The organism is Rugamonas sp. FW305-51 (genome assembly GCF_058786935.1).
This window is the reverse complement of the sequence record NZ_JBYSZG010000005.1, coordinates 162,869-219,004: the sequence shown is the minus strand read 5'-3', so window position 1 is coordinate 219,004 and position 56,136 is coordinate 162,869. Positions and strand designations below refer to the sequence as shown.

The 56,136-nt window shown below is 58.1% G+C and carries 48 protein-coding genes and 2 pseudogenes (1 of these 50 running past the window's edge); 37 read left to right on the top strand and 13 right to left on the bottom strand.

Translation table 11 applies throughout. The features are described from left to right. The 4 genes from AC3WOS_RS06140 to AC3WOS_RS06125 all read left to right on the top strand — a co-directional run. Positions 1 to 516 (top strand): RNA-dependent RNA polymerase family protein (locus tag AC3WOS_RS06140; protein ID WP_492714979.1); only part of this gene is annotated, 516 nt, incomplete at its 5' end. A 381-nt stretch (positions 517 to 897) separates the two neighbouring features. Beyond that, positions 898 to 1,341, top strand: a complete 444-nt coding sequence (locus AC3WOS_RS06135) for a hypothetical protein (protein WP_492714978.1) — start codon at positions 898 to 900, stop codon at positions 1,339 to 1,341. Positions 1,342 to 1,874: 533 nt separating this feature from the next. Then, positions 1,875 to 2,249 (top strand): hypothetical protein, encoded by a 375-nt coding sequence (locus AC3WOS_RS06130; protein ID WP_492714977.1) that lies wholly within the window; start codon positions 1,875 to 1,877, stop codon positions 2,247 to 2,249. Further along, positions 2,242 to 3,024, top strand: coding sequence for a nucleotidyltransferase family protein (locus AC3WOS_RS06125; RefSeq protein ID WP_492714976.1), 783 nt, complete (start codon positions 2,242 to 2,244; stop codon positions 3,022 to 3,024). Before AC3WOS_RS06130 ends, AC3WOS_RS06125 begins: the two co-directional genes overlap by 8 nt. 215 nt (positions 3,025 to 3,239) lie before the next feature. Here AC3WOS_RS06125 and AC3WOS_RS06120 read toward each other — a convergent pair whose 3' ends face one another. Next, positions 3,240 to 3,503 (bottom strand): XRE family transcriptional regulator, encoded by a 264-nt coding sequence (locus tag AC3WOS_RS06120; RefSeq protein WP_492714975.1) that lies wholly within the window; start codon positions 3,501 to 3,503, stop codon positions 3,240 to 3,242. A 1,181-nt stretch (positions 3,504 to 4,684) separates the two neighbouring features. On the opposite strand from AC3WOS_RS06120, the gene AC3WOS_RS06115 reads away from it, so the two are divergent. Together AC3WOS_RS06115 and AC3WOS_RS06110 are read left to right on the top strand one after the other, a co-directional pair. After that, entirely contained in the window at positions 4,685 to 5,533 is an 849-nt protein-coding gene (locus tag AC3WOS_RS06115; protein ID WP_492714974.1) for a hypothetical protein, read from the top strand. A gap of 610 nt (positions 5,534 to 6,143) precedes the next feature. Then, the gene (locus AC3WOS_RS06110) at positions 6,144 to 6,701 is read left to right on the top strand and encodes a Mu transposase domain-containing protein (protein ID WP_492714989.1); all 558 of its coding nucleotides are present in this window, start codon (positions 6,144 to 6,146) and stop codon (positions 6,699 to 6,701) included. Between the two features lie 128 nt (positions 6,702 to 6,829). Here AC3WOS_RS06110 and AC3WOS_RS06105 read toward each other — a convergent pair whose 3' ends face one another. From AC3WOS_RS06105 to AC3WOS_RS06085, 5 genes are all read right to left on the bottom strand, one after another. Then, positions 6,830 to 7,354 (bottom strand): hypothetical protein, encoded by a 525-nt coding sequence (locus AC3WOS_RS06105; protein ID WP_492714973.1) that lies wholly within the window; start codon positions 7,352 to 7,354, stop codon positions 6,830 to 6,832. A 209-nt stretch (positions 7,355 to 7,563) separates the two neighbouring features. Continuing rightward, positions 7,564 to 7,836, bottom strand: coding sequence for a helix-turn-helix domain-containing protein (locus AC3WOS_RS06100; protein ID WP_492714972.1), 273 nt, complete (start codon positions 7,834 to 7,836; stop codon positions 7,564 to 7,566). Positions 7,837 to 9,247: 1,411 nt separating this feature from the next. Further along, entirely contained in the window at positions 9,248 to 9,439 is a 192-nt protein-coding gene (locus tag AC3WOS_RS06095) for a helix-turn-helix transcriptional regulator (protein WP_492714988.1), read from the bottom strand. Between the two features lie 188 nt (positions 9,440 to 9,627). Further along, complete coding sequence (locus tag AC3WOS_RS06090; protein WP_492714971.1) at positions 9,628 to 9,918, bottom strand: H-NS histone family protein; 291 nt, start codon at positions 9,916 to 9,918, stop codon at positions 9,628 to 9,630. 110 nt (positions 9,919 to 10,028) lie between these two features. Beyond that, positions 10,029 to 10,517 (bottom strand): hypothetical protein, encoded by a 489-nt coding sequence (locus AC3WOS_RS06085; RefSeq protein WP_492714970.1) that lies wholly within the window; start codon positions 10,515 to 10,517, stop codon positions 10,029 to 10,031. Between the two features lie 546 nt (positions 10,518 to 11,063). On the opposite strand from AC3WOS_RS06085, the gene avs3a reads away from it, so the two are divergent. The 10 genes and pseudogenes from avs3a (at position 11,064) to AC3WOS_RS06035 (ending at position 28,141) form a co-directional block, all read left to right on the top strand. Beyond that, positions 11,064 to 17,426, top strand: a complete 6,363-nt coding sequence (gene avs3a / locus AC3WOS_RS06080; protein ID WP_492714969.1) for an AVAST type 3 anti-phage nuclease/ATPase Avs3a — start codon at positions 11,064 to 11,066, stop codon at positions 17,424 to 17,426. Next, positions 17,392 to 18,087 carry an AVAST type 3 anti-phage protein Avs3b gene (avs3b, locus tag AC3WOS_RS06075; RefSeq protein WP_492714968.1) on the top strand — a complete coding sequence of 232 codons (696 nt, stop codon included), beginning with the start codon at positions 17,392 to 17,394 and terminating at the stop codon, positions 18,085 to 18,087. Before avs3a ends, avs3b begins: the two co-directional genes overlap by 35 nt. 593 nt (positions 18,088 to 18,680) lie before the next feature. After that, positions 18,681 to 20,249 carry a recombinase family protein gene (locus AC3WOS_RS06070; protein ID WP_492714967.1) on the top strand — a complete coding sequence of 523 codons (1,569 nt, stop codon included), beginning with the start codon at positions 18,681 to 18,683 and terminating at the stop codon, positions 20,247 to 20,249. A gap of 982 nt (positions 20,250 to 21,231) precedes the next feature. Beyond that, on the top strand, positions 21,232 to 21,699 hold the full coding sequence (locus AC3WOS_RS06065) for a helix-turn-helix domain-containing protein (protein WP_492714966.1): 468 nt from the start codon (positions 21,232 to 21,234) through the stop codon (positions 21,697 to 21,699). Between the two features lie 164 nt (positions 21,700 to 21,863). Further along, complete coding sequence (locus AC3WOS_RS06060) at positions 21,864 to 22,721, top strand: hypothetical protein (RefSeq protein ID WP_492714964.1); 858 nt, start codon at positions 21,864 to 21,866, stop codon at positions 22,719 to 22,721. A 1-nt stretch (position 22,722) separates the two neighbouring features. Beyond that, complete coding sequence (locus AC3WOS_RS06055) at positions 22,723 to 24,735, top strand: TnsB C-terminal domain-containing protein (RefSeq protein WP_492714963.1); 2,013 nt, start codon at positions 22,723 to 22,725, stop codon at positions 24,733 to 24,735. Beyond that, a complete protein-coding gene (locus AC3WOS_RS06050) occupies positions 24,732 to 25,745 on the top strand; it encodes a TniB family NTP-binding protein (protein ID WP_492714962.1) in 1,014 nt (337 codons plus the stop codon). The genes AC3WOS_RS06055 and AC3WOS_RS06050 overlap by 4 nt, the downstream gene beginning before the upstream one ends. Before the next feature lie 105 nt (positions 25,746 to 25,850). Next, positions 25,851 to 26,492: a hypothetical protein gene (locus AC3WOS_RS06045; RefSeq protein ID WP_492714960.1), complete on the top strand. Its 642-nt coding sequence runs from the start codon at positions 25,851 to 25,853 to the stop codon at positions 26,490 to 26,492. 128 nt (positions 26,493 to 26,620) lie between these two features. Further along, positions 26,621 to 27,019: pseudogene (locus tag AC3WOS_RS06040) on the top strand (TniQ family protein); the annotation flags it as partial. A gap of 474 nt (positions 27,020 to 27,493) precedes the next feature. Next, positions 27,494 to 28,141, top strand: coding sequence for a hypothetical protein (locus AC3WOS_RS06035; protein WP_492714990.1), 648 nt, complete (start codon positions 27,494 to 27,496; stop codon positions 28,139 to 28,141). Positions 28,142 to 28,287: 146 nt separating this feature from the next. On the opposite strand, the pseudogene AC3WOS_RS06030 reads toward AC3WOS_RS06035, so the two are convergent. Both AC3WOS_RS06030 and AC3WOS_RS06025 read right to left on the bottom strand, forming a co-directional pair. After that, a pseudogene (locus AC3WOS_RS06030) lies at positions 28,288 to 29,409 on the bottom strand (YifB family Mg chelatase-like AAA ATPase); the annotation flags it as partial. A 210-nt stretch (positions 29,410 to 29,619) separates the two neighbouring features. Further along, entirely contained in the window at positions 29,620 to 29,865 is a 246-nt protein-coding gene (locus AC3WOS_RS06025; RefSeq protein ID WP_492714959.1) for an accessory factor UbiK family protein, read from the bottom strand. A 265-nt stretch (positions 29,866 to 30,130) separates the two neighbouring features. Between AC3WOS_RS06025 and AC3WOS_RS06020 the strand changes: the two genes are divergently transcribed. The 9 genes from AC3WOS_RS06020 (at position 30,131) to metX (ending at position 39,251) form a co-directional block, all read left to right on the top strand. After that, the gene (locus AC3WOS_RS06020) at positions 30,131 to 30,883 is read left to right on the top strand and encodes a TorF family putative porin (RefSeq protein WP_492714957.1); all 753 of its coding nucleotides are present in this window, start codon (positions 30,131 to 30,133) and stop codon (positions 30,881 to 30,883) included. 11 nt (positions 30,884 to 30,894) lie between these two features. Next, positions 30,895 to 31,233, top strand: coding sequence for a P-II family nitrogen regulator (locus tag AC3WOS_RS06015; RefSeq protein WP_182154433.1), 339 nt, complete (start codon positions 30,895 to 30,897; stop codon positions 31,231 to 31,233). Positions 31,234 to 31,244: 11 nt separating this feature from the next. After that, positions 31,245 to 32,819 carry an ammonium transporter gene (locus tag AC3WOS_RS06010; protein ID WP_492714956.1) on the top strand — a complete coding sequence of 525 codons (1,575 nt, stop codon included), beginning with the start codon at positions 31,245 to 31,247 and terminating at the stop codon, positions 32,817 to 32,819. A 186-nt stretch (positions 32,820 to 33,005) separates the two neighbouring features. Continuing rightward, the gene (gene gshA, locus AC3WOS_RS06005; RefSeq protein ID WP_492714955.1) at positions 33,006 to 34,307 is read left to right on the top strand and encodes a glutamate--cysteine ligase; all 1,302 of its coding nucleotides are present in this window, start codon (positions 33,006 to 33,008) and stop codon (positions 34,305 to 34,307) included. Positions 34,308 to 34,386: 79 nt separating this feature from the next. Beyond that, positions 34,387 to 35,334, top strand: coding sequence for a glutathione synthase (gshB, locus tag AC3WOS_RS06000; RefSeq protein ID WP_492714954.1), 948 nt, complete (start codon positions 34,387 to 34,389; stop codon positions 35,332 to 35,334). A gap of 69 nt (positions 35,335 to 35,403) precedes the next feature. Continuing rightward, positions 35,404 to 35,811 carry a PTS sugar transporter subunit IIA gene (locus AC3WOS_RS05995; protein WP_492714953.1) on the top strand — a complete coding sequence of 136 codons (408 nt, stop codon included), beginning with the start codon at positions 35,404 to 35,406 and terminating at the stop codon, positions 35,809 to 35,811. An 85-nt stretch (positions 35,812 to 35,896) separates the two neighbouring features. Further along, positions 35,897 to 36,166: an HPr family phosphocarrier protein gene (locus AC3WOS_RS05990; RefSeq protein WP_492714952.1), complete on the top strand. Its 270-nt coding sequence runs from the start codon at positions 35,897 to 35,899 to the stop codon at positions 36,164 to 36,166. A 44-nt stretch (positions 36,167 to 36,210) separates the two neighbouring features. Beyond that, entirely contained in the window at positions 36,211 to 37,950 is a 1,740-nt protein-coding gene (ptsP, locus tag AC3WOS_RS05985; RefSeq protein WP_492714951.1) for a phosphoenolpyruvate--protein phosphotransferase, read from the top strand. Between the two features lie 143 nt (positions 37,951 to 38,093). After that, on the top strand, positions 38,094 to 39,251 hold the full coding sequence (gene metX / locus AC3WOS_RS05980; RefSeq protein ID WP_492714987.1) for a homoserine O-succinyltransferase MetX: 1,158 nt from the start codon (positions 38,094 to 38,096) through the stop codon (positions 39,249 to 39,251). A gap of 13 nt (positions 39,252 to 39,264) precedes the next feature. On the opposite strand, the gene AC3WOS_RS05975 is transcribed toward metX, so the two are convergent. Next, a complete protein-coding gene (locus tag AC3WOS_RS05975; RefSeq protein ID WP_492714949.1) occupies positions 39,265 to 40,311 on the bottom strand; it encodes an RNA-guided endonuclease InsQ/TnpB family protein in 1,047 nt (348 codons plus the stop codon). Between the two features lie 119 nt (positions 40,312 to 40,430). Here AC3WOS_RS05975 and metW point away from each other — a divergent pair, with 119 nt between their 5' ends. From metW to AC3WOS_RS05955, 4 genes are read left to right on the top strand one after another with little or no spacing between them, the layout of a single operon-like run. Next, positions 40,431 to 41,042, top strand: a complete 612-nt coding sequence (gene metW, locus AC3WOS_RS05970) for a methionine biosynthesis protein MetW (protein WP_492714948.1) — start codon at positions 40,431 to 40,433, stop codon at positions 41,040 to 41,042. Further along, a complete protein-coding gene (locus tag AC3WOS_RS05965; protein ID WP_492714947.1) occupies positions 41,042 to 42,328 on the top strand; it encodes an AmpG family muropeptide MFS transporter in 1,287 nt (428 codons plus the stop codon). Before metW ends, AC3WOS_RS05965 begins: the two co-directional genes overlap by 1 nt. Beyond that, the gene (locus tag AC3WOS_RS05960) at positions 42,309 to 43,196 is read left to right on the top strand and encodes a M48 family metallopeptidase (protein WP_492714945.1); all 888 of its coding nucleotides are present in this window, start codon (positions 42,309 to 42,311) and stop codon (positions 43,194 to 43,196) included. Before AC3WOS_RS05965 ends, AC3WOS_RS05960 begins: the two co-directional genes overlap by 20 nt. A gap of 1 nt (position 43,197) precedes the next feature. Further along, positions 43,198 to 44,106, top strand: coding sequence for a pseudouridine synthase (locus AC3WOS_RS05955; protein WP_492714944.1), 909 nt, complete (start codon positions 43,198 to 43,200; stop codon positions 44,104 to 44,106). Positions 44,107 to 44,136: 30 nt separating this feature from the next. Here the strand turns inward: AC3WOS_RS05955 and AC3WOS_RS05950 are convergent, their stop codons facing one another. Beyond that, on the bottom strand, positions 44,137 to 44,907 hold the full coding sequence (locus tag AC3WOS_RS05950; RefSeq protein WP_492714943.1) for an exodeoxyribonuclease III: 771 nt from the start codon (positions 44,905 to 44,907) through the stop codon (positions 44,137 to 44,139). 151 nt (positions 44,908 to 45,058) lie between these two features. On the opposite strand from AC3WOS_RS05950, the gene pyrE reads away from it, so the two are divergent. The 5 genes from pyrE (at position 45,059) to AC3WOS_RS05925 (ending at position 50,035) form a co-directional block, all read left to right on the top strand. Next, a complete protein-coding gene (pyrE, locus tag AC3WOS_RS05945) occupies positions 45,059 to 45,730 on the top strand; it encodes an orotate phosphoribosyltransferase (protein WP_492714942.1) in 672 nt (223 codons plus the stop codon). Between the two features lie 111 nt (positions 45,731 to 45,841). Next, positions 45,842 to 46,216, top strand: a complete 375-nt coding sequence (locus AC3WOS_RS05940) for a DUF4279 domain-containing protein (protein ID WP_492714941.1) — start codon at positions 45,842 to 45,844, stop codon at positions 46,214 to 46,216. A 78-nt stretch (positions 46,217 to 46,294) separates the two neighbouring features. After that, positions 46,295 to 47,155, top strand: coding sequence for an alpha/beta fold hydrolase (locus tag AC3WOS_RS05935; protein ID WP_492714939.1), 861 nt, complete (start codon positions 46,295 to 46,297; stop codon positions 47,153 to 47,155). Between the two features lie 157 nt (positions 47,156 to 47,312). Beyond that, complete coding sequence (locus AC3WOS_RS05930; protein ID WP_492714938.1) at positions 47,313 to 49,334, top strand: oxidoreductase; 2,022 nt, start codon at positions 47,313 to 47,315, stop codon at positions 49,332 to 49,334. Positions 49,335 to 49,468: 134 nt separating this feature from the next. Then, on the top strand, positions 49,469 to 50,035 hold the full coding sequence (locus AC3WOS_RS05925; protein WP_492714937.1) for a PadR family transcriptional regulator: 567 nt from the start codon (positions 49,469 to 49,471) through the stop codon (positions 50,033 to 50,035). Positions 50,036 to 50,169: 134 nt separating this feature from the next. Here the strand turns inward: AC3WOS_RS05925 and gatB are convergent, their stop codons facing one another. The 3 genes from gatB to gatC all read right to left on the bottom strand — a co-directional run bounded on the left by gatB (position 50,170) and on the right by gatC (position 53,584). Then, complete coding sequence (gene gatB / locus AC3WOS_RS05920; protein WP_492714986.1) at positions 50,170 to 51,648, bottom strand: Asp-tRNA(Asn)/Glu-tRNA(Gln) amidotransferase subunit GatB; 1,479 nt, start codon at positions 51,646 to 51,648, stop codon at positions 50,170 to 50,172. Between the two features lie 19 nt (positions 51,649 to 51,667). Continuing rightward, positions 51,668 to 53,152 carry an Asp-tRNA(Asn)/Glu-tRNA(Gln) amidotransferase subunit GatA gene (gatA, locus tag AC3WOS_RS05915; protein WP_492714935.1) on the bottom strand — a complete coding sequence of 495 codons (1,485 nt, stop codon included), beginning with the start codon at positions 53,150 to 53,152 and terminating at the stop codon, positions 51,668 to 51,670. Between the two features lie 129 nt (positions 53,153 to 53,281). Then, positions 53,282 to 53,584, bottom strand: coding sequence for an Asp-tRNA(Asn)/Glu-tRNA(Gln) amidotransferase subunit GatC (gatC, locus tag AC3WOS_RS05910; protein WP_492714934.1), 303 nt, complete (start codon positions 53,582 to 53,584; stop codon positions 53,282 to 53,284). 302 nt (positions 53,585 to 53,886) lie between these two features. On the opposite strand from gatC, the gene AC3WOS_RS05905 reads away from it, so the two are divergent. The 3 genes from AC3WOS_RS05905 to mreD all read left to right on the top strand — a co-directional run. Continuing rightward, complete coding sequence (locus AC3WOS_RS05905) at positions 53,887 to 54,930, top strand: rod shape-determining protein (protein ID WP_008445008.1); 1,044 nt, start codon at positions 53,887 to 53,889, stop codon at positions 54,928 to 54,930. A gap of 100 nt (positions 54,931 to 55,030) precedes the next feature. Continuing rightward, a complete protein-coding gene (gene mreC, locus AC3WOS_RS05900) occupies positions 55,031 to 56,020 on the top strand; it encodes a rod shape-determining protein MreC (RefSeq protein WP_492714933.1) in 990 nt (329 codons plus the stop codon). Beyond that, a protein-coding gene (gene mreD / locus AC3WOS_RS05895; protein WP_492714932.1) for a rod shape-determining protein MreD crosses the window boundary here: on the top strand, positions 56,017 to 56,136 show its 5' end (the start). It continues 393 nt past the right edge of the window; only the first 120 of its 513 coding nucleotides appear in the window; the start codon lies at positions 56,017 to 56,019; the stop codon falls past the right edge of the window. The genes mreC and mreD overlap by 4 nt, the downstream gene beginning before the upstream one ends.

Below are 56,136 nucleotides of genomic sequence, written 5' to 3'. Positions count from 1 at the left end.
CATAACCTGCTGAGGAAAGGACAGAATCGACGCATTCTAAAACCGGACTTATGCGACAACTATCTTGACGCGCACCGGAAGCTAGCCACCTGCCACAATCTTCGTTACACGCGATATAGTGACGATATTACTTTCTCAACGGAAGGTGCATATAATCGCGAGCGGGCGAACGCGCTAATAGAAGACACTGCAAGTGTTCTGAAGCAAGTAGGGCTTTACCTAAATAGGCAAAAGACTCGTGTGGCCCCACCAGGTGCGAAAAAAATTGTACTAGGCCTGCTAGTCGATGGAGCGCTTCCGAACCTGACCAAAGAGTTCAAAGACAACATTCGCCTGCATCTTTATTACTTGTGGAAACTTGGAATTCAAAACCATGTAATTCGGCGAGAGTTTGACTCGGTTGGAGGACTTTATAGACATCTGCTGGGACTAATCAATTTTGCCAAAACGGTAGATGAGACCTACGCTGCAGAAGTCCGAAAGGAGTTTGATGCATTGCCTTGGCCAGGTGAATAGCTTGAAATGACACAGCCTAGTTTGCGGGCGTCTCTCATCTGAAAAGGCGTAGACTGACCCAACCTAGAATGTCATATGAGTTGGAGTTCATCTTGACCGTTCTAGTCGGAAGCGGACGTTGAGATATTTTCGAACTCTAAGAACCAGGCGTATCAAACGCTATTCAATCTAACGGACACGCATACGCGTGCTCGTAATCATCAAGTCATTTCCGTAGGGGGAACTGTGGCGTTTAACGAATACAAAATGCATGTCATTCGACATGAGTTGGGGCACTGGCTTGTGGCGGGCCATCTCCAATTTAAGCGAGGAGGGATAAGGATAAAAGTCCTCTCCAATAGGTACGGATTTGGCCACCTCGGAAGTGCAGCAACTTACCCCATGCATGACTTGACATCAACTGAATCAATGAAGATATATGCTGAAAACAGAATCTCGATTTTGCTTTCCGGAGTTGCAGCTCAATTGCTCTTTGATAGCGATGCCTCATCAGCGAGATGCGAAAAGCTTCTTGACGAGTATGGCGCGGATGACAAGGGAAAGATTGAAGAACTGACTCATATCGTTCGGGGTATCGTCAACGCCGGTACCATGTCCATGCAAAATGAAATTGAACAGAAAAATGCGATACGAGTGCGGTGTTGGGAGACGGCTGCACGGTATCTTCAAGAACGTAAGTCTATTCTTGAGCACATGTCATTGTGCGTAGCGGCCCAGGTAACTCAAGAAAACGTCGAATACACCTTCGAGTATGACCAACTGTGCCAGTGGTCTGATGACGGAAGTGGACTTGAACATTATGATGATGAATGCGCTGATGTATAGGGAATCTCAGCATTGAGTGACCCGAGTGAGCTCGACGTGGAGCTCAGTGAAGTGGCTCAGACTTGACCTGGCGGCGATTGTCAGATGGGTTCGAACCTTCCCATAGTCACTGCGATGTGACAAGCCTCCTTCATGGCGCTTTGCGAATTTTGGCTGCGGTAGTCTGAGCACATGTCGCGTCCAAGCCCACTTGCCGGGCCGCAGGCGGGGCTGAAATCAATTTCTATAACTCGCAGGTAAATGCTCCATAGCTGCTTGTCTCAGGGTGGAGGATGATTTTGAATCCTTCAAATTTGGTAACCCAGGCCCCGTTCGCTTGCTGTGCTAGCTCCACTTGGCTCAACTTGGTGTGCAGTAGTCGCTGCTGGTTGACCAGCATTCTAGCGATTGCCAGCATCTCTCCGCTTACCTGTTTATTATCGACTTTGCCAATCTGGAACATGTTGTGTAAGCTTCTGAAGGTCGTGACCAGTGTACTGCGATGCCTTAGCCTGGAAGTTAGCCAGTTTTTCATTTTTAATTTTGGGAAAGATATGTTCTACACCTTCGACAAGCTGCGGCGTGGGGACGCAGGAGTTTTTAGCCTCTATAGGAACGGGTACAAGCTCTGGGATGAGATTCTCTCAAAATACGACGGCAACTCAACTCAACTGGCAAGCGCGCTAGGAGGTGCACAGATGCGTTTTGAATGGATGGCTCAGAGTCTTGGGGAAAAAGATAGATGGACTGGTCAGGAAATTATGGTATTTACGGGCCTGACTTACTATCTCGAACTCTATGACTCGCAGAAAGCGCACCTTGCATACTCCGTGGCTGAAGCCTTCCAACTAAGCTACTGCAGCATCGAAGTAAAAGGTTTAGCGGAGCGAGTCGCTCGGTTGCTCTACTTGGAGGGCCATCGTGGCTGACTTCCCGCAGTTATACGAGAAGAGCTTGTACGCAGATTGGCATAACAAGCATGTCGAACCTGATGGTGACATTGTCCAAGGAGTTGAAGCGGCACTAACCGAACTGAAAGGCTCGCAGAAAGACCGACTGCATAAACTCGCTGAACTTATGTCGAGGATAAACAGCTTTCTTCAACTTGCACAAAAACTTCGCGGCCTAGACATATCTGACTCAAAAACAGAATTCTTACTTGAAGCGGCAATGCGGTCTGATGATTACGATAAATTATTTAAGAATGTCGATTCAGTCTTGGACAAACTGTGGCGCAAAAACAAAGGTAGAGTAGTAGGGAGCTATGTAACATCAAAGACGCTGCGGAGCGAGATTGGTGACTTGATTCGCACGTCGGTCGTAACATCGACATTCTCTTATGCAAGGGACTTCTCCAAGTCTTTCAGTATGTGGCAAGACTTAGCCAAGGAATTGCAACTTGACTCAAGTCTGTATTCTGACATCCAGTCAGTCCAGCTGCAGGAGGAGAGCAAGATGCAAAACGGGTACTTTGCATTCCATTTGGATGTTCAATATTGCGACGGGGTTAGAGTAGAAGTGCAAGTGTATTCTCGCCTCAGCGCAGTATGGCGCCATTTGTCGCATAAACTGTATGAAAAGGTACGCGTTGGCGAAGATGTGCAGTGGGGGCATGGAAGTGCAGCTTCAAGAATGGTCTCCCTTGGACACTTACTTCATCTTGCCGAGTGCGAACTCGAGTACCTGAAAGATTCCCTGAAATAGGCGCTCCAAGAATATTTGCATGGAAAATGTGGCGGACTGGACAGCAAGCCAAAACTGCTAATTGGATTCGGGTTACTTTTAAGCTGCCGGACCGCGGCTATCCATGTACGACATAAGCGAGCACGTGGTCGCCCTGTCGCAGTTCCAAACCCGTGGTAAGTCTACTCTTTAGCTTTTGGGTGATATGATTTGACGCTAAGGGAGAGTGCTCGGCACTACCACTCTGAGGTGCTTTCTACCTTCCACTTATCCCGCTCTGCCAGCCGTATCTCTAGTCCGACGGCAGAGCAGTAGGCGAGCAGCTGCGCGACACTGAATTCGTCCGGGTGGCGTTCCAAATGAGACACGCGATTCTGACTGAGCGCGAGCCGTATTGCGATGTCGGACTGCGTCAGCTTGGCCTGTTTGCGCGACAAAACGAGCTGCGTACCGAGCTGATGAGAGGTGAGGATAAGGAGCGACGAAAGAGGGAGCGGCATGGGGAGTATCCGTTATCCAGATAAATATATTTTATCTGGATAACGGATAAATGCAAGATATCCGAAATACGGATAATTGCTGATGTATGTTGGGCTGGTGTAGATAGCCTCCCCCTAATAGGTGCCTGCAGGCGTTGGCGATTGCCTCCGTCTCAACGCACCTTTCTGGGCACAGCTCCACGCGCGCCCGCTTCTCAATCCGGGATGCCCATGCGTCAAGCACCAACGTCGCACAACACCAACAATCCGTATACCGCCTAATTTTCAATTTGCCAACGTGCCCCTCAAGTGCATTGACCGGCGCAAACCTACCCGTTATCGTGGGCTTGGAGAGCAGGTTTCCGAGGCGCGTCTGCTTTCACCTCGGCCCGCGACACGAGCACCAGCGGGCGGTAAGCGCTGTTTGGGTAAAGAAGGTGCTCAGTGAGGAACTTTCATCGAAACGCTAACCTTAGCCTGTCGTTGAACCATGCCAAATTTTCCTGAAGATGTGAAACCCACTATACATCCGGATTTTCCGACCGGCCGCAGCCCAGGTTCCATCGGCGGGGCGCAACCAAAGCTTCTTCTGATTAAGCGAGCTAACGGGATGTACGGCCCTCCTCAGCGTTCGCCAGAGGAGCTTCTCCACCGATACGAGGTTGCCGAGGACTTGGTTGGCCGGCTGGTCACCTATTTTCAGCGTAAAAAGTGCGAACACCCTGAGTGGGGCGACGAGAAAAACCTAGAACGAATTCGCCTCGGGCTGATAAACAAAGCTGCAGAAGGCAAGTGGACGTTCACTGTGGAGGAACAGGGATGGATAATGGACAGGCTACGGGAACGATGTCATGTCGCGCCCACAGCAAGTCGACCGGAATAAGACCTGCGGATAGCTCCGCCAACCGTTCGAGACCGCGCATATCCTGTGCCCTGGCGGCCGGTTCTAAATGCGTCTTGCGCGTCAATTTCGCTCAACCGGCAACCACAGTTTCTTAGATATTTCCAACCCCGCAAGTTTATTTTGATAGAATCGAAATATTAAGAATCATTAACAGCGGTGTGCAGTAGAGCTTATGTGGCACTGGTTTTACCTATACGCACGTGTTGGGCCTGCAGTATCGGTATGGTACTCTCACCGTAATGGGGTAAATCAGGTCATAAGCCGATAATCGGCACAATAAGATAAAAGGGGCAAAGGGATGTTTGAGTTTTTCAAGCGAAAAGCGCGGCCAACTGATATTTCAAAAACAACCACAAAGGATATTGAGAAACTTTTGAAGGTAGAAAGCCCAGTGCAAGCTGGAGAATTTATCAGGCAAGCAGCACAGGCTGGCAGCGCGGATGCGGCGCTTTTCCTGTCTACGATGTTGCATAGTGCAATCGAAATGAAGGGAAGAGACTCCGTTCCGCAAAGTGTCATTGGCGAATACGTCTTGTACACGGAGCTTGCTGCACAAAAGGGTGAGGTCACTGCACAGCAAAACCTGGCTAAGCACTACGTCTCCATTTCCCGGACGCCCGATGGCACCATGAATGCCGAAGGGTATGAGAATCTCAAGAAGGCGGAATACTGGTATAAGAAAGCCGCAGCCCAAGGTTTCGGGCCAGCAATCCAGTCACTGAGTAACATGGAACCGGTATTTGACTGGGCACACGGTGCCTTTGGAGAGCCGTCCGAGCAAATTTCGCCTGATGACATTCAGCTCTCCCAAACGCAGATTTCTGCCCACCGCTGCGCCCATAGTGTGTGTACTGCAATCGATGACAGAGATGTGATTTGGCAGCTGATACTCGAAGACATTGAGGGAGCCTCGATGGGAAATGAAAATTCGAAGGCATTTGCCCTGAACAGCGGAATATCTCCTGAAACCTATAAGGGGGCACTCAATAACTCAAGGCCAGAAGTTGACGGGCCTAAGGGAATTAAGACATTCCTAGACGAACGAGCCTTCGACCTGCTTCCCGATAGAGACAAAATGGTCGAATTCAGATTAGCCACGACCGACTACATCATGAGGTACTTCAAATTCGGGCGTTACTCCGATTGAAGATGGTTGAGTGTTCGTCGATGGAGGGAGGGATAGAGCAGATTCAGGGTACTGAGCCACAGTAATTCACAACTTTAAGGAAAACTCCTCTCAATCAGGGAACCCGGTAGTCAGTATTCTAAGTTGAAGCCGGGGCTGCGGTAAGCGACTTTGCCACGCTGCGGCAAGTCCACGGGGAAGACGCAACGGCCCCGGTGGTATCCAATCAAGGCTGGGCCGCGTTTCCGCCATACTGAGCTGAGCCGGCGTCGTAAACTCCTGTCAGCTCGCGTTCCCACCCTATCGTTTCGCCGGGTGCTTCGCTCATCATCCCACCTCTCCATTTCATTGTTTGTCAATAAAGGTGCCGCGTCAACTCATGCCGCCAGCTTCTTTTCTGGCTGACTCCGTTCCGGATTGCGGCAGACTTCGTTCTTCAAGTGGAGAACGGCGTGCTGGTGGTCACGCACTGAGTGCTGGCGTGGCTGAGGCGCCAGCGCCTTTTTCAACCTTAATGAGCTCAACAGGGCGCTGCGTGCCTTGTTGCTCAACCTGAAACTGCGGCCCTTCAAGAAACGGTCCGGCTGCAGCGGCAGCGCCTTCGCCGAGATGGACCTGCCGGCCATGCGCGCTGCCGGAACGCCACTACGAATACGCCGACTGGGCGGTGGGGCAGACCAGCGTCCACTACCATGTCGATATCGTTGGGCATTACTACTCGGTGCCATGCCAGCACGCGCGCGCCGAGGTCGATGTGCGCGTGACGTGCGCAATGGTTGAAATCTTTCAGCGAGGCCAGCGCAATGTCAGCCAGGCGCTGTGCGCCTTCAAGGGCCGTCACACGACGATAACGGCGCACATGCTGGCGGTGCACCGCGAAGTGGCCAGCTGGAACTCCGACACGCTCACGATGCTGGCCGCCGACGTGGGCCGCGCGGCCCGGTATAAATCGAACGACTGCTGGGCCAGAGACGGCATCCCCAGCAAGCCTATGAAGTTTCATGGGCTTGCTGTCGCTGCTGCAAAATGCGGCGTCGCGTGCGTGGACGCGACCTGTGTGCACGCCCTGAAACCAAATCGGCCGGTGTCCTACAACGTTCCGCGCGTAACGGCGGCAGTACAGAGCATTTCAATATCTCAAGCCACGGCGGCACTAGCTGCGTTTGAGCAAAACTCGAATTCTAATTAACGTGCCAGCTGTCCCAAGTAGCTGATATTGTCTGCTCTTGATGGCCGCGTCCGCAGCCATATGACAATGCTCTTGTCCTTCGACAGGGCATTTACGACGAGACGCACTATCCTTACATGGGAGAGTCCTCAGCCATCTAGTCTCGACGCCTCTGCGATGAGGTATTCGGCCTCCTCTCGAATGGATGGCCAGTCCTCTTTGAGATAGAGCCAAGCCTGCGCTACTTCGTCCACGTCCAACTCGAACTCGAAGATATCAGTGATGCCCATTTGCGCTAGGTCAGTCGATGACATGGCTCCGTACGTAGTCCTGTGGGCTAACTCCTCTGTTATGAGTTCCACAGAGTCGTTGTGGCCGGTCATGATTTCCTCTGCCACGGCGCCGGCCATGCCGAGCAGGGCTTTCCAGTTTGTAGGTAGTTCGGTGGAGGGAAGTCCGGCTCTCTTATAGCTGTCGTGCATTGCCTGGGGGCAGACTCGCATCCGAAACTGCCCAAGCCATGCCCTTTCGTCTGGTTTTCTACTAGGGTTTTTCCAGACGACGGCGTCACCGTCGCCGCCGAAGCGCCGGCACATCGATTTGTGGCCGGCCTCGTGGTATGCCGCGGCGCGCAACTCGCGTCCTGCTATTTGTTCTTCTGTCAGTTCGAGCATGTTGGTTGAAGGCTGCTTAGGGACAGAAGTATAGTGTCGGACGCAGGGAATAAATCGCGCTTAGACCGAAGTCCGGTCACGGTATCACGAGGTAACTATTCTGATAGGTTTCAAAACCGATGATAACCAGTGATTCGCGCGGGTAGTCATCTCACCAATTCCGTGGGGTTGCACCAAGAGCGCTACGAGGGAGGAGCGCAGTTGGCTCATCACGTCCCGCTTTTACTTTGCGTGTTTTGTCGAAGGAGAGCGATGTCCTGCAACTTCCGGCCCAGGACGTCGTCCTTAGCAACCTCATCGAGGTCACGGTCTAACCCTAGCACCCGCAGCGCACGGAGATAGGTTCCCATTGCAATTGTATGGTCACCGTTTTCCAACCGGCGGATGGTTTCGCGCGACACGCCGACACGTTCTGCAAACAGCGCAGCGGGAATCTCCCGGCGCCGGCGCGCTAGGCGCAGCCTCTCACCCAGAGCTTTCATCTGTCTCTCGGCACTCGGGAAAATAGGCAACGTTTTTTTTGGCATGCCACATATATTAGGCCAAAACAACAATTATGCCAATTTAATGTGGCATTTATTCGCCTTGCGCAAGGCTCCAGAATGGCAATTCTGCCGGTTTCTTCGGGCTTTGGCGGCGCGTTTGACTGAAATCAATACGTGCCTTCGGCCGGCCGATACAGTAGTTTCATGAGACCGACAGACCTCCTGAAGTGCTTCGTAGCACACGACCTGGTGCGGACCCATGGCGTGTTTTTTGCTGCTGCTTTTCTGCAGGAGCATGCGATTCCACTCGAAATTGCGATAGAGTTTCTGACGTCCCAGCGTGAGAAATTGTCCCTAAAGTACCGGTGCTTTCCCGTGGAAGACGAAAGCAGTGAGCTACGACAAAGCGACCGTCGAGCAACATCCAATGTCGATTTCGCGCGGCTGCGAAGGTAAGGATGTTCACTGAGAAACAGGTGTACTCCATGACCAATCAAGTGGATGCCATAAAGAAGTATGCCGCAGCGAGGAACCTTTAGGTCGTCTTCGTCTATGAAGATGCTGGCAATAGTGGGTAAACCAAAAGCGGTCGGCCGGGCCTATCCAAGTTGATAGATGACATCCAGCGACCACTTGATTTCACTGTGATTCTGGTCTATGACGTTAGCCGATGGCGGCGGTTTCAGGATACCGATGGAAGTGCGTATTACGAGCACCTGTGCCGCATCAATGGCGTCAAGGGCGCCTACTGCGCTGAAATGTTTAGGCTATCCGGATTAACGTGTGGAAAGCTATCGGTACTAGAAATACTCATCGTCAGCTCCCTTCTCCGGCAGGCTCAACTTGACGCGCTGACCGAAGTCACCTTGCCAAAGCGCGGTAGGCAGCGCTGGTGCCGCCTGGTCGACGATGCCTAGCGCAAGAAGTGCTGTCAAATATGCTCCTGCACATGCACCTGGGTCCCCTTTTTCGAGCCGTAATAGCGTCGTTCGTGAGATGCCCACTCGGGCAGACAAATCAGCGGCAGCGATACGCTGTCGTAAGCGCTGTGTATGGATACACTGACCCCATGCAGTAAGTCGCTCCTGCACGAGGGTTGGCCAGGCTTCAGGCTTGGAGAGCTTCTTTGGCATTATTTTCTCCGTTATAGATAGGTCATTATAGGGCATAACGTCCTATCTATGAACGGCACTGGCCACGAGATTGAACCATAGATGAGACTTTATGCTATATAGCGACCTATCTATGGTGCTTGCCAGTAGAGTGGAATCCTTTGGTAGTCCACACGAAAATCCGGATAACCAATGTTTAAGAACGGCGGGTCGCCTTACGCCTCCATCTTCAAAGCGCTCAAGCGCGTCGCTGCGGCCAAGTATAGCCATGAGCTATCGAGCAAGGTATTTGCTGCTCAATGCAGGATGGTCAAGCGCGGGAATAAAACTGGCGGACCCGCAGGCTTGGTATCGATGGCAATAGTGTGGCCCCCCTTTTCTAGGTGCCGAACCGTTTCGCGTGAGACGTTAATGCGTTCAGCGAACAGCAGAGAGGTGAGTTCCCTTCGCTTCCTGGCAAGCCGAATACGCTCCCCAAGCGCCTCCATTTGCTTTACCACCTGGGGAAATCTCGGGAGTGATTTCTTCGTCATGCCACATATATTGGATACAGATGCCGTTGATGGCAAATTTATGTGGCATGGCGTCGATATTGTAATAATAAAGCAACTATGATTGAAACGTTGCAACTACGCGGGAGGGCTTTAACCCCAATCACATCATCTAGTCTAGGCAGTTACTTGATAAGGAAGTCGTCTTTGTTTTTACCCGCCAACCATCGAGGGGCGCGGCCGCGGCCCGTCCAGGTTTCACCGGTTGCCGTATCACGATATTTTGCTGGAACTGGCTGGCGGACCTTCGATATTGTCGGCTTTGCGATGTTGCCGATGTCACTAGTGGTAAGGCCGTAGGTCCGCATGATTTCAGCAATTTGTGCTTTTGCCGACGCAATTTCCGATAGGCGCACCTCTTTTGCCTTGTTTTCCAGCTCCGCAATTTGGGCTTTGATTTCGGCGTATGTACTCATGCGTGATTTCCAAGGTTGGACTGTAATGCTGGCAATCTATCATCATCAGGAACCGAAGACCAGTGGGAATCCAAAAGAGGAATCAGTAGACGGCCGTTTGGGCGAGAGGATTAGAAGGCCCCAATCTCGTAGGCCATCTGTACTTCTCGGTTGAGTGAACTGCAGTGCTTGAGAACGAGCAATCCGGCTTCAACCAGCTTGATGTCGCGGGCACGATTGCCATACTCTGGTGACCACACTTTCGCGCCATGAAACAGGTTGTTCCTAATTCGGCGAACCATCAGGAGCACCTGCTGCGCTTTGGGGAGGTTTGGGTCTGGTGGAGAGTCTTTCCAGTCGACCCTTCCATTCCGAAGGACCTGCTTTCGCGGAGGCTCGCTTAATAGAAAATGTACGGCTTGCTTGAAGGCCTCGTCGGTTACACGCCACAAGTGCCAATCGATAGCTGTAGCAAAAGTATCCCAGTTTGCCTCTACTGAGGTCGTTTTGCTTTTTGTGAAACCTGAGCCTTTGAGTGCATATTCACAGCGCGCAAATGTTCCCAGAAACTCGTAAGTCAACGCTTGTGGTAACAGCATTTGGGGAAAAGGTTGCACCATAAATTGGTTTCCTCTAGGTGGTTGAATTGGCCAGCACCGGCTGTGCGCTCAATTCATTAGCAGGGTACAGCTCTATGCGTGCGCGCAAACTCAGGATTCTTAAAACTGAGCCAAACATCGTAGCGCTCCGGCCGCAGGATTGCCACATCAAGGGCGGTGACCAGGAGCGAGAGCTTGCGTCGCGCTAGTCATTGCTCGCCGATGCCAAAGACCTGCGACCTCGACACCAAAAGTCCGCAAGCCAGAGTGGGTGGAATGTCCGCAAACCAAGTCATAGCTGCATAGCGCAAATTGCCCCTTAACAGATGGCTACTTATTCCGCAGAGGACTATCTGAAATGCGTCCAACGTGGCAATATGAAGTTGTGTAAATAAAGCATGATTCTACAGTCCGAATGTTACCTTTGTACGATAGTCAACACAAAACAGAGCTCGCTCGTGTTGTGACTCTGGTTTATGCAACTTTCACGAATGCACTTATGCTTATTATTGGCCCGGCCGAGTTATTAGAAGGTGACGGTACGCAGCTGCGGAATTCCGAAGCTTCATGAACTCGAAAGCTACTACCGCCGGTGCTGTAACCACCGACTCGGACTTGGTGCGAACGAGCAGAGATGGCGACCAGTTCCACTACCATTGGGCCGCGCGCCACTGCCTATCGCTATTGCCGGGCGTTAGCGACTTAGTTGCCATTTCCATTGAGGGCGCATCGGCTCTCGAGGGGCCGGGCTCTGCCAACGAAGGCGATGAGCTTATCGATGTAGGTTTCTACTTTGGTAGCGAGAGATTGAAGGACGCGCGCCTCATTCGCTATGTGCAGTTGAAGCATTCAACGAAGCGTGCGCGCGACCCGTGGACTGCCAGCGGGCTGAGCAACACGCTTAAAGGCTTTGCAGACCGTTTTGCGAAGCTGCGCGAGGCGTTCACGTGGGATGAACTCAAGGATACCTTGCGCTTCACCTTCACGACCAACCGTCCCATCGATGAAAAAGTGATTGAAGCGCTAGAGGACCTCGCCGCTGGGAAAACTACGCGACACCCTTCAGTTGCGAATACTCTGCTCGGATATGTGAAGGGACTCGAGAGTGAGACGGCAAATTTCTTCAAGCTCTTCACAGTTGAACCAGGGGAACCTGACCTCTGGAATCAGCGCAATCTACTGTTCAAGGATGTAAGAACATACCTGGTCGAGACTGATTCCGGTGCTCCGCTTCAGCTCAAGGAGTTGGTGACGAGGAAGGCTACGTCTGAGCAAGCTTCGAATCCATCTATTCGTCGTCCTGATGTACTCCGTGCGCTCGAGACTGATGAGGCGGACCTTTTGCCAGCGCTGTGCTTGATTGCCGGCCCTGCTGACGGCGCACTTCCGCGGGAGCAGGAGGGAGAAATTCGCGCTATTCTGGAGTCCGCGACTCACCCTGTCATCCTGCATGCAGAAGGTGGCGTCGGGAAGTCAATCCTCGTGTGGCAGCTTTCCAAGTCTGCCCCCGAAGGTTCCGTCGCGGTTCTCTACGATTGCTTTGGCGATGGGCTTTACAGGAGCGCGCAACATTACCGACACCGAGAAAAGGACGCGCTTCCGCAAATAGCAAACGAGCTTGCCGCTCAGGGGTTGTGTCATCCGTTGATTCCAGTTCGGGGAACGGATAGCAAGCAGTACATGCGCGCATTTGTGGCAAGACTGGCTCAGGCTGTCACCTTACTTCGAGCCAAAACTCCCCTTGCCAACCTTTTCTTGATAGTCGATGCTGCGGACAACGCGGTTATGGCAGCTAGAGAGTTCGATGACCCGGCCTTCGTGCCCGACCTCATTCGTACGGTGATGCCGGATGGTGTGAAGCTTGTGTTCACCTGCCGGACCCATCGGCGAGACCATTTGCAGGCACCACCCGATGCGATTCTTGTTGAACTTCGCCCATTCAGCCGCGAGGAGACAGCTAAACATCTAAAGAATTTCTATCCAGACGCTACCGATAGCGATATCTCCGATTTCGGATTTTTAAGCAGTTCCAATCCGCGAGTTCAGGCGGTGGCTTTGAGTCGTAAGCTGCCATTAAAGGACATGTTGAAGGCGTTAGGGCCTTCACCATCGACAGTTGAGCGGGCTATCGCCGACCTGCTGGCGCAAGCGGTCGAGAAGCTGAAGTTTCGAGAAGGCCATGTCGAAGCTGAACAGATTGGACTAATCTGCGAAGGCTTAGCCGTGCTGCGGCCGTTGGTTCCAATTGCAGTTCTTGCTGAGATTTCAGGCACGACTGAAAGCGCAGTAAAGAGCTTCGCCTATGATTTGGGACGACCGCTGCTGGTGAAAGGTGGAAGTCTTCACTTCTTAGATGAGCCTTCAGAAACTTGGTTCCGGCAGAACTTCCAGCCTGAAAAGGAAAGGCTGGCTACTTTTTTGCATCGATTGAAGCCCCTAACAGCCTCTAGCTCTTATGTCGCATCGGCCATTCCCCAACTGCTGCTGGCAGCGGGGCGAATGGATGAGCTGGTCGAATTGGCTCTATCTTCCGAAGGTCTGCCCGCAGCGAACCCACTCGAACGTCGTGATGTGGAGGTGCAGCGCCTGACCTTTGCGTTGAAGGCTTGCCTACAAGAGAAACGCTACGCTTCGGCGGCAAAACTTGCGCTCAAATTAGCCGGTGAACTCGCCGGCGTCGCGCGCCAGAATGACCTAATACAGGGAAACACCGACATCGCGTCTGCGCTTCTTTCTTCCGACCGTATCGACGAACTGGTGTCTCGGCGCGCATTCCGGGGAACTTGGACAGGTGCTCATCACGCCTATGAAGCTGCCTTGCTGGCGGGGCGAGTGGAATTCCTTTCTGAAGCGCGAAGCCACTTAAGGATGGCGATAGATTGGCTATATTCGTGGGCAGGCATGACCCAGGAAGAGCGTGAAGAATCGAACGAGCGAGTCGAAACTAGCGACATAGCCGAACTGGCGATGGCTAAGTTGCTAGCGGAAGGACCGCAAGACGCAGTCAGATTTCTCAGCGGGTGGAGTCCAAGGCCGCTCTCGATGACCGCAGGCGGTATCTTGGCGCGTCGCCTTGTTGACCTTGGACGATATGAATTGCTTGACCAGTTGGCGGAACACGGAGCGCGCGATATTTGGCTAATGCTGGGATTGGCCGTCGAAGCGTGCAAGGGTGGTCACACTCTTCCGGTCAAGCCGGTTGAGACTCTCATGAGAGCACTGGCTAGCCGCCGAATTCAACTTCATGACCCGGATAGTTCGACTTCCAACTGGAGCGTGATTAACGGTGTCGCATCCGCTGTTTTACAGGCACTACGAGCGCTGCCTCGTGATGACGCGACATGGGCGAAGGTCATACGTCGCTATCTGCCAGAACATCCACCCATAGAATTGACGGCGCGTCACGGTTCGGACCGGCCGGCGATACTGAGGGCGTATTGTCTAGAGGCCGCTTTATTGGGCAGGCAACTTGTGCTTATTGATTTAGCCCCAAAAGAAATCCGTGAAGAACTGGAGAAGAAACCGAACCATCACAGCAGAAGCTCCGAAGCCGAAGCGTTTGAAAGGTCTACGGGAGGTGTCTTGGCTTGGTTCCGCCTGACCGCGGAGATTGCGTGTGGAAAGATTCCGCCAGAGTTTAATGCGGCCACCCAGGAGGCGCTCAATGCAACGAAAGCTGCTAGGTCTAAAGATTACTACAATGTCTTCAACTTAGAGCAAATCGCGGCACTGGAATGGATACGAGCGATAGGTGATGCGTCGGTATCGGACACCAAAACCCTTGCCGCATTTCTGAACTGGTTTAAAGAGAAAGCGGACGCTTTCGGGACCGCTGCCATGACAGCTATCTGTCGCCTGGCAGCCCGCAAAAAAGCCCTCGAGAGTATTGCGCTCGAAGTGTCTGTTCGGACCTACGAAGCTATAGAAAATCACCGCGAACGCGCTGAATCTAGAGTCGAGTCCTACCAAAATCTTGCGCGCGCCATTTTCCCGACAAGTAAAGCGGAGGCCCGCTCCTATTTCGAGCGGGCGGTAGAGATTTCAAGCCGCATCGGGGAGGAGAACTCGGACCGCTGGGGGGCGCTCCTTTGCCTCGCCGAGGCAAGCGGAAACAACAGCTCAGTCCGACCAAAGTCTGCCTACAGGCTAGCACGAGGCGCAGAGCTAGCTTACGATTATGTTGAAAGAGACAAACATTTCGACTGGAACCACACCATCGATGGATTATTGAGCTTATGCCCAGCTTCCACGATAGCAACTCTGAGCCGTTGGCGAGACCGGAAGCTTGGATACGCAGACAAACTTTTGAAAATCGCTGTCGACCGCTCAGTGAAGCGCGGCCTGTTACCGCCCATAGCGCCAATTGCGCTTTGCCCGATTGGCGACAAGTGGTCACGGGCAGAGGACCTGGCGAAAGCTCTTGAACACGAGTCTGCCAAGGATGTTCAGCGCAAAATTCTCGGTGTTGGCTATCGCTATTTTAAGTTCAGCTCGCCTTCCGAGAGCGACCTCGAGGGAGTTTCAACGCTGGCACGCGCTTGCGACTTCGTGGATTCCGACCTTGACAGGCTTCTCGCTGCAGCGAGGCAACCGAAGAGTGATAGCGGGAATTCTGTAAGGCAGAACGCGCCGCAGATGTCGGTGAAGCGCAACGACCCCGATTGGAATGTTCTATTCAACGGAGTAGACCTAACGAGCTCAGTGGAGCTTCGCAGCGCTTACTTGCTACTGAAAAATTTCGACCCGCCTTACCAGATTTTTGAGTTCTACACAGAGGCGCTGCAGCGATGTGGCTTGGGCGGTGCCGCCGAGTTCTGTCTAGCCGTTGCGCAGTGGCCGGATTTTGGGAACTATGAATTAAGGCATCTCTTAGATGTGCTCGGGCAGCAAAGTATGAAGCCGGTTGCTCTACGCAAGGCACTGGCAAGCGTAGCGCTAGCCGTATGTAGAAGAAGCCCCGAGTGGGCCAGGAGACGGAGGTGGGGAAGCTCGTTTCCATACCGCGAGCTCATCAGCGAAGGCATTGTTACCGATGACCAGATTGTGGAAGTAACGCTTGAAGGGTTTCTTGTCAAAGTCTCGACGCTTAACTCTGGGGAGCTCTTTCAAATGCTGGAATCGCTGTCTCATCTTTTAACGAGCGACGAGGCCGACGACGCGTTGCACTTTGGGCTGTCACTTCACGAGATGGACATGCGTCCCCAAGACGGCGACGGTCCCTGGAGCGATGTCATGAAGCCGGAGGATAGCTGCGAGGGCGCGGTGGCTGGTTATCTGTGGGCCGCACTAGGCTCACCTAGTGCGTCTGTGCGCTGGGAGGCTGCACACGCCGTGCGGGCGACCATCGAGCTTGGTTGGGTCCCGGTACTGTCTGCACTCGCCAAAGTGGCTGTCGTGAGCAAACCGGGCGCTTTCGTTGATAAGCGGTTTGCCTTTTATGAATGGCATTCTCGTCTGTGGCTCAACATTGCGCTAGCTCGGTGTGCTGCTGAGCAGCGTGACATGGTATTCCTCTTTGGCGAATTTCTCTTAACGTCAGCTAAGGAAGAGCACGTGCTCCTGCGTCATTTCGCAGCCAGCGCTTTGCGCGAACTTCCTGAACTTTTGGGTGAGGTAACCACGCTGGGCGACCCTGAGAAAATCAACGCAACTGAATTGCCACTCGTCGAGCATGCTTCCTATAGAGAACCTGAGATAGAGTCCGAGGCATCCGGCGACTCGACTGACGAGGTCGTGGATGAATACCACTTTGGATTGGACATTGGCCCATATTGGTTTACTCCTCTAGGCCGAGTCTTCGGAATCTCGCCACGCGGAATTGCTAGACGCGCCGTCCAAGCCATCCGCGAGTATATGGGGGGTATTACCACCATGCGTAATCACGACGCGCGCTACACGCATGGCGTATTTGCACACGAGCAGACCAGCCACTCACATGGAACCATGCCCCGCGTTGAAGACCTTGCGGCGTACAGTGCGTATCATGCACTGATGATAGTGGCTGCGAAGCTGCTTAAAACCAACCCGGTTGGCAAGGCGACCTACAGCATCGAAAATGACTTTGACGAGTGGATTGAATATCGCCTTCTTACGCGCAAGGACGGCAAGTGGGCGGCGGATAGACGCGACCCTCAACTTACCAAGAATCCTCCTGCTCCGGAGAGATACGGCGACAAAGAATGGCGCTGGCAGATAACCACTGACCATCTCGATAGTCTTATGGAGACCGACGAGGGGCTGCAGGTAGTAGCTGGGGACTGGACAAGTGGTATAAATGACTCCGTAGAGACCATTTCGGTGAACAGTGCGTTGGTGCCAAGACTCTCTGCGGCGGCATTTCTCTGCGCGGCGCAAACATCCTCGGACCCCCGAGGCTACTTCTTCCGATTCGAGGAAGACCAAGCGATGCCGGATGAAGACGCGGCCACGAGGTCAAATGGTGAAGCTCCTGAGCCGACATCGGTGATTAACCTGAGTGCTCAATTTAGGCTACGTCGGTGGAAGTCTGACCAAGGTGAATCATCTGGTGTTGACGAATACGACCCTTGGGGTGAGCGCGTACGTGTTCCCGGCGATGAGCCGAACGCCGCCACCATCTCAACGATGGGCTTACGCTCCGTGGACGATGGGCGTAGGTGGGTGACCAAGAACGGTGCGCTCATGCGAAGTGAGACATGGACCCAATCGAGTGGTTACGGTCGCGAAGAGGAAACAATTCCAGGTACCCGCTTGAGTGCTGACAGAGCTTTTTTGAAGGAGCTCCTCGCCGCCAATCCTGGGCACTTCCTCGTCGTTGGTCTCAGGCTGCGCCGACGGGGCCCGCGCTATAGTTCAGATAACGATGACCATAGCTCGTATGTGTCCCCCTACAACCGCTACTACCTAATTGAAGAAGATGGAATCGCTAGAACGCTCAAGAGCAGTGATTGAACTCGGCAAGCGGCTTATCGCACAGCTGAAGCTTGGAGACGACGAACTTACTCAGTGGATGGCGCACCTGCTTGCTGAACGTATCCACAACGCCGAGGCTGCCCCTCCTGAGGACAGAGTCACGGCACAAAACTCGTGTGCTGAATTGGTCTTTCAGCTATGGGCGCAGAGGTACAGTCTGCCACCTCGACTCCGCCCCTTGAGGAAGTTAGAGCCACTCCTGCGGACGCTTGACTCACTTGATACCACCAACGGCCCGCGATTTCGCTCTATGTACGAGCCGCCGGCAGACGTTGAAGTTGAAAATGACGTTGCGAAGTTGCTTGGCCTCGCGGTGAAACTTGACGACGCGTCGCGGATTTTGGTGCAGTACTTTTTGGCCGCAGCGGCTGAGCAGGCCTCGGAAGAATCGAAGCCTTGGATACGGAGCGCTGTCGATGCGGAAGCGGATGTGACGCTTGAAGTCCGCATCATCAACTTTATTGACGGTGGCCTTGACCGTTCCTCCGATGATGCGAAATTATCCCGTGAAATATTGGAGAACAAGATAAATAAGCTGGAGCAATTTGCGTCTCTAGCAGCTTCTCATGCCGCATACCTGAGAGAAATGCACAATTTGCCGCCCGATGAAGTGACTGACGCTGAATCTGATGATGAATGATGAGGCCGCTGGAACTGCCGCGATGCCATACATATTCTCAGACTGCCATACCCCTTAAGCACCTAACAGCTGTGCGCCCAATACCTCCCTCGGAAACTGTTCCACTAATGCCAATATATAACGTTGACTGCGCCGACCTCCTCCTCGAAGGTGACCTTCATACACGCTTAAGCGTAGTTCAGACCACCTCACGTGCGCCGAACCGTTGCTTCGCGAATGGTGCCCCGCAGCTACGGATTCGCCATGAAAGATGAGCGGAGCTAGGTAGTCCTTATGGATGTTGTCGCGCAAGTCCTCGCGAACCTCCATGGGAGTTTTGAACCATGCTTTGCAAGCTGCTGTGCCTCTAACAACCGCGTTTGACCAAAATCAATGCGTGTCCTCAGCCGGAACATATAGTCGGTTCATGAAACCGACAGACCTCTTGAAGTGCTTCGTAGGCCACGACTTCGTGCAGACTCATGGTGTTTTTTTTGCTGCTGCTTTTCTGCAAGAGCATTCGATTCCACTCGAAATTGCGGTAGAGTTTCTGACGTCTCAGCGTGAGAAATTGTCCCAAAAGTACCAGTGTTTTCCTGCGGAAGGAGAATGCAATGAGCTACGACCATGCGACCGCCGCGTCAAGCCTAATGCCAATTCGTGCGGCTGCGTACGTGCGGATGTCCACGGAGAGGCAGGTGTATTCGACTGCCAATCAAATGGATGCTATCGAGAAGTATGCCGCAGCGAGAAACCTTGAAGTCGTCTCCATCTATGAAGATGCTGGCAAAAGTGGGTTGACTAAGAGCGGCAGGCCCGGCTTGTCCCGGCTCATAGATGACGTCCAGCGAGGCCATGATTTCAAAGTCATTCTGGTCTATGACGTCAGCAGATGGGGCCGGTTTCAGGATATCGATGAGAGTGCATATTACGAACACCTCTGCCGCATCAATGGCGTTAGCGTTGCCTATTGCGCTGAGATGTTTGAGAACGACGGGTCGCCGTATGCCGCCATCTTCAAAGTGCTCAAGCGCGTCGCTGCTGCCGATTTTAGTCGAGAGCTTTCGGCCAAGGTTTTCGCCGCTCAATGTCGGATGGTTAAGCTTGGATACAAAACTGGCGGGCCCGCGGGTTACGGTTTGCGGCGACGCCTTCTGGACGAACGTGGTCAGGTAATTGGTGAATTAGCCAACGGCCAGTGGAAGGCTGTTCAGAGCCATAGGGTTGTGCTCATCCCAGGGCCGCCGCTCGAGGTCGCGGTAGTGAATCAAATCTTTCAATGGTATGTCGACGGGATTGGCGACCGGAAAATTGCCGCTGTTTTGAATCAGCAGTGCATCCCCTCGGAGCGCGGTGGCCCCTGGACCTCTGACATTATTAGAGGAATGCTTAAGAATGAGAAGTACCTCGGGAACCTCGTGTTCAATAGGAGGTCATACAAACTCAAACGCCAGGCGGTGAAGAACCCATTAGACGAGTGGGTTCGGTGTGACGGCGCCTTCCCGTCGATAGTGCCGGAGGAACTCTTTAGAGCTGCCCAGCGAGAGCGCTCGCGGCGCTATCGCCGTCATTCGAAGGCGGAGCTACTCGATATCCTTCGAAGCGTCTATTGCGAACACGGCCGAATATCCAGTACGTTGATAGACCAGTGCCCGGCGGCTCCGACAGCCAAGCTAGTGGCACGTCACTTTGGCACTCTTTTCGATGCTTATGTGCAGGCAGGAATTCCCAACAAGCCCGATAACTCTTTCCTGGAGACCCGTGCGCATGCTTACTCCTTGAGGGCAAATATTGTGTCGCAAATCGAATCCCTGGTTGCCGCCGCTGGGGGCAGCACCGAACGAAGCAGCGTACCGTACACGTTGCGCGTCAATGACATGCTGACACTGTCAGTGCGTGTTATCCGCTGCGGCCACGAAATGCCGCATAACTACTATCGTTGGCGATTGCCGGCCACCATGGCCGAGGGAGCAGACTTTGTAATGGCGGCTCAATTGGATAAGACAAATCGGGAGGTCGTTCGGTATTTCCTACTTAGCGCGGATGTATTTTCGGGAGGGAACGTAGCATTCAGCGAGAGGTCCATTAGCTCGTTCTTGCCTTTTTCGTCGGACAGACTGGCAACATTCTTTGGCTTACCAGCGGAGGACGGGGGGCTGCAAGTAGCCTCGAGCGAGAAATGATTCGCTCAACCAAAATTTCAGGCGTCTCAGAGATAGTTGCTATCTACAACCACCACATTGCTAGCCGGACCGGGGCACCCCTCAAGGCGATATGGCGTTGGCCTACTACTCCTGCAGTGGATAAAACTCTGCCGTACAAAGTTGTGCTCTTCTTATGCAAGACCGTGGTACGTCCTTCGCTGAGCGCACTGTCAGCAGGAACGAGATTCGAGCGCTAAATAATCTCCTGGCGGCCAACTGCCGACACTTCCTATTTGGCCGTGACCTTGGGCATCTAAAGAGGATTGTTTCTGACTCTGGAATTGATAAGGAGAAGTGGCGCTCCTATCGCGGGCTGCAGACTACCTCCTAAAGTCTCTAAAGAGGACTCCCAGCCGCTAATGCACATATCGACGGGGGAACCCTCTACCTAATGTCCTCGGGCGTACCGGATGAGCTGTGGGCTTGAATAGAACCCCATGGGGAATGATTTCAGCAGGGCCGCCGGGAATGCAGTGGGCTCGTGCTGATTCAACCAGCCTGATGAGTATGCAGGCTGAGTGAAGGACGACGCATGTGATTCCGGGAAACGTATTCAGCAAAGCTGAGGATTTGGCCGGCGATATGCTCGACGAAGCAGCCATTTCGTTGTAAGTGCAGGGTAGCAAAGGTATAGCGCCGTGCTGTGCACAATTGGTGGTAAATCACTCTTCCTTGCAATTGTTTAATAAGCAACTATGTCGGTCTCAGCATCATCATTCCCCTTACTGCGCAAGCCCCGCCTTGGTTACTCAGGCCCGGCCAAGCTCGCGAAATTTCCACTAATACTTTCATCCAACACCCGGCGTATACCAAGGAATCAGCCAAAGCAGTATACCGTGGAATAAGTAATCCGCAATATGTAAGTGCATGATTTAAAAGGATAAATTTCAAAAAAAGTTCTTGGCAATCGGTCTCGAATTTTGTAAAGTTTACACACTTCACAAAATTGGGAGACTTGTTCATGCGAACTTTGTCTGCAGAGAAAGAGAGAACACTGACCACCGGCGGCACTGCGGATGCGTTGGAAATTCTTGATTGCGCTGGACGCGATATGAACGGTCACGTCTCCCTTTCGCATCGCTTTGGCGCAGAGTTATACCAACGTCGCGAAGCGGCGGGCGTAACGCCTGCAGAGTTGGCTCGTCGCAGTGGTTTAACTAGGGGGTACTACAGCCGAGTAGAAAATTCAAAATGCTTACCGCCACCTTCGCGCACCGTCGCAAGGCTATGCGTGGCGTTGAATTTATCTCGAACGCTTACTGAGAAGCTGCAGTCCTTGGCTCATGCCGAGCGTGTCGTCAACCTCCTTGGAGTGGCACCTGGACCATGGGCGAAGATAGTTTGCTGCCTTGCTGAAAAGGCGTACAACTCAACGCCTGGTCAAATGCAGCAGGTGTACAAAGCGATAGAGGAGGCGATAGCTATGTAAAGAAAAAGCGACGAACCCCATCTCTGAAGCCCGCCGCTTGTTGGTTGTGGAATTGCTACCCACTAAGAACTAGGAAATCTTAGAGTAGCTATCTTCCGCCCGCAGGTCAAGGGCCGCTTTTTATCTAAAAAAACGTTCCGCGTCGGTGCGGAAGGAAGGGCCTTATGCAAAACCTACACCTATCAGCGCGCGCTGGTGATATCTCGGCCGAGCCATTGTCAACGGCCAACCGGCCGCCCGGGAGTATGGGTACACCCGAGTGGGCTGATGTTGTCTTCTCCACTCCCCCCGCGCGCAAACTCAAAGGGCCTTCAAGGCCGACTCAGTACCACCTCAAGAACTCGGACGCCCTTGGTGAACCAGGGGACGACGAACCCCGACAAAGATATGGCGTACAAGGCGGCAATGAGTCGGAGAACTTACGGGTACTAGAGCATCTCCACCAACTAGGGCACGTTGGACGCATAAAACCACAGCCATTTAAGACAAGTCAGCTCGAGTTCGGATTCGAAATCTATCCGGATTTTTTGGTGGAAGCGGGGCCATCTCGCAAACTCGTCGTAATCGAAACGAAGTCGAACAGATTTTTGACTCGAGAGGTGCACCGACGTATCGAAGTGCTGCGGGCGCGCTTTCAAGAGTTCGGTATGACCTATTTGTTGTGGACTGATAAACGCCCCCTTACAAGATATGTGCGTGAAAATTTGAGCAAAATGCGGTTGGCCGAAAACGCGCGCCGGGAGAGGTTGCTAAAAGACACGGACATTCAAGACGCCTTGGCGTGGATTAAGGGCGCCTCAAATCCACACTATCAGGATTTCTTCCGGGCCGGATTCAACTCAGACTTGCTCTTTGCGGCGGCGTGGCAAGGGGAAGTATTTTTCCCAATCACAGCGGCCCTTGCACCGGATAGTCCGTTAAGCCTTAACCCGTTTGAAGATTACGACGCGCTCTTCCTTGGGTGCGAGAACCACATCGATGATTGGTGGCGAGCGCTGGAGGGATTCTACTGGGGAGTGTGACATGGCTAATCAGGCAAATCGCAAAGGTCCGCCAACAGACTTTGCCATCGAAATCGGTCAATTGTTCCGCAAAGGCCCGACAGTATTCCGAATTTCAGAAGATTTCGGAAGCTATTTGCGTCTTGAGCATATTTTTACGTTGGAAGCTAAGCACATAAAAACCGCAGAACTGGCAGCGGCATATGCGCGAGGCGACCTTATTCCGTGCACGAAAGAAGAGGCAGTCAGAGCGATTTCGGGCGATGTCTTCGTGGAGGACGACGCTCCCAAGGTGTTAGGTAATGCGGTAACCACCCACGGCAAAAACGCTGTTGATTATGGACTAAAAATTCTCAAATACATCGAAGAGCTTCAAGCACGCGGTTATCGGAATCTGCGGCCACAGCCTCTTATCGAACTTGATGTAGAGAGAATCGCCAAGGAAATAGGCGACGCAAAACCTCCGAAAGCGTCAACGATTTATACGCGGTGGCTGGCAATCGAGAGAAATGGAGGCGATAAGCGAGCAGCAATTCCTCTTTACAAGAACCGTGGAGGAGTCGGGAAACCTAGAATTAGTTCAGAAGCTGCAAGCGCAATTCTTCAAAGCACAGAAAAAATAAAGAATGACCGTAAAGAAAAAATCAATTTTAGAAAAATTGAAGCCGATGTATTTCATAGGTTAATTATTTCACATGGTGAAGAAAAGGCGTTTTTATTAAAGCCTTCATTAACGACAATAACGTCAATTGTAAAATCTAAGTTTACGGAGTACGAAATATACTTGCGTAAATACGGAAAAAAAGAAGCAAACAAAAAATATCGTAGTTGGCACCCGCGAAATCGAGCTACATTCCCGTTGGAAGTTGTTGAATTCGATGATAAAGATACTAGAGTTTATTCAATAGATGAAAGAACAGGATTGCCATGCGGAAGAATATATCTTACCTCAGGGGTGGACCAATACAGCACTGTACCGCTTGGATTCTCCATTAGCGACAAGCCACGGAATACTTGGTCCGCAATTAATGCAATAGCAAATTCAATTTTGCCGAAGGACCTCAGTGGCCCAGACTGGAGTGAAGTTCAAAGTGAAGTTCCGTTTATGGGGCTTATGGGGAAAATAGTATTTGATAATGCACTATATAACCATGCCAGAAATCTTGAGGAGGCGGCGCTGGAGATGTCGAATGCCATTATTTCTTGGGCGCAGCCATATACACCAACGCAAAAGTCATGTGTCGAGGATTTTAATGGATTTTTAACAGAGGATTTCTTAATTAAACTGCCTGGGTTTGGTGGGCCAAAGGTAACACGAAATTTACTTGATGAGGGACTTGCCTCTGCCATTCTGACAGTTCAGGATTTTAAGAAACGGTTTCACTGTTGGGTGTATGACGTATATTGCAATACTCCTAGGGCCGGTGGTATGACGCCACGTCAAAAATGGGAGTGTGCACAGGAAGGTAATAGGTCTAGATTACCTTTTGATATTCAAAAGGTGAGAATAGCCACAATGTTTCGTCATAATTTAAGGCTTCGTCCAGAAGGTATTTTATTTGTTGGTCTTTCGTATAAAAATAATTGGCTGGAAATATATAGGAAAAAGGTTGGATATAACGCCATAGTTAGTATTCGATTTGACCCAGAGCGCTTGCATGAAATTTACGTCTTGGATGAGATTCTTAGAGAGTGGTTTTCAGTGCCGAGCGTCAATCCAGAGTACACGAAGTATCTAACGCTAGCCCAGCATAAGCTCATACGGCAGTCGGCCCTTAGAGATGGCTTGCGTAATCCTGCGATACCACAGCTCCTTGCAGCACGGGGAAGGTTGGCGGAGTTTGTAAAGCAATGGGCGCGGTCTCCAAAATTTAGGGAAAGAAAATTTGCAGCAAGAGCTGGCGAGATTCTCGACATTTCAGGAAAATCAAATTCGGAGACAGTAATTGTGACGGAACTTGAATCCCAAATTATGGAAATAGAGTCTGTGAAAATCGATACAAGCGATGAGGAATGGGAGTTTCCAGAACTATGAAAACAAATGCTCCAGAAAAGTCGACCTGGGTTGGTGTCGAATTATCGATACGCCAACACTACATGGCTAACAAAATGTCTGTCCCTTATCCCGCAATCGTGCGCGTCTTGGGGCAGTTAAAGCGTGGCGTTGAAAGATGCAAGAACGAGCAACGAGGTTCAGCAATGCTCGTACTGGCTGGTAGCGGCTGCGGTAAGAGCCATCTCATAAATCTTATAGCAAGACTTAGTCCGCCCGACCACTCAGGTCAAGTGAGTCTTTTTCCGGTCGTTCACTTTCGGATTCCGTCAGCACCGACGCAGAAAGGTATGGGAGTTCAACTTTTACGTGCCCTTGAGCAACCCAAAGCAAATTTTGGTAGCGCGCAAGATTTGTTTAATCGAGGCATCCATTATCTGAAAGTTGCACAAACGAGCATTATCATGATTGACGATGTACAAGACATTCCTGAGAGGCGAAGTGCCGGTGGTGTAATGCAGGTAGGTAACTGGATTAGAGACTTAATTGATGAATCTCAATGTCTGGTTGTATTGTTTGGTACTCCAGCCGCTAAGCAAATTACTGAAAAAAATGCTCAATTAAAAAGGCGCGTACCTAAACAGATGATTATAAGGTATTTCGATATCGGAAATAATGAGTCAGTTAGGATTTTTTCGAGATTTCTGCGCGAAGTTGATAAGCGTTTGCCCTTGGCCGAGTTGTCGAAGTTAGATGAGTTGGCATTGGTACACAGCATTTACTGGGCTACAGGAGGTATTTCCGATTATATTTTTGAATTGATGACTGAGGCTGTGGCATTAGCTGTAAAAGATGGACGAGAGCATATCGCTCGTGGCGATTTGAAGTGTGCTTTTGATAGTTTGTTTCAGGACGCAGCAGCAGGGGTTAACCCGTTCTCCGAGGGAGGGCCTCAGCGACTACTTGACAGGCCTAATGAGCCATTTCATAACTGGTTTGATACTTCGAATCCCAATTTCGATGGGGAATCTTCGATTCTAAAAAATCCCTAAAAAAATTTAAAGGATAAATAAATTAATTCAAAGAGCCAATCCGAGCGCAATGCTTTACACGTTCGCGCAGAACCGTCAGTCAATCCTAATCGGCAAGAATTTCTAATGCATTTGGCCGAAGAAAACCGTTTAGATGGAATACCACATTTGATGAAGTTCTTTGCATTTAGTTTCCATGAGCTGTTGGCAATCACGGACAATTCTCTGGCTATGCTAATCTCCGATGTTCCTGGGCCATTGGATTTTAATTATACAAATATACAGCCTAGAATAATACAAAGAGCGGATAATAGACGGCGTCTGGGCTTGGTTGTTGAATCACGCGTATGTCCAGATTGTATAAAAGAGGGTTTGATGCAATCCGTCAGTTTTCATTCATCGATTCCGATAGCGTGTCCGCGGCATGGGGCTCTCCCAATCGATTTTTGTCCGAAGTGTAACTCGGTCTTGACGTATCTACGTAAGTCGCTTTACCGCTGCAATTGTGGTTATTTGTTAGAAAACTCCCCCGCTATTGAGCGGCCGCCATGGTTAACTACGCTCTATGAAAAATTTGCACCGTGGCACTTAACGCACACAAATATTGCAGGAGGTGAAAATAGCTTTTTTGAGCGAGATTATAAGGCGGCACAATTAATATTGTATATTTTAAATAAATTTAGAGCCGTAGGAATGACTGGTTATATTAATAGCAAAAATTTCGACGCTATAAAATCAATGCTTTCGTATTTCTCTAGAAGCATTTAGCGTTGCTTGGGGTAAGTAGGAGGAAAAATCCCAGTAAGCATTTTTTAATGCAAAAAGCCAGATATTTATTACGGAAAAAGAAAACCCGTTTTTGAATGCGATAATCAATAATTATCTCGACTGTTGACATGATGTTCTTGGTCAGGCCGTTACCTCTTTTGGATGAGTCTCTTTCCTCCTGGAGACAGAGGAGTGGCTTGGCTAATGGGTTTGTCAGATTTCCGTTATATTCCACGCGGAGCCACGCGAGAGATTTTGATAGAGGTATCTCCGCGTACGACGCGGAATGGTTGTGTGCTTCGTATCGCATCAACCCCGAGGCTCTCGAAGAAATGACGCTTGAGCACTTATGCGATGGAGCGCTTATTCACTCGGGGGTTCTCAAGAAGCCTCGGTGGGTCATACCTATCGGAAACCGTGATGGAAAGATAGCCAGCGTGTATTGTCCGAAATGCTTGGCTGAGGACGAAGTGCCGTATTTCCGCCTGACGTGGCGTCTCGCATTTATCTGCACATGCCCAATACACGGCTGTAGTCTCCTGGAGAGATGCGGCACATGCAATGCACCTGTTTGGCCGGCCACGTTGAAGGTACTACCCACCAAACAAATGAAAGACTTGGGCCATTGTCCTTTTTGTGCGACCGCGCTGCGAGATGGTTGGGGTGGCGAAGCAGATAGCTTTTCTCTGCCATTGTCACGAGCCGTAAATACAGGGCTAGTTCCTCGGGAGGTATCTCAATGTTTCCAGATAACCGATTTATTCGATGGTCTCTGGTGCCTTGCCCAGTTGTTGTTGAGTCGGTCATGTTCGAGGTTGCGTCGAGTGCTTCCGTTCGGTGCAGGTTATGTTGGCTCAACTGCGCGCAGTATTGAATTGCTTAGCTTACGCCACCGCAAAGAAATCCTAGAAAACGCATACTGGTTGATGCAAGATTGGCCGGACAGATTCATAGGCTGCATGAAGAATGCGGGACTATCTCGGTCTCTTGTGGCAAAGAGCATGATTCCATTCCCCCAATGGTTTTCGGACGTTCTCGATTCCGACCTCACATTAAGAATCCGCGGACTCTCTGCTGAACAAATCACGCATGTGGTTAGTCGACTAAAAGCATCAGGACTAGCAGTCACCAAATCTGCCGTTCGGCGTGCGCTGGGAGTTTCAGAGGCCCAGGAATTGAACAAGCTGCTTTCTCAAAGAAGGCTGGCTACACAGGCGGAATTTGCATCGTTGTGCACGAAATTTGATAAAGACCTTGCGCTCGCACCAGCTCGGCGCGACGAGCGGGCAACAATGCTACGAGACTACCTGGTGGTTTTGCTTGTGGTGCTGACAAACCGCCGGGTGGAGGAAGTCTGTGGCATGTCCTTACTCGAGGTCCAAGAGGTACTCGCGAATCCTCTGCAAAAACAGCAACCAGTCCTGTTTGCGAAGGCGCGAGCGCTGAACTCAGAATACGCAGAGCTCATAAGAACGAAGTTTGCCAGCCAATGTGGTAACAGTGGTCCTTGGTTTATTTCCAGATTTGGTCACGAAATGAAAGGGCACTCTGTCCGTGCAAGGGTCGCCGGCTTGATGCAGTCCGGCTTCGCCGAGGAGCTCTACAAGAGCATCGATGTGTTCCGCAATTTGCCGCCCAGCGAGCGTTAAATCAATTGCGTGGTATACGACAGCGGGTGGTGCGAAATCCTCCGATAGAAGACTGTAAGTCGACAGCTATAAAATTGCCCGAGGGAAAAACGCGGAAATTTGGCTGAAATTTTAATGCAATTTTAGTGTAACTTCCGCGATGGGCACTGGTAGCGCGCGATGGCGTCCTGCGCGCAATGGCAAGTGCCGGCCGGATGGCCGAGATAGCCGCAAGGGCAGGGATTCATGGCCGCGATCAGCTGGAAACGGGCTGGAAAATCGGCCTGGCGGGCGGCCCGAGAAATGGTGATACGGCCCGACTCCATCGGTTCGCGCAGCACTTCCAGCACACGGCGGTCGAACTCGGGCAGTTCGTCGAGGAACAGCACGCCGCAGTGGGCCAGCGAGATTTCGCCGGGACGGGGCACGCTGCCGCCGCCCACCAGGGCGATGCCGGACGACGTATGGTGGGGCGCCCGGAACGGGCGCTGCTTCCACTGCTCGGCGCGAAATTCGCCCGTCAGCGATTGCACGGTGGCCGCTTCGAGCGCGTCCGCGTCCGTCATGGTGGGCAGCAGGCCGGGAAAGCGGCAGGCCAGCATGGTCTTGCCGGCGCCGGGCGGCCCCACCAGCAACACGCTGTGGCAACCGGCGGCCGCCACTTCCAGCACCCGTTTCGGTTCCTGCTGTCCCTTGACGTCGGCAAAATCGGGATAATCGCGCCTGGCCACGGGAATCTGGGGCAGATGGCGCGGCAAGGTCGCCGCCGCGTCCGTCGAGGAAAAGTGAGCGCACACTTGCAGCAACGACTGCGCCGGATGGATGACGGTGCCGCCCGCCAACGCCGCTTCGTTGGCATTGGCCTGGGGCAGGATGAAGGCGTGCTGGTTGCCCCCGCGCAGCATGGCATAGGACATGGCCAGGGCGCCGCGGATAGGCCGCAGTTCGCCCGACAGCGACAGTTCCCCCGCAAATTCATAATGGTGCAGGCGGTGGCCGGGAATCTGGCGCGACGCGGCCAGGATGCCCAGCGCGATCGGCAAGTCGAAGCGGCCCGATTCCTTGGGCAGGTCGGCCGGCGCCAGGTTGACGGTGATGCGCTGGGCCGGCATCTCGAAACCGCCGTTCTGGATCGCGGCGCGCACCCGGTCGCGCGCCTCCTTGACCTCCGTTTCCGGCAGGCCGACGATGGTGAAGGAGGGCAGGCCGTTGGCCAGATGCACTTCCACGCTCACTTCCGGCGCCGCCATCCCGGCCAGCGCCCGGCTTTTCAGCACAGCTAAGCTCATCGGTATCCTTGGGTGGGGAAGGGGACAGGCTGCTGAAATCGTAGGACGTTATGGCGGTGCGATATTGAGCTGCCCCAAGGGACGGAGGTGTCGCATCCATGCGACGGTCATCACGCTGTCACACAGCGGGGGCAAGCTGGGGAAAGCAGGCGGCCTCGACGTGGCCCGCTGCACAGCGGACCGGTGCGAGCGCCCGGTCCGGATATGACATTACTTTTCTGCGGTCAAGCGTGCTTCCAGTTCGGCAACGCGCGCCTCCAGTGCTTCCAGCTTGCTGCGGGTCTTGGCCAGCACCTGGGCCTGCACGTCGAACTCTTCGCGGGTGACCAGGTCCAGACGGGCAAAGCCTTGCGTCATCATCGATTTGACGTTCTTTTCGATATCTTTTGCCGGCGAATTCTCGATTGCCTGGTTGATCTTGCTCTGCAAGTCATTAAAAAAAGTGTTCATGTCCATGATAGTCCTTGATGTTGTCGGCAATGCATCGCACCATTGCGGTGCACCCCGGCTTTAATATGGTGCGAATTCTGTGACAGTTGTTCCGGTCCGCGCGCGGATGCCGTCCGCTGCCCCAGCAAGCGGCACACGCTTGCCTCTTTTATAGCGCCCTTGCCTTAACGCAAGCTGGCACGCATTCTGCTAAAGAAGGAGGGAACGTTTGTTTTTCAGCCTAAATTGTAAACCGCATCTGCTAACCAAGTTCAACCTAAAGGAAATCGTTATGAAATGCCTTACCAAGAAGCTCACTCTTGCCGCAGCGTTGACTTTAGCATTCGCTTCCATGGGCGTGGCCCGCGCGGAAGACGCGAAACCTGAGGCAAAACCGGACAATGAAATCAGCTACAACATTGGCCTGGCCAGCGATTACCGTTACCGCGGCATTTCGCAAACCCGTTTGAACCCGGCGCTGCAGGGCGGTGCGGATTATACCCACAACCCGACCGGTTTCTACGCCGGCACTTGGCTGTCGACCATCAAATGGACCAAGGACGCCGGTGGTGACGGTGACGTCGAATGGGATCTGTACGGCGGCAAGCGCGGCGAAATCGCCAAGGACATTTCCTACGACGTGGGCGGCCTGTACTACTTCTACCCATCGAACGGCCTGCACCCGAACGCCAACACCTTCGAACTGTACGGCCAGCTCAGCGCCGGCCCGTTCTCGCTCAAGTACTCGCATTCGACCACCAACCTGTTCGGCTTTGCCGACAGCAAGAACAGCGGCTACCTGGACGCGGCTTTCAACTACGACGTGTACGACGGCTACAACCTGAACCTGCACGTGGGCCACCAGAACGTGAAGAATAACGGCGCGTCCAGCTACACCGACTACAAAGTGGGCGTGACCAAGGACTTCGGTTTCGCCTCCGTGTCGCTGGCCGCCATCTATGCCGATACGGAAGCGTACATCGCGCCTAACGGCAAGAACCTGGCCAAGACCGGCGCCGTCCTGACCATCACGAAAACTTTCTAAGCGAGTCTGCCATGAAACTGATTACCGCCATCATCAAGCCGTTCAAGCTGGACGAGGTCCGCGAGGCCTTGTCGGCGATTAACGTGCAAGGTATTACCGTCACGGAAGTGAAGGGCTTCGGCCGCCAGAAAGGCCACACCGAGCTCTACCGTGGCGCCGAATATGTGGTCGACTTCCTGCCCAAGACCAAGATCGAAGCGGCCGTCGACGATGCCATCGTCGACCAGGCGATCGAAGCGATCGAAGGCGCTGCCCGCACCGGCAAGATCGGCGACGGCAAGATTTTTGTGTACAACCTGGAACAGGTCATTCGTATCCGTACCGGTGAAACCGGTAACGACGCTCTCTAAGGGGAAGATTGATGAAAAAAACGATAACAACATGGCTGGCCGGAGTCACCGTCCTCTTCGCTTTGGGCGCAGCTCTGCCGGCCATGGCCGCCGATGAGGTGAAGCCTGCCGCCGCCGCTCCCGCCGCCAGCGCCGCGCCCGCCGCGCCGGCGCCGGAAGCTGCCGCCCCGGCCGCCGCCGCATCAGCCGCTTCGGCCGCGCCCGCCGCGGCCGGCGCCGCGCCTGCCGCCGCGCCCGCCGCTGCCGCACCGGCACCGACGGCCAACAAGGGCGACACGGCCTGGATGATGACCTCCACCCTGCTCGTCATCATGATGAGCATTCCCGGCCTGGCCCTGTTCTACGGCGGCCTGGTGCGCTCCAAGAACATGCTGTCCATCCTGCTGCAAGTGTTCATGATCTTCTCCGTGATCATCGTGCTGTGGTGCATCTTCGGCTACTCGCTGGCCTTCACGGAAGGTAATGCCTTCTACGGCAAGTTCGACCGCCTGTTCCTGAACGGTATCTGGGATCCCGTCAAGGCCACCTTCTCGACGGCCGCCACCTTCAGCAAGGGCGTCGTGCTGCCGGAATTCGTCTATGTCGCGTTCCAGGGCACGTTTGCCGCCATCACCTGCGGCCTGATCATCGGCGCCTTCGCCGAGCGCGCCAAGTTCACCGCCGTGCTGGCCTTCGTCGTGCTGTGGTTCATCTTCTCCTACCTGCCGATCGCCCACATGGTCTGGTTCTGGACCGGTCCGGACGCCATCAAGGACGCCGCGACGCTGGCCACTGAAACGGCCAAGGCTGGCTGGCTGTGGCAGAAGGGTGCGCTGGACTTCGCCGGCGGCACCGTGGTGCACATCAACGCCGCCGTTGCCGGCCTGGTCGGCGCCATCATGATCGGCAAGCGCGTCGGTTATGGCCGCGAATCGATGGCTCCGCACTCCCTGACCATGACCATGATCGGCGCTTCGCTGCTGTGGGTGGGCTGGTTCGGTTTCAACGCCGGTTCCGCACTGGAAGCGGGCGACGTGGCCGCACTGGCCTTCGTCAACACCCTGCTGGCTACCGCTGCGGCGGCCGTCTCCTGGCTGTTCGGCGAGTGGGTTGTCAAGGGCAAGCCTTCCATGCTGGGCGCTGCGTCCGGCGCCGTGGCCGGCCTGGTGGCCATCACCCCGGCCTGCGGTTATGTCGGTCCGATGGGCGGCCTGGTGATCGGCCTGCTGGCCGGCGTGGTCTGCCTGTGGGGCGTGAACGGCCTGAAACGCCTGATCGGCGCCGACGACTCGCTGGACGTGTTCGGCGTGCACGGCGTGGGCGGCATCATGGGCGCCCTGCTGACCGGTGTGTTCGCTGCACCATCGCTGGGCGGCCAGGGCATCTTCGACTACGTCACCAACAAGATGTCGACCGACGCCTACTCCATCGTCGGCCAGGTGACCACCCAGGCGACGGCCGTCGGCACCACCATCGTGTGGTCGGCCGTGGTTTCGGTCATCGCCTACAAACTGGTCGATATCGTCATCGGTCTGCGCGTGCCGGAAGAAGAGGAACGCGAAGGCCTGGACATCACCAGCCACGGCGAATCGGCCTACCACGCTTGATCCGCTGCATGCCCTACGGCCCGCCGCTGGCGGGCCTGAGCAAGGCGCCTCCCCAAAGAGGCGCCTTTTTTCGTTATTGGGGGTTTAAAAAGGCAATATTGCCCCGATTTGGTATAGTTGCACGGTAATATAGGTGGTTCAGCGTGCCTGGAGGGTCGTCCTCCCGCATCAATTAAGGAAGTGATCATGGTTCCCCATCTCGTTACGGCCCTGACCGGACCGCTGCTAGATCTAGAAGAAAAAATCCTGGCCGCCACGCCGGCCATCGAGCGCTGGTTCCGTCTCGAGTGGCAGGAACATACGCCGCCGTTCTATTGCTCGGTGGACTTGCGCAATGCCGGCTACAAGCTGGCCCCCGTCGACACCAACCTGTTCCCGGGCGGCTTCAACAACCTGGCCACGGAAATGCTGCCGCTGTCGGTGCAGGCCGCCATGGCCGCCATCGACAAGTATTGCCCGGACGCCCGCAACCTGTTGCTGATCCCCGAAGTGCACGCGCGCAGTCCCCATTACCTGCAGAACGTGGCGCGGCTGATGCAGATCTTCCGCCAGACGGGCCTGCACGTGCGGCTCGGTTCGCTGTCGCCCGAGATCACCGAGCCCACGCCGCTGGCTCTGCCCGACGGCAACATGCTGGTGATCGAACCGCTGGTGCGCTCGGCCAACGGCCGCCGCCTGGGCCTGAAGGATTTCGACCCCTGCACCATTTTGCTCAACAACGACCTGTCGGCCGGCATCCCGGACATCCTGCAGAACATCCACGAGCAAAGCCTGCTGCCGCCCCTGCACGCGGGCTGGGCCCTGCGCCGCAAGAGCAACCATTTCGCCGCCTATGACGAAGTGGCCAAGAAGTTCGGCAAGCTGATCGGGGTCGACCCGTGGATGCTCAATCCCTTCTTCGCCAAGTGCGGTGAAGTGAATTTCCAGACGGGCGAGGGCGAGGATTGCCTGATCGCCAACATCGATACCCTGCTGGCCAAGATCCGCAAGAAATACAAGGAATACGGCATCAAGGACCAGAAGCCGTTCGTGATCGTCAAGCCCGACGCGGGCACCTATGGCGCCGGCATCCTGACCATCAAGGATTCGGCCGAGATCAAGCTGCTCACGGCCCAGCAGCGCGAGCGCCTGTCCATCGTCAAGGATGGCAAGACCGTCACCGACATCATCATCCAGGAAGGCGTGCCCACCTTCGAGAGCATCAAGGATGCCGTGGCCGAGCCCGTGGTCTACATGATAGACCGCTACGTGGTGGGCGGCTTCTACCGCGTGCATGCGGAAAAGGGCGTGGACCAGAACCTGAACGCGCCCGGCTCCCAGTATGTGCCGCTGGCGTTCGCCCAGCAGCATGCCGTGCCCGACCTGAAGGCCAAGCCCGGCACGGCCGCGCCCAACCGTTTCTACGTGTACGGCGTGGTAGCGCGGCTGGCGCTGCTGGCCGCGTCGCTGGAAATGGAACGCACCGACCCGAACCCGGAAGTGTATTGAACGGGCCGTTTGAGGGGGGCGCGCACGGCCAAGTGCGCTTGTCGGCTAAAATCAGGCATTACCCAGAATGGAAACGCCCATGAAAATCGCATTCCTCGCCGATCCCCTGGCCAGCTTCAAGACCTACAAGGATTCCACCTACGCCATGATGGCGGAGGCGGCCGCCCGCGGCCACACCGTCTACGCTTTCGAGCAGAAGGACATGGCGCTCGACGGCGGCACCGTGTACGCCACCGCGGCCCGCATCACGCTCACGGGCGACGCCCACGACTGGTTCCGCGCCGACCTGCACCACGAGGCGGCCCTGACCTCGTTCGACGCCGTCATCCAGCGCAAGGATCCGCCGTTCGACATGGAGTACATCTACGGCACCTATCTGCTGGAGCTGGCCGAGCGCCAGGGCGCGCGCGTGTTCAACCGGCCCGACGCCATCCGCAACCACAATGAAAAGCTGGCCATCGCCGAATTCAGCCAGTTCACGGCGCCCACCCTGGTCACGTCCAGCGAGGCGCGCCTGCGCGCCTTCCAGGCCCACCACGGCGACGTCATCCTCAAGCCGCTGGACGGCATGGGCGGGGCCGGCGTGTTCCGGGTCCAGGCCGACGGCATGAACCTCGGCGCGATCATCGAGACGCTGACCGACAATGGCCGGCGCACCATCATGGCGCAGCGCTACATTCCCGAGATCGTCCACGGCGACAAACGCATCCTCGTCATCAACGGCAAGCCGGTGCCGTACGCGCTGGCGCGCATCCCGCAGGCGGGCGAAGTGCGGGGCAACCTGGCCGCCGGCGGCACCGGCGTGGCCCAGCCCCTGAGCGCGCGCGACCGCGAGATCGCCGAGACGCTGGGCCCGGTATTGGCCAGCCGCGGCCTGTTGCTGGTAGGATTGGATGTGATCGGCGATTACCTGACCGAAGTCAACGTCACCAGCCCCACCTGCTTCCAGGAGATCGCGCAGCAGACCGGCTTTAACGTGGCGGCCATGTTCATCGATGCGGTGGAGCAGGGCGCGGCGCAGGCATGAAGCCCGAAATTCAGATAATTTGTGCGTCCTGCGTTGTAAAGCGGGCGCGCTTACTGGCGGTTTAAACTTATGGTTGGCATACTGCTTATGACTCACGCGCCGTTGGGGCAGGCGTTCATCGCTGCCTGCGCCCACGTTTTCCGGGGCCCGACGGAACGGCTGGAAGCGATCGACGTGGTGGCGGACCAGGACCTGGCCGAAGTGCAGGCGCTGGCGGCGGCCGCCATCGCCCGGCTCGACGAGGGCGACGGCGTGCTGGTGATCACCGATATCAAGGGCGGCACCCCGGCCAACTGCTGCAACAAGCTGGCCGACGCCGGCCGGGTGGAGGTGATCGCGGGCATCAGCCTGCCGATGCTGCTGCGGGCCATCACCTACCGGCGCGATACGCTGGACGTGGTGGTGGAAATGGCCCTGGCCGGCGCGCAAAGCGGCGCCGTGCGGGTCGACAACCGGATACGGCTGGGCCCCGCCTAGTGCGTCCGGTTCAATATGTGGCCGCCGTTATGGCTGGCGGTGGCCTTTTTTGCAGTGCGCATTCCTGATTGAGACGATAGAAAATATGATTCAACAAGAACTTGAGATTATCAACAAGCTTGGTTTGCATGCGCGTGCCTCGGCCAAATTCACCCAACTGGCAGCAAAATTTCAAAGCGATGTCTGGCTGACCCGCAATGCCCGCCGCATCAATGCCAAGTCCATCATGGGCGTGATGATGCTGGCCGCCGGCAAGGGCGCCAAGGTCACGCTGGAGGCCGACGGCGCCGACGAGCAGGAATGCATCACCGCACTGGCAGCACTGGTCAACGACAAGTTCGGCGAAGGCGAGTAATGCCCGCGGAACGCAGCCGTCCACGTACCCCGACAGGTTCACCCATGGCATCCTTTACGCTCCACGGCATTCCCGTCTCACGCGGCATTGCGATCGGCCGGGCCCACCTGCTGGCGGCGGCCGCGCTCGAGGTCAAGCACTACCTGGTGGCCGAGGAGCACCTGGAGGCCGAAGTGCAGCGCCTGCAGCAGGCGCTGGTGGCCGTGCACAAGGAACTGCAGACCCTGTGGCTGGACCTGCCCAAGGACGCGCCCACCGAGCTGGGCGCCTTCATCGACGTGCATGCCCTGATCCTGTCGGACCCCATGATCTCGGAGGCGCCGCTCGACATCATCCGCTCCCGCCACTACAACGCCGAATGGGCGCTGCTGACCCAGATCGACGAGTTGTCGGCCCAGTTCGACGAAATCGAGGATCCCTACCTGCGCGAGCGCAAGGCCGACATCCAGCAGGTGGCCGAGCGCGTGCTCAAGGTGCTGATGGGCAGCGCCCAGGCGCTGCCGACGGCCGGCGACGACGAATACCAGGCCCAGATGATCGTGGTGGCGCACGACATCTCGCCGGCCGACATGCTGCAGTTCCGCGACCGCTCCTTCATCGGCTTCGTCACGGACGTGGGCGGCCAGAACTCGCACACGGCCATCGTGGCGCGCAGCCTGGACATCCCGGCCGCCGTCGGCATGTCGCAGGCCTCCACCCTGGTCGAGCAGGACGACTGGATCATCATCGACGGCGACGCCGGCGTGGTCATCGTCAACCCCAGCGCGCTGGTGCTGGAGCAGTACCGCGAGCGCCAGAACGCGCTGCAGCGGGCCCGCAAGAAGCTCAACAAGCTCAAGAAAACCCCGGCCATCACCAAGGACGGCACCACCATCACGCTGCTGGCCAACATCGAGCTGCCCGACGACTGTGCGGCCGCCATGGAGGCCGGCGCCAACGGCGTGGGCCTGTTCCGCTCCGAATTCCTGTTCATGGGCCGCAACAGCCGCATTCCATCCGAGGACGAGCAGTTCGAGCAGTACAAACGGGCCGTGCTGGCCATGAAGGGCCGTCCCGTCACCATCCGCACGCTCGACATCGGCGCCGACAAGCCGCTCGACCAGACCGAACACACGGCCCTCAACCCGGCCCTGGGCCTGCGCGCGATCCGCTACTGCCTGGCCGAACCGCAGATCTTCCTGTCGCAGCTGCGCGCCATCCTGCGTTCTTCGGCCTTCGGCAAGGTGCGCATCCTGATCCCGATGCTGGCGCACGCCTTCGAGATCGACCAGTCGCTGGCCATGGTGGCCCAGGCCAAGGCCGAGCTGCGCGAGGAGGGCGTCAAATTCGACGAAACGGTCGAAGTGGGCGCCATGATCGAGATTCCGGCCGCCGCGCTGGCGCTGCCCATGTTCGTCAAGCGCATGGACTTCCTGTCGATCGGCACCAATGACCTGATCCAGTACACGCTGGCCATCGACCGGGTTGATTATGAGGTGGCGCACCTTTACAATCCCCTGCATCCGGCGGTGTTGCAGCTGATCGCCATGACCATCGCGGCCGGCGACAAGGCCGGCATCGACGTGGCCGTGTGCGGCGAGATGGCGGGCGACGTCAAGCTCACGCGCCTGCTGCTGGGCATGGGGCTGCGCGAATTCTCCATGCACCCGGCGCAGCTGCTGTCGGTCAAGCAGGAGATCCTGAACAGCGACCTGACGCGGCTGGCGCCCCAGACGCGCAAGATCATGCGTTCGATGGAGCCCGATGCCATCGCCGACGCGGTCCGGCAATTGCAGCTGATGTAACCACCATCGCGGTACAATCTGCATTGCTGGCAAGCCTGCGGAACCCACCCTCGCGGTTCCGCATTGATAATCTGGCCCGTGGGGCCGCCCCATAGACAACCGAAAACCACATGCCATCGATTGGATACGTGTCGCCGCAAACCATGCACTTTGCGCAGCCGCTGGCGCTGCAGAGCGGCGCCACGCTGCAAGACTACACGCTGATGTACGAAACCTACGGCACCCTGAACGACGACAAGTCGAACGCGGTGCTGGTCTGCCACGCCCTGAACGCCTCGCACCACGTGGCCGGCGAATACGAGGGCAAGCCCAAGAGCACGGGCTGGTGGGACAACATGGTGGGACCGGGCAAGCCGCTCGACACCGACAAGTTCTTCGTCATCGGCATCAACAACCTGGGCTCCTGCTTCGGCTCCACGGGCCCCATGCACAACAACCCGGCCACCGGCAAGCCCTATGGCGCCGCCTTCCCCGTGGTGACGGTGGAGGACTGGGTGGCCTCGCAGGCGCTGCTGGCCGACCGGCTGGGCATCACCCGGTTCGCCGCCGTCATGGGCGGCTCGCTGGGCGGCATGCAGGCGCTGGCCTGGAGCATCATGTACCCGGACCGGTTGCGCAACTGCGTGGTGATCGCCTCCACGCCCAAGCTGTCGGCCCAGAACATCGCCTTTAACGACGTGGCGCGCCAGGCCATCCTGTCGGACCCCGACTACCACGGCGGCGACTTCTACGAGCACGGCGTGGTGCCGCGCAACGGCCTGCGCGTGGCGCGCATGGTGGGCCACATCACCTACCTGTCGGACGACGACATGGCCGAGAAGTTCGGCCGCAAGCTGCGCGACGTCTCCAAGAACGGCGACGGCAACTACAAGTTCGGTTTCGGCGTCGATTTCGAGATCGAGTCCTACCTGCGCTACCAGGGCGACAAGTTCAGCGAATACTTCGACGCCAACACCTACCTGCTGATCACCAAGGCGCTCGACTACTTCGACCCGGCGCGCGCCCACGGCGGCGACCTGGCCAGGACCCTGGCCGGCACCAAGGCCAAATTCCTGCTGGCGTCATTTACCACCGACTGGCGCTTCTCGCCCGAGCGCAGCCAGGAGATCGTGCAGGCGCTGGTGTCCAACCGCCGGCCCGTCACCTATGCCGAGATCGACGCGCCGCACGGCCACGATGCCTTCCTGCTGGAGGATCCGCGCTACATGAACCTGGTGCGGGCCTATTACGAGCAGGTGTGGAAAGAGCTGGGCGCGCCGATCCAGGCCGCGCCCGCCGGCAGCAAAAAGGAATACGCTTGACGTCCTCTCCGCCCTAAAGGACGGAGATTCCCACAACTGGCGTCGCACGTCCGCGACGGAGTATGTTTATCGCAGCATTACGATCACGATCATGTACCACACCGCAATCACTGCAAGTCCACACTCTTACTCCAAGGTCTGCGATACCGCTAGGCCTCGTATCGGGCATGGCGCCGCAATGCGAGCAGACCTGGGTGGTGTAACGTTCGTCCACTTCCTCAAACCAGGCGCCATGCTTAACAGCCTTGTACGCCAGTTGACGACGGAAGGACGACCAGCCAATGTCGTAGACCGACTTCGCCATGCTGGTTCTGGCGAGCGCACTGGCGTTGACGTTACCGACCACGATGTAATCGAAGGCGGCAATGAGCGCGCTGGTGCGGGTATGCAAATAGTTCCGCCGCTGGTTGGCGACCTTGGCATGGATGGCCTGGATGCGCCGCTTCTTGCGCGCACGCTGCGCCACGGCCAGCGCCGCCTCGGCGTTGCGGTAGAAATGGGGCGCGGCGATGGTGCTGCCGTCGCTCAGCGTGGCCAATTCCTTCAAGCCCAGATCGATGCCGACGCCGAGTACCGGCGCCCGGGTCGGGGCTGGCGCCACTTCAACGACAATATTGAGATACCAGTTGCCGCGCCGGTCACACGAAAAATTGCTACCGTCAAGAATCTTGCCTTCAGGCAGAGGCCGGGAAAGGAAGACCCGAAACGTGTTGCCGGCAAACCGGAAAGCATCGCCCTCGCGCTTCAGGTCTCGTCCTTTCAGCGGTACCCAGGGCAGGGACTTTCTGCCGCGATAGCGCAGATAGGGACGGCGCGACAGGGAACGGGACTTGGCGTATTGCTGACAGACATCGTTGACCGTGCCGGAATGCAGTCCGAGTTCCTTGCTGCATCCCGTCGTCAGTTTGATCAGGTCGAACCCCGTATGCCAGCGCCGGCCGAAACGCAGGGCATCCTTCTGTCGGTCATTGCAGTAGTTCCAGACGAAATTAACCGCCCGCGCTTGCCGGTTCAGCAAGCCCGTCAACGATTTGACGCGGTACCGGTAGACCAGTTTCATGTATGTTTGACCAGTAGGGGACGAATGAGTTCCGTGACTGCCACGCGCGCATCGACTCCTGCGGAGCCGGTTCCTTTCACTCCTCGTTCTGAAGGACGAGGTTTCTCGGAATAAATTTGATGAATTTTGAACAATTAAGCAGCGCCCGTCCCGACCTGGCCTTCATCGCCCACTGGGTGCCCAAGCAGGCCCACGTGCTCGACGTCGGTTGCGGCGACGGCGTGATGCTCGACTATTTGCAGAGCGACCGCCAGTGCAGCGGCTACGGCATCGAGATCGCCGACGACAAGGTGCTCGAAAGCACCCGGCGCGGCGTGTGTGTGATCCAGCAGGACATGGAAAAGGGTCTGAGCCTGTTCGGCGACAATTCCTTCGACACGGTGCTGTGCCTGTCGTCGCTGCAGATGATGAAGCACGTCGAACCGCTGCTGCGCGACATCGTGCGGGTGGGGCGCGAAGCCATCGTCTCCTTCCCCAACTTCGCCTATTGGCCGCACCGGGTGGCGCTGCTCAAGGGCCGCATGCCGGTGTCCAAGTCGCTGCCTTATCAGTGGTACGACACGCCCAACGTGCGCTGCGCCACCATCAACGACTTCCGCGAACTGGCCGAGGACTGCGGGCTGGAAGTGCTCGAATGCGTGGCCCTGGCCGCCGGCGAGCAGGTCTCCGTGCTGCCCAATTTGCGGGGCGACCTGGCCGTGTTCCGGCTGCGTAAGAAGGCATCGGCCTGATGGCGGCGCCGGAGCCGGCGGACCGGCAGCCGGGCGCACCCGCGGCCGGCTGGCGCAGCTACCTCAATGGCCGCACCGTGGCCATCCTGTTCCTCGGCTTCAGCTCCGGCCTGCCGCTCTACACCCTGATCTACCTGATGCAGGCCTGGCTGGCCACGTCCGGCCTGGACGTGAAAGCCCTGGGCCTGTTCGCACTGGTCACTTCGCCCTACACCTTCAAGTTCCTGTGGGCGCCGTTCATGGACCGCTACAGCATAGTCCGGCTGGGCCGGCGCCGCGGCTGGATGGCGCTGACCCAGCTGGCCCTGTTCCTGACCATGGGCGCCATGGGCATGCTGGACCCGAAAACCCAGCTGGGCCTGATCGCCGTATTCGTCGCCACCGTCGCCTTCCTGTCGGCCAGCCAGGACGTGGTGATCGACGCCTTCCGGCGCGAGTCGCTGAGCGACGCCGAGCAGGGCCTGGGCGCAGCCGTCATCGTCAACGCCTACAAGGCGGCCAGCCTGATCCCCAGCGCGCTGGGGCTGGTGCTGGCCGACAGCATGCCGTGGCAGAGCGTATTCTGGATCGTGGCCGCCTTCATGTTGCCGGGGCTGGCCTGCACGCTGCTGGTCAAGGAACCGGCCGTGTACGGCGAGCCGCCGCGTAACATGCAGCAGGCCATCGTGCTGCCGTTCCGCGAATTCGTGCGGCGCGACGGCTGGAACAAGGCCATCATGATCGTCGCCTTCGTCCTGCTGTACAAGCTGGGCGACAGCATGGCGACGGCGCTGTCGACCAAGTTCTTCCTCGACATCGGCTTCAGCACCAGGCAGATCGGCCTGGCGGCCAACGCCACCGGCTGGTGGGCCAGCCTGGCCGGCGGCGTGGTGGGCGGGGTGTGGATGGTCAAGCTGGGCATCAACCGGGCGCTGTGGGTATTCGGCGTGCTGCAGGCGCTGGCCATCCTGGGCTTTGCCTGGCTGGCCCAGGTGGGGCCCCATGCCGTGCTGCTGAGCGCCGTTTTCGGCTTCGAAGCGTTCGCCAGCACGGGGCTGGGCGCGGCCGCCCTGGTGGCGTTTATATCGCGCTCGACCGATCCGCGTTACACTGCTACCCAATACGCGCTGTTTTCCAGCCTTGCCGCTGTACCGCGCACTTTTATCAATTCCTCGGTCGGCTTCATCGTGGCCGAAACGGGCTGGTTCACGTTCTTTATCGTGTGCTTCGTCCTTGCATTTCCTGCCATGATGATGCTGCCGAAAATCGCACCATGGAATGCACCACATGAACACCCTCAAACGTAGCGCCCTCGCGCTGGCGCTGGTGGCCGGACTGGCCGCCGCGCCGCTGGCATCGCCCCAGAATTATTCGGACGGCATCCCCGTCAAGCCGCTGTCGAAGTTCCGCAATTTCGAGGACCAGCAGCAGGTGGACCAGCAATCGCGCCAGCAGTACGCCCAGTTGCTGGGCGAGGCGCAGCAGAAACAGGCGCTGATGCCGGACAACCACCCGCAGGTCATCCGCCTGCGCGCCATCGCCCGCCGCCTGATCCCCTACACGGCGCGCTGGAACCCGGAGTCGGCCAACTGGAAGTGGGAAGTCAACCTGCTCAATTCCGGCACCGTGAACGCGTTCTGCATGCCGGGCGGGCGCATCGCCTTCTACAGCGGCATCCTGACCAAGCTCAATCTGACGGACGATGAAGTGGCGATCGTGATGGGCCACGAGATCGGCCACGCGCTGCGCGAGCATGGCCGCGAGCGGGCCGGCAAGGCCACCACGGCCAACCTGTTCGGCCGGGTGGCCAGCATCGGCCTGTCGGCCTGGCTGGGCGTGGACCAGCGCATCACGGACGCCGGCGCCAACGCCGTCACCCAGCTGGCCGTGCTCAAGTTCTCGCGCGAGGACGAGAGCGAGGCCGACCAGGTGGGCCTGGACCTGGCGGCGCGGGCCGGCTACGATCCGCGCGCCGGCGTGGCCCTGTGGACCAAGATGGGCCAGCTCAACCAGGGCAAGCCGCTCGAATTCCTGTCCACCCACCCCAGCGGCAATGCCCGTATCGACGACATGAACCGCAACATGCCGCTGGTGCTGCCCGTGTTCGCGCGTGCGCGCGGGCTGGACCCGAACGCGCTGCCGCCCTACCACTCGCTGGCCATCAGCAAGCGCTGACATGGCGGCCAACGCACACAAGCACGGCAAGCCGCCGCTGCCCATGCGCGACGGCGTCATGCCCAGCTACCTGTGGCTGCAGGGCGGCGACTGGCCCGACATGCTGAGTTTCATGGCCGAGCGTTTTCCGGCCGTGAGCGCGGCGGACTGGCGCGCGCGCATGGAGCGGGGCGGGGTGGTGGACGCCAGCGGCACGCCGCTGCTGCCGCACAGCCCTTACCGGCGCGGCATCCGCATCTTCTACTACCGCGAACTCGAGGCGGAAACGCCGATCCCGTTCGAGGAGGAGATCCTGTTCCAGGACGCGGATTTGCTGGTGGTGGACAAGCCCCATTTCGTGCCGATGATACCGACCGGGCGCTTCCTGCATGAATCGCTGCTGGTGCGGCTGAAGAAAAAGCTGGGCAACGAGGAGCTCACGCCCATCCACCGGCTCGACCGCGAGACGGCCGGGGTGGTGATCTTCTCCTGCCGCCAGGTCACGCGCGGGGCCTACCAGTCGCTGTTCCAGAAGCGCGCCATCGAGAAGGAATACGAGGCGCTGGCCGCGCCCCTGGCCGGCTACGAGTTCCCCTTCACCTACCGCAGCCGCATGGTCGATGGCGAAAAATTCTTCCTGATGAAGGAGGAGCAGGGCGAGCCCAATTCGGAAACCGTGATCGACGTGATCGAGCACCGGGCCGACGCCACGCTGTACCGCCTGCGTCCGCACACGGGACGCAAGCACCAGCTGCGGGTGCACCTGTCGTCGCTCGGTATCCCCATCGTCAACGATGCGTTCTACCCGGTGGCGCTGCCGTGCAAGCAGGACGACGTGTCGCAGCCCTTGAAACTGCTGGCGCGCGCCATCGCCTTCGACGACCCGTTCACGGGCGAGCGGCGCCGCTACACCAGCCGGCGCACGCTGTAGCGGCGCGCCCGGCCCGTTGGCTGCGGCCCGTCAGGCCGCGTAGTCGATGATCAGCGGGGCGTGGTCGGAGAACCGTTCATCCTTGTAGATGGCCACGGTGTGCGCCTGGGCCGCGATGCCGGGGGTGGCGACGTGGTAGTCGATGCGCCATCCCACGTTCTTGGCCCAGGCCTGGCCGCGGTTGCTCCACCAGGTGTACTGTTCTTCGCGCGGGTCCAGGCCGCGGTGCACGTCCACATAGCCCACATCGTCGAAGATGCGGGTCATCCAGGCCCGTTCCTCGGGCAGGAAGCCGGAATTCTTCTTGTTGCCCTTCCAGTTCTTCAGGTCGATCTCGTGGTGGGCGATGTTCCAGTCGCCGCAGATCACCACTTCGCGGCCCTCGGCCCGCAGCGCTGCCAGATGGGGCAGGAACAGGTCCATGAAGCGGAATTTCGCTTCCTGGCGCTCGGGGCCGGACGAACCGGACGGGCAGTACACGGAAATGATGGTCAGCTGGCCGAAGTCGCAGCGCACGTAGCGGCCTTCGGCGTCGAATTCGGGGCTGCCGAAGCCGATCAGCACGCGGTCCGGTTGCCGCTTGCTGTAGACGCCCGTGCCGGAGTAACCCTTCTTTTCCGCGTAGTGGAAATGGCCGTGGTAGCCGCCCGGATTGAGGAATTCGGGCGTCATGTCCGCCTGCTGGGCCTTGAGTTCCTGGACGCAGACGAAATCGGCATCTTGTGCGGCCATCCAGGTGAAGAAGCCTTTCGAGGCGGCGGAACGGATGCCATTCAGGTTGGCGGAGATGATTTTTGGCATAGGATACGTAGGGGCCAGGGCAGGCCGGGCTGGGCAAAAGCGCCAGTGTAGCGTGTTTTACGGGGCGGCGCGCAACGGCGCCGGAGCGCTTGCATTGTCCAGTACGGGCGCGCGGATTAAAATACAGGCACTTTTCTGACATGAGGCTATTGTGACTAACTTACGGCAAGAATTTATCGCGTTTTCCGTTGCGACGGGTGTACTGCGTTTCGGCGATTTCACCACCAAGGCGGGACGCCAGTCGCCGTACTTCTTCAACGCCGGCCTGTTCCACGACGGCGCCACGCTGGCCCAGCTGGCCCAGTTCTACGCCCAGACCCTGCTCGACTCCGGCGTCGAGTTCGACATGCTGTTCGGCCCCGCCTACAAGGGCATCACGCTGGCCTCGGCCACGGCCGTGGCGCTGGCCGGCAAGGGCCGCAACACCTCGTTCGCCTTCAACCGCAAGGAAGCCAAGGACCACGGCGAAGGCGGCACCATCGTCGGCGCCAAGCTGCAGGGCAAGGTCGTCATCATCGACGACGTGATCTCGGCCGGCACCTCCGTGCGCGAATCGGTGGACATGATACGGGCCGCCGGCGCCGAACCGTGCGCCGTGCTGATCGCGCTGGACCGCATGGAGCGTTCCGGCAAGGATGGCGCGCTGTCGGCCAGCTCGGCGGTGCAGGAAGTGAGCAAAACGTATAACATTCCCGTGATCTCGATCGGCAACCTTGACGATTTGTTCAGCTACTTGAACGGCGCCGGCGCCGATCCCCAGCTGCAGCAGTACAAGGACGCGGTGGCCGCCTACCGCGCCCGCTACGGCGTGGCCGCCGCTTGATGCGGCTCAGCATCGCCGCGTAGACTTTGAAATTGCTTTGGTGTAACATTTTTAGGGCATGCCCCAGGCGTTTTGGATATCGGCCCCGGCCGAGAAATTAAAGGCTGAATAATGAACATCGCAACCTTGAAAGTACACGGCGACGAAGAAGGCCTGGCGGACATCCGCGACGGCTTGCCGACCGAGCCCGACCATACCTGGAGCAAGGGCGATCCCCGTCCGGATGGCCGGGTCCGCATCGATTCGGGCTTCTACCTGGGCGTGGCCACCCACCAGGATCCGGACGTGCTGCTGCGCCAGATCCGCTCCTACCTGGCCGAATGCTCGGCGCGCGGCATCCACTTCGAACGCTCCGACGTGGCGGCCGAGCTGCGCATCGCCATCAGCCACGCGGACGGCGAAACCGTCATGCCCAGCCTCGACTTCGAACTGTCGGACTTGCGGCTGTTGGTGGACATGGGCATTTCGCTCAGCGTTGTGTCGTAACGGCCGCAGGGCCCTCGCCGCGCCCCGGAAATTACGTTAAGCTAACGGTTTTGCCAAAAGCATAACTGGAGTGTAGCAATGCGATTTTCCGAAGACAGACTGGCCCGCCTGCCAGTGGGCGGCCAGACTGAGCGCCAGGTCCACATCTGGGAGCCAGCCGCGCCGCGCGCCGTCATCGTGGCGCTGCATGGCGGCATGGCCCATGCGGGCGACTATGTGACCCCGGCCCTGTACTTCCGCGCCCACGGCATCGCCACCGTCAGCTACGACATGGTGGGCCACGAAATGGCGCGCCGGGTCGACATTCCCGGCTTCCACGTCTTCCTCGACGAGAGCGAACTGCTGCTGTCCTGGGTCAAGCAGCACTATCCGGGCTTGCCCATCTACGTCATGGGGCACTCGATGGGCGGCCTGATCGCCACCCACCTGGCGCTGCACCGCATCCCGGCCGATCCGGCCATCAAGGGCTTCATCCTGTCCTCGCCGTACTACGTCAACGCCATCAAGGTGGCGCCGCTGCTGCTGGCGCTGTCGGGCGCGCTGGCCGCGCTGCTGCCGCGCATGAAGGTGCCGCTCGATGCGCTGACGGACGTGCTGACCCATGACGCCACCATCACGGCCCGCCACCACGCCGACGAGCGCGATGGCATACGGGCGACGGAAGTGACGGTGCGCTTCGGCCACGCACTGAACCAGGCGCAGGCCGGCCTGGCGCCGCACATGCCGGCCTGGCGCTACCCCCTGTTCGCCGTCATCGCCGGCGACGACCGCCTGGCCGACGCCGACGCGGGCGAGGCCATGCTGCGCACCATCAAGCCGGAACTGCTGGAACTGCACCGCTACCCGCAGAACTACCACGAGAACTTCAACGAGCTCAATCGCGAGCAGATCTTCGCCGCCATCCTGCAGTGGATGGGCGCGCACGGCTTGCCGGCCTGACCCGGAAAATTGGGGACGGACTCCGGTTTTCACGATGTGCAATCCGGAGTCCATCCCCCAATTTTTAGAGGATAGATACAAGCATTTATGCAACTGGTTGCGCAAATAAAAAAACGCACCTACAATCGTGCAACTGATTGCATAAATGGAGACCCGCATGACCTCGTACCCACACCTGTTGACCCCACTGGACCTGGGCTTCACCACGCTGCGCAACCGCGTGCTGATGGGCTCCATGCACGTGGGCCTGGAAGAAGCGCCCAACGGTTTCGCCCGCATGGCCGCGTTCTACGCCGAACGCGCGCGCGGCGGCGTGGGCCTGATGGTCACGGGCGGCATTTCGCCCAATGAGGCGGGGCGCCCGATGCGCGGCGGTTCCATGATGACCACCGAGGCCGACGCCGAACACCACCGCCAGGTCACCACGGCCGTGCACGCGGCCGGCGGCAAGATCGCCATGCAGATCCTGCACTTCGGCCGTTACTCCTACCAGAGCGGCCTGGTGGCCCCGAGCGCGCTGCAGGCGCCGATCAACGCGTTCGAGCCGCACGCGCTGACCACCGACGAAGTCGAGCAGACCATCGAAGACTTCGTGCGCTGCGCCGGCCTGGCCCAGTCGGCCGGCTACGACGGCGTGGAGATCATGGGCTCGGAGGGCTACCTGATCAACGAGTTCATCGCCGCCCGCACCAACATGCGCGACGATGAATGGGGCGGCAGTTATGAGAAGCGCATGCGCTTCCCGGTCGAGATCGTGCGCCGCACGCGTGAAAAAGTGGGCCCCAATTTCATCATCATCTACCGCCTGTCGATGCTGGACCTGGTGGAAGACGGCTCCACGCTCGATGAAGTGATCGCGCTGGCCAAGGCTGTCGAAGCGGCCGGGGCGACCATCATCAACACCGGCATCGGCTGGCACGAGGCGCGCATTCCCACCATCGCCACCAAGGTGCCGCGGGCGGCCTTCGCCTGGGTCACCAAGCAACTGCGCGGCCACGTGAAGATCCCGCTGATCGCCACCAACCGCATCAACACGCCGGAAGTGGCCGAGCAGGTGCTGGCCGACGGCTGCAGCGACATGGTGTCGATGGCCCGTCCGTTGCTGGCCGACCCCGAGTTCGTCGTGAAGGCCGAGCAGGGCCGCGCCGACGAGATCAACACCTGCATCGGCTGCAACCAGGCCTGCCTGGACCACACGTTCGGCGGCAAGATCACCTCCTGCCTGGTCAACCCGCGCGCGTGCCACGAGACGGAACTGGTGTTCGCGCCCATGGCCAAGCGCAAGCGCGTGGCCGTGGTGGGCGCCGGCCCGGCAGGCTTGAGCTTCGCCGTGGCGGCCGCCGAGCGTGGCCACGCGGTGGAACTGTTCGAGGCGGCCGGCGAAATCGGCGGCCAGCTGAACGTGGCCAAGCAAGTGCCGGGCAAGGAAGAGTTCCATGAGATGCTGCGCTACTTCGGCAAGCAGATCGAGCTGCGCGGCGTGCAGGTCAAGCTCAACACGCGCGCCACGGCGCAGCAGCTGAAGGAGGGCGGCTACGATGAGATCGTGGTGGCCACCGGCGTCACGCCGCGCCTGCCGGACATCGAAGGCGTGCACCATCCCAAGGTGATGGGCTACCTGGACGTACTGCGCGAGCGCAAGCCGGTGGGCAAATCGGTGGCCATTATCGGCGCCGGCGGCATCGGCTTCGACGTGGCCGAATTCCTGACCCACAGCGGCGAGAGCGCCACCCTGCATCCGGAGAAGTTCTACGCCGAGTGGGGCATCGACACGGCCTACCGCGCCGCCGGCGGCCTGCGCGCGGCCGACGTGGAAGCGTCGCCGCGCCGCGTCTACCTGTTGCAGCGCAAGGACAGCAAGGTGGGCGCCAATCTGGGCAAGACCACCGGCTGGATCCACCGCACCGGTTTGAAGGCGCGCCGGGTGGCCATGGCCTCCGGCGTCAGCTACCGCAAGATCGACGACGAAGGCCTGCACGTGACGGTGGACGGCGAAGACCGTGTGCTGCCGGTCGATAACGTGATCCTGTGCGCCGGCCAGAACCCGCTGCGCGAACTGTACGACCAGCTGCAAGCGGCCGGTTGCGCCGCGCACCTGATCGGCGGCGCGGACGTGGCGGCGGAACTGGACGCCAAGCGCGCCATCAACCAGGGCGTGCGGCTGGCGGCCACGATCTGATTTAGCCTGGGCGCGCAGATGGGCAGGTGGATCGGCCACCTGATCCCGCGTTGAAGGGACAGGCCTTCTGCAGCGATGCCAGGTGGCATGGGATAATGTCGCCTTTGCCACATCGGGCCACGCCTGCGAACACCATGTCCTTACCCCATGCCTTGATCACGGCCTTGCTGGAGCGTCCTTGCTCCGGCGTGGAATTGGCGCGCCGTTTCGACAAGTCGATCGGCTTTTTCTGGCACGCCACGCATCAGCAGATCTATCGCGAGCTGGGGCGGCTGGAGCAGGCTGGCTGGGTGGTGTCGCTGGAGCCGGAATCGGGGCGCGGGCGCAAGCGCGCGTACCGCGTGCTGCCCGCCGGGAGCGAGGAACTGCGGCGCTGGACGGCCGAGAGTCACGACCCCAAGCCCATGCGCGACGAACTGATGCTGCGGCTGCGGGCCGAAGCCGTGATCGGACCGACCTCGTTACGGGGCGACATCGCCCGCCGGCTGGAGCTGCACCGGCGCCAGCGCGAGCTGTACCAGCAGATCGAAGTGGACGACTTTTCCGGCGCAGGCCAGTCACGTGAACGCCAGCTGCAACACCTGGTGCTTACGGCCGGCATCATGCTCGAATCGTTCTGGATCGAATGGTCGGAAAAAGCGCTGGCCGTGCTGGAACAGGATCAGCCACCAAAAGACCAATCGCAGTCCCCATCTCACTAGAAAAAAATGGGGACGTACCCCATTTTTTCCTAAATGGGGTACGTCCCCATTTTTGCGCCCCCCATTTTTGGGAGGTGCTGTTCCAAAGAAAAAAGGACGCCGCGGCGTCCTTTTTTTCATGCTGCTGGCGCTGCTTAGCCGGCCAGCTTGGCTTTCAGCAGCTCGGTCAGCTGGGCCGGGTTGGCCTTGCCGCGCGACGCTTTCATGGCCTGGCCGATCAGCGCATTGATGGCCGCTTCCTTGCCGGCGCGGTACTGCTCGACCGATTTGGCGTTCGCCGCCAGTACTTCGTTGACGATCGCTTCCAGCGCGCCCGTGTCCGAAATCTGCTTCAGGCCCTTCGCTTCGATGATGGCATCGACCAGGTTGGCGTCGGCCGACTTGGCTTCCCACATGGCCGCGAACACTTCCTTGGCGATCTTGTTGGAGATGGTGCCATCGGCGATGCGCTTGAGCATGAGCGCCAGTTGGGCCGGCGATACGGGCGCGTCGGCGATGTCCACGTTCTCGCGGTTCAGCGTGGACGACACGTCGCCCATCAGCCAGTTGGCGGCGGCCTTGGCGTTCTCCTTGCCGGCCGCTTCGACCACGGCCACGAAGTAGTTCGCCATTGCCTTCGACTGGGTCAGTACCAGCGCGTCGTATTCCGGCAGCGCGTATTCGCTGACGAAGCGCGCGCGCATGGCGCCCGGCAGTTCCGGCATGGTGGCCTTGACGCGGGCGATCCACTCTTCCGAGATCATCAGCGGCGGCAGGTCCGGATCGGGGAAGTAGCGGTAGTCCTGGGCATCTTCCTTGCTGCGCATTTCGCGCGTTTCCTTGCGGTCCGGGTCGTACAGGCGGGTCGCCTGCTGCACCTTGCCGCCGTCTTCGATCAGTTCGATCTGGCGCCGCACTTCCACATGCACGGCCTCCTCGATGAAGCGGAACGAGTTCAGGTTCTTGATCTCGCAGCGGGTGCCGAATTCGGTCTGGCCCTTGGGACGCACGGACACGTTCACGTCGCAGCGGAACGAGCCTTCCTGCATGTTGCCGTCGCAAACGCCCAGCCACATCACCAGCGAGTGCAGCGCCTTGGCGTAGGCCACCGCTTCGGCGGCGCTGCGGATTTCCGGCTCGGAGACGATCTCCAGCAGCGGCGTGCCGGCGCGATTGAGGTCGATGCCGCTCATGCCGTGGTAGTCCTCGTGCAGCGACTTGCCGGCGTCTTCTTCCAGGTGGGCACGCGTCAGGTTGACGGTCTTGGTGACGAATTCGCCGTCCTTCTCGTAGCCGAAGGTGAGCGAGCCGCCCTGCACCACGGGGTCCTCGAACTGGCTGATCTGGTAGCCCTTGGGCAGGTCGGGGTAGAAGTAGTTCTTGCGGGCGAAGATGGATTGCGGCGCCACCTTGGCGCCCACGGCCAGGCCGAAGCGGATCGCGCGGTCCACGGCCTGCTTGTTCATCACCGGCAGCACGCCGGGCAGCGCCAGGTCGACGGGGCTGGCCTGGGTGTTCGGTTCGGCGCCGAACTTGATCGGCGAACCGCTGAAAATTTTAGATTCGGTCGTGAGCTGCACGTGGTTCTCAAGACCGATGACGACTTCCCATTCCATATTGGTGTTCTCGCTGATGTATTCGTTATAGGGTGTCTTATACGCCGGCCGGCGCGCGCAGGTGCCAGTCGGTGGCTTGCTGGAACTGGTGCGCCACGTTCAGCAGCTTCGCTTCGCCGAAGTAGTTGCCGATGATCTGCAGGCCTACCGGGCGCTTGCCGTTCTTCTCGCCCTGGCCGAAGCCGCAGGGGATGGACATGCCGGGCAGGCCGGCCAGGCTGGTCGACAGGGTGTAGATGTCGGCCAGGTAGGCGGCCACCGGGTCGTCGGACTTGTCGCCCAGGTCCCAGGCCACGGTTGGCGCCACCGGTCCCATGATGACGTCGCACACGGCGTTCGGGCCATTGAGCACGGCCTCGAAGTCCTGCGCGATCAGGCGCCGGATCTTCTGCGCCTTGAGGTAGTAGGCGTCGTAGTAGCCGTGGCACAGCACGTAGGTGCCGACCATGATGCGGCGCTTCACTTCCGCGCCAAAGCCTTCGGCGCGGGTCTTCTTGTACATGTCCTGCAGGTCCTTGTAGCCGGCGGCGCGGTGGCCGTAGCGCACGCCGTCAAAGCGCGACAGGTTGGACGACGCTTCGGCCGGCGCGATCATGTAGTAGGCCGGGATAGACAGCGCCGTGTTGGGCAGCGAGATGTCGACCAGCGTGGCGCCCAGCTTGACGAACTGCTCGAGCGCGCCGCGCACGGCCTGTTCGACGTCGGCCGCCAGGCCTTCGCCGAAGTATTCCTTGGGTACGCCGATGCGCAGGCCCGTCAGCGGCTGGTTCAGTGCGCGCGTGAAATCCTCGTCCACGCCGCCCTGTTCCGGGGTCAGGCTGGTCGAGTCGCGCTCGTCGAAGCCGGCCATGGCCGACAGCAGCAGGGCGCAGTCCTCGGCCGTCTGCGCCATCGGACCGCCCTGGTCGAGCGAGGAGGCGAAGGCGATCATGCCAAAGCGCGACACGCGGCCGTAGGTGGGCTTGATGCCGGTAATGCCGCAGAACGAGGCCGGCTGGCGGATCGAGCCGCCCGTGTCGGTACCCGTCACGCCTGGCGCCAGGCGCGCGGCCACGGCGGCGGCCGAACCACCGGAGGAGCCGCCCGGCACGGCCGTCTTGTCCCACGGGTTTTTCACGGCGCCGAAGGCCGAGTTTTCATTGGCCGAGCCCATGGCGAATTCGTCGCAATTGAGCTTGCCCAGGGTGACCATGCCGGCCGCGCCCAGTTTTTCCACCACGGTGGCGTTGAACGGGCTCACATAGTTGGCCAGCATGTTGGAGCCGGCCGTCGAGCGCCAGTCGCGCGTGACGAAGATGTCCTTGTGGGCGATCGGCACGCCCGTCAGCGCGGTGGCGGTGCCGGCGGCGATGCGCGCGTCGGCCGCTGCCGCCTGGGCCAGCGTCAGGGCGCGGTCCACGTGCAGGAAGGCATTGAGGTCGCTCGCTTCGATGCGGTCGAGGAAGTGCTTGGCCAGGTCGGTGGCGGAGATCGCCTTGCTCTGCAGCAGGGCGGACAGCTCTTTAATGGTTTTGGTGTGCATGGCGTTTCAGTCAATTCAGGGCACGTCGTCCGCGCGCAAGCGGGGACCCATGCTCAGGATGGATGCCCGCCTGCGCGGGCATGACGGTACGGCGGTTGTTCGGACGTGGGTGCGCGGCGCGGGAGCCGCTTATTCGATCACTTTCGGCACCAGGTACAGGCCGTCCTCGGTCTTGGGCGCCACGGCCTGGTAAGCCTCGCGGCGATTCGGTTCGGTGGCCGCGTCTTCGCGCAGGCGCAGGGCGATGTTGTTCATGTGGGCCGCCAGCGGATGGCTGAGCGGGGCGACGCCGTCGGTGTCGACCGCCTGCATCTGTTCGGCCAGCGCAAAGATGCCGTTCAGTTGGCCCAGCGCCGTGGCGGACTGCTCTTCGCTCATCTCGAGTTGGGCCAGGTGGGCGATGCGTTTTACGTCGGATAGGGTCAGGGACATGGCGATAGGCGCGGGCGAGCCGCGCGGTTTAATTGTTATATTGACAAAAAACTTGAATTGACGGTAATCGGCCGCCAAAAGCTTCCGAAAGCCGCTTAAATCGCGGCCTGAAGGGATACACTTTTGACTGGATTTTCGGCAAATCGCATTCAAATTATAAGGTAGAATGGCGGGTTGATGCGTTGCCGGCGCCGAATGAAGCTGCCGCCGCGTCTGAACTGACAGCGCAGCGCCCCGCCGGCGCCCGCTCGGATACTCCCTATAACGGCTTACGCGCACTTTTGAGGCGCCACAGGATACTCATGTTTGGTTTTTTACGCAGGTATATTTCCACCGATCTGGCCATTGACTTGGGCACGGCCAACACCCTGATTTATGTACGCGGCCAGGGCATCGTCCTGGACGAACCATCGGTCGTGGCGATCCGCCAGGAGGGCGGCCCGAACGGCAAGAAGACCATCCAGGCCGTCGGTAAGGAGGCCAAGCAGATGCTGGGCAAGGTGCCCGGCAACATCGAGGCGATCCGCCCGATGAAAGATGGCGTGATCGCCGACTTCACCGTCACCGAACAGATGCTCAAGCAGTTCATCCGCATGGTGCACGATTCCAAATTCTTCCGCCCGTCGCCGCGCATCATCATCTGCGTGCCGTGCGGCTCGACCCAGGTGGAACGGCGCGCGATCCGCGAATCGGCGCTGGGCGCCGGCGCCTCGCAGGTGTACCTGATCGAGGAACCGATGGCAGCCGCCATCGGCGCCGGCCTGCCCGTGTCCGACGCCACCGGCTCGATGGTGGTCGACATCGGCGGCGGCACCACGGAAGTGGGCATCATCTCGCTGGGCGGCATGGTCTACAAGGGTTCCGTGCGCGTGGGCGGCGACAAGTTCGATGAAGCCATCGTCAACTACATCCGCCGCAACTACGGCATGCTGATCGGCGAACAGACGGCCGAAGCGATCAAGAAGGCCATCGGTTCGGCCTTCCCTGGCTCGGAAGTGAAGGAAATGGAAGTCAAGGGCCGCAACCTGTCCGAAGGCATCCCCCGTTCGTTCACCATCTCGTCCAACGAGATCCTGGAAGCGCTGACCGACCCGCTCAACAACATCGTCTCGGCCGTCAAGAACGCGCTGGAACAGACCCCGCCGGAACTGGGCGCCGACATCGCCGAAAAAGGCATGATGCTGACCGGCGGCGGCGCGCTGCTGCGCGACCTGGACCGCCTGCTGATGGAAGAGACGGGCCTGCCGGTGCTGGTGGCCGAAGATCCGCTGACCTGCGTGGTGCGCGGCTCGGGCATGGCGCTCGAGCGGATGGACCAGTTGGGTTCCATCTTCTCCTACGAATAAGGCCGTGGCCCGGGGCCGCCGGCGGCCCCGGGCTGGTGGAAGAGGTGACAGGCTCAGGCCGTTGGTTGGTTGGCGCGCGAGCGCCGGATAATTGGAAGTCATGGAATACAGTCCTCCGCCACTTTTCAAGCAAGGCGCCCCGGCCCGCGTCAAGATGACGGTGTTCGCGTGCATTTCGATCGCGCTGTTGCTGATCGATTCGCGCATGCATAGCCTGGCCACGGTGCGCCAGGTGGCCGGCACCGTGCTCTATCCGCTGCAAATGGCCGCGCTGCTGCCGCGCGACGCCATCTACGGCATGGGCGATTACTTCTCTTCGCTGTCGTCGCTGGAAAAACAGGTCCGTGAGCTGAAACGCCAGCAGATCGCCAGCGCCCAGGCCCTGCAGCAGGCCCAGCTCCAGTTCGCTGAAAACAACCAGCTGCGCAAGCTGATGGATGCGCGCCAGCGCCTGCCCGTCAAGTCCATGCTGGCCGAAGTGCTGTACGACGCGCGCGACGCCAACAGCCGCAAGATCGTGCTGGACCGGGGCACCCAGCAGGGTGTCACGCTGGGCCTGCCCGTGATCGACAATCTGGGCGTGGTGGGCCAGGTCACGCGCGTGTTCCCGTTCACCTCCGAGGTCACGCTGCTGACCGACAAGGAGCAAGCCATTCCCGTCGAACTGCTGCGCACCGGTTTGCGCAGCGTGGCCTATGGCCGCGGCAAGTCCGGCACGCTGGAGCTGCGCTTCACGGCGCCCAATGCCGACATCCAGGTCAACGACGTGGTGGTGACCTCCGGCCTGGACGGCGTGTACCCGGCCGGCCTGGCCGTGGCCCGCGTGACCCAGGTGGAAAACAGCGCCGGCGGCTCGTTCGGCGGCGTCGTGTGCCAGCCGCTGGCCGGCATTGCCAACCACACCCAGTTGCTGATCCTGATGACGCCACCGGACATGCCGCCCCGTCCGCCCGAGGAAGAAGCGCGCCCGCTCAAGAAACACGCCGGCAAGATGGGCCCCGTCAAGGAATCGGGCGCCACCCAGGGCGCCACGCCCGCCGTCGCGCCGGCCGCACCGCTCCAGCCCAAACCGAAGGAGACCGCGCGATGAGCCGTCCCCACTACATCCTGCTGCCCGTCAGCCCCCTGTTCATCGCCTTCAGCCTGTTCTGCGCCTTTCTGCTCAACCTCCTGCCGTGGGGGAACTTCATCGGCACGCCCGACTTC

Coding starts and splice junctions, on each gene's coding strand:
- AC3WOS_RS06130 (WP_492714977.1), top strand. CDS start 1,875: ATGTTCTACACCTTCGACAAGCTGCGGCGTGGGGACGCAGGAGTTTTT.
- AC3WOS_RS06010 (WP_492714956.1), top strand. CDS start 31,245: ATGAAAAAAACGATAACAACATGGCTGGCCGGAGTCACCGTCCTCTTC.
- AC3WOS_RS06095 (WP_492714988.1), bottom strand. CDS start 9,439: ATGGAGGCGCTTGGGGAGCGTATTCGGCTTGCCAGGAAGCGAAGGGAA.
- AC3WOS_RS05950 (WP_492714943.1), bottom strand. CDS start 44,907: ATGCCAAAAATCATCTCCGCCAACCTGAATGGCATCCGTTCCGCCGCC.
- AC3WOS_RS06055 (WP_492714963.1), top strand. CDS start 22,723: ATGGCTAATCAGGCAAATCGCAAAGGTCCGCCAACAGACTTTGCCATC.
- metW (WP_492714948.1), top strand. CDS start 40,431: ATGAATTTTGAACAATTAAGCAGCGCCCGTCCCGACCTGGCCTTCATC.
- AC3WOS_RS06060 (WP_492714964.1), top strand. CDS start 21,864: ATGCAAAACCTACACCTATCAGCGCGCGCTGGTGATATCTCGGCCGAG.
- AC3WOS_RS06050 (WP_492714962.1), top strand. CDS start 24,732: ATGAAAACAAATGCTCCAGAAAAGTCGACCTGGGTTGGTGTCGAATTA.
- avs3b (WP_492714968.1), top strand. CDS start 17,392: ATGGAATCGCTAGAACGCTCAAGAGCAGTGATTGAACTCGGCAAGCGG.
- mreC (WP_492714933.1), top strand. CDS start 55,031: ATGGAATACAGTCCTCCGCCACTTTTCAAGCAAGGCGCCCCGGCCCGC.
- AC3WOS_RS05990 (WP_492714952.1), top strand. CDS start 35,897: ATGATTCAACAAGAACTTGAGATTATCAACAAGCTTGGTTTGCATGCG.
- AC3WOS_RS06020 (WP_492714957.1), top strand. CDS start 30,131: ATGAAATGCCTTACCAAGAAGCTCACTCTTGCCGCAGCGTTGACTTTA.
- avs3a (WP_492714969.1), top strand. CDS start 11,064: ATGAACTCGAAAGCTACTACCGCCGGTGCTGTAACCACCGACTCGGAC.
- gshB (WP_492714954.1), top strand. CDS start 34,387: ATGAAAATCGCATTCCTCGCCGATCCCCTGGCCAGCTTCAAGACCTAC.
- gatC (WP_492714934.1), bottom strand. CDS start 53,584: ATGTCCCTGACCCTATCCGACGTAAAACGCATCGCCCACCTGGCCCAA.
- AC3WOS_RS05965 (WP_492714947.1), top strand. CDS start 41,042: ATGGCGGCGCCGGAGCCGGCGGACCGGCAGCCGGGCGCACCCGCGGCC.
- gshA (WP_492714955.1), top strand. CDS start 33,006: ATGGTTCCCCATCTCGTTACGGCCCTGACCGGACCGCTGCTAGATCTA.
- AC3WOS_RS05930 (WP_492714938.1), top strand. CDS start 47,313: ATGACCTCGTACCCACACCTGTTGACCCCACTGGACCTGGGCTTCACC.
- ptsP (WP_492714951.1), top strand. CDS start 36,211: ATGGCATCCTTTACGCTCCACGGCATTCCCGTCTCACGCGGCATTGCG.
- AC3WOS_RS05975 (WP_492714949.1), bottom strand. CDS start 40,311: ATGAAACTGGTCTACCGGTACCGCGTCAAATCGTTGACGGGCTTGCTG.
- AC3WOS_RS06120 (WP_492714975.1), bottom strand. CDS start 3,503: ATGCCGCTCCCTCTTTCGTCGCTCCTTATCCTCACCTCTCATCAGCTC.
- AC3WOS_RS06045 (WP_492714960.1), top strand. CDS start 25,851: ATGCATTTGGCCGAAGAAAACCGTTTAGATGGAATACCACATTTGATG.
- AC3WOS_RS06025 (WP_492714959.1), bottom strand. CDS start 29,865: ATGGACATGAACACTTTTTTTAATGACTTGCAGAGCAAGATCAACCAG.
- AC3WOS_RS06035 (WP_492714990.1), top strand. CDS start 27,494: ATGATTCCATTCCCCCAATGGTTTTCGGACGTTCTCGATTCCGACCTC.
- AC3WOS_RS05905 (WP_008445008.1), top strand. CDS start 53,887: ATGTTTGGTTTTTTACGCAGGTATATTTCCACCGATCTGGCCATTGAC.
- AC3WOS_RS06090 (WP_492714971.1), bottom strand. CDS start 9,918: ATGAGTACATACGCCGAAATCAAAGCCCAAATTGCGGAGCTGGAAAAC.
- AC3WOS_RS05995 (WP_492714953.1), top strand. CDS start 35,404: ATGGTTGGCATACTGCTTATGACTCACGCGCCGTTGGGGCAGGCGTTC.
- AC3WOS_RS06085 (WP_492714970.1), bottom strand. CDS start 10,517: ATGGTGCAACCTTTTCCCCAAATGCTGTTACCACAAGCGTTGACTTAC.
- AC3WOS_RS06015 (WP_182154433.1), top strand. CDS start 30,895: ATGAAACTGATTACCGCCATCATCAAGCCGTTCAAGCTGGACGAGGTC.
- AC3WOS_RS06100 (WP_492714972.1), bottom strand. CDS start 7,836: ATGAAAGCTCTGGGTGAGAGGCTGCGCCTAGCGCGCCGGCGCCGGGAG.
- AC3WOS_RS06070 (WP_492714967.1), top strand. CDS start 18,681: ATGAGCTACGACCATGCGACCGCCGCGTCAAGCCTAATGCCAATTCGT.
- metX (WP_492714987.1), top strand. CDS start 38,094: ATGCACTTTGCGCAGCCGCTGGCGCTGCAGAGCGGCGCCACGCTGCAA.
- AC3WOS_RS06135 (WP_492714978.1), top strand. CDS start 898: ATGCATGACTTGACATCAACTGAATCAATGAAGATATATGCTGAAAAC.
- AC3WOS_RS05940 (WP_492714941.1), top strand. CDS start 45,842: ATGAACATCGCAACCTTGAAAGTACACGGCGACGAAGAAGGCCTGGCG.
- AC3WOS_RS05960 (WP_492714945.1), top strand. CDS start 42,309: ATGAACACCCTCAAACGTAGCGCCCTCGCGCTGGCGCTGGTGGCCGGA.
- AC3WOS_RS06105 (WP_492714973.1), bottom strand. CDS start 7,354: ATGCTCGAACTGACAGAAGAACAAATAGCAGGACGCGAGTTGCGCGCC.
- AC3WOS_RS06115 (WP_492714974.1), top strand. CDS start 4,685: ATGTTTGAGTTTTTCAAGCGAAAAGCGCGGCCAACTGATATTTCAAAA.
- AC3WOS_RS05925 (WP_492714937.1), top strand. CDS start 49,469: ATGTCCTTACCCCATGCCTTGATCACGGCCTTGCTGGAGCGTCCTTGC.
- gatA (WP_492714935.1), bottom strand. CDS start 53,152: ATGCACACCAAAACCATTAAAGAGCTGTCCGCCCTGCTGCAGAGCAAG.
- AC3WOS_RS06065 (WP_492714966.1), top strand. CDS start 21,232: ATGCGAACTTTGTCTGCAGAGAAAGAGAGAACACTGACCACCGGCGGC.
- AC3WOS_RS05955 (WP_492714944.1), top strand. CDS start 43,198: ATGGCGGCCAACGCACACAAGCACGGCAAGCCGCCGCTGCCCATGCGC.
- AC3WOS_RS05935 (WP_492714939.1), top strand. CDS start 46,295: ATGCGATTTTCCGAAGACAGACTGGCCCGCCTGCCAGTGGGCGGCCAG.